Here is a 56,173-nt window from a genome sequence, read left to right as displayed (position 1 = left end):
GTAGTGACTGGGCCATGATAGCGCCCCCTCTCTATTGGAGTGATGCCCCCGAAACGAGGCGGGCATGTGACGCGAGCACCAAAGGCTTGCTCGCGACATCGGATATATACAGGAACAAAACCAGAAAAGACAGGCATTTGTTCAACACGAAACAGTGTGTCACGCTGAAGTGAACAACGCCAGTCAGGTTTTTTGACGGTTGATTTGAAGCTTGCCAGTGGCGGATCACAGATTGCGCAAGCCGCCGACGACTTCCTCCATGTCCCTCGGTATCGGTGCCTCGAACCTCATGGATAGATGGGTAGTCGGATGGCGAAATTCAAGGAGCCAGGCGTGCAAAGCTTGCCGGGAAAATGCCTTGACCTGGCTTCTCAGCGGTTCGGGCAACCGGTTCGCCTTGGTGCGAAAGGCCTGGCCGTAATCGGGATCACCGAGTACCGGATGACCGATATGGGCCATGTGGACGCGGATCTGATGGGTGCGGCCGGTCTCTAGCCGGCATTCGACCAGACTTGCGGTTGCGAATTCCTTTTGGTTTTCGCCGAAGCGCTCCTGCACCGCAAAATGGGTGACGGCGTGGCGGGCATCGTCGCGTCCTTCGGGTACCACGGCGCGCCGTACACGGTCGGCGGCGCGGCCGAGCGGGGCATCCACCGTTCCGGCCGGCCGCTGCGGTATGCCCCAGACCAGCGCCAGGTAGGCGCGCTCGAGATCGCCTGTCAGGCCGTGATCGGCAAAGGCCTCCGAAAGCGCCTTGTGGGCGCGGTCGGTCTTGGCCACGACCATGACGCCGCTGGTTTGCTTGTCGAGGCGATGGACGATGCCCGGCCGGCGCACGCCGCCGATGCCGGACAGGCTGTCGCCGCAATGATGGATCAGCGCATTGACCAGCGTGCCGGTCCAATTGCCGGCGCCGGGATGGACGACAAGCCCGGCGGGTTTGTTGATGACGATCAGTTCGTCATCTTCGTAGAGGATATCGAGGGCGATGTTTTCCCCCTGTGGCTCCGCCGGTTCCGGCTCCGGCATGGCGACCGAGACAGTTTCGCCCGGCGACATCTTGCGCTTGGTCTCGACAACGGCCTTGCCGTCGACCAAGACCGCGCCCTGCCTGATCAGCATCTGCACGCGACTGCGCGACATGTCCGGGCCGAGCCTGCCTGCCAGCCACTGATCGAGGCGCTGGCCGGCATCGTCGGCTCCGGCCACGAGCACGGTCGGTTCTGCCTGCATGAATTGGTCCTCTATCAATCCGGGGGCCTCTTCGTTATGAGCGCTCATCGAGAATCGTTCCGGAATGTTTGCCATGGCCCGCCCCGCCGCCGACGAAGACGCCGTTGTTGAAGGCGGGGAAAAGCCGCTCAACCCCGAGATCGAAAAGGTGCGCGGCAGGCTCATCCGCTTCATGGCCATCAATCTCGGCCTGCTGTTGCTGGCCCTTATGGTGGTGATCGCGGCGATTGTCTACAAATCCCGCAAGGCAGCGCCGGTGAGCCCGCCGCTGGCCGGCGACATCCAGGTGCCCGCCGGCGAGCCGCTCAGCGGAGACATCGTGCTGCCGGTCGGCGCCAGGGTGGTCAGCCAGTCGCTGTCCGGCAATCGCGTCTCGATCGACGCCGAACTCGTTGATGGCAGCCGCACGATCTTCGTCTACGATATGGGCGAGCGGCGCATAATCGGCCGCTTTGCAATCCGCAACAAATGAAGCCCGGCGACAATGCAGCAAACAAGTTTGCCGCAGAAATGACCGGCTTTGCCGAAAACCGTCATATCGCCACCGTCGCGCTGGTCGTCGACAGCTATGACGAGGCGATCGACTGGTATGTCGGGCGGATGGGCTTTGTGCTCCTGGAGAATGTGGACCTTGGCGGCGGCAAGCGCTGGGTGACGGTGGCGCCGGCCAGCGGGCGCGGCGCGCGGCTGCTTCTGGCCGAGGCCTCCGACGAGGCACAAAGAAAGAGCATCGGCAACCAGACCGGCGGGCGGGTTTTTCTCTTCCTCGAAACCGACGACTTCGCCCGCGATCATGCGGCGATGGTGGCGAAGGGCGTCGAATTTCGCGAGCCACCGCGCTTGGAGCCCTACGGCACGGTGGCGGTTTTCGCCGATCTCCACGGCAATCTATGGGACCTGATCGAGCCCAAACGCTAGCACCGGCCGGCTTTTTCTTGATCCCGGGAAAGCCGGCGGAACCCCAGTTGCTTTTTCTCCGCCGCCAGCCTATATCGCCGGTTCTTGAACGCGCCCATCGTCTAGCGGTCAGGACACCGCCCTCTCACGGCGGGAACAGGGGTTCGATTCCCCTTGGGCGTACCAAGAAAAACGGCTTAGCCGTTGATCCCCAGCATCGAACAATATTCAGCCGCCCCCGCTCGAGCGCTCCGTCAGATACAGTGCATGGAACGCTGGCTGGAGCCGGGTTCGGAGCTATGGCGTGGAGGCGGGCGTCGGTTAAGGTTTCGTTTACCTATAACCTGTCTACTGGAGACAATTCACCCGCGACCACGGATGTACTGGCGCTGCGGTGAAAACAAAGGTCGGCTCACGCCGGCCTTTTGTTTTTTGGCCGGCCGTTGCGGTAAGGCCGCCTCCAATGCTTTCGGCAATACCTTCGTCAAAGCATATTGTCCTTGCCATTTCAGGCCCTACCATCAATCCTGCCGTGCGCACGTGGGCGGCTGGAGAGGGTCGAAGGTCGAGGAATTGCAATGAAAAGAACCGCTGGAATGCTCCTGATTGCCGGCGCGGTGGTGATGGGCGCCACATCCCCGTCGGCTGCCGCTCAGCTCAACACGATGGACGAAGTCGGCACGGCGATCCAGGCATGCTGGACGCCGCCAGCGGATGCTGGAAATTCCATCGTCACGCTGAGCTTCAGCTTCAAGCGCGACGGCACGCTGCTTGGTCCGCCACGGCCGACCGCCGCCAAGGTGGCCGGCGACGACAAGGCGCGAAAGTCGTTTATCGACGCCGCAACGGCCGCGGTGAAGAATTGCACGCCGCTCAGCCTTTCGCCGCAACTCGCGCAAGGGATTGCCGGCAACGTGTTCACCTTGCAATTCGTCTCTCCCAAGGTCGGCGAATAGCTGTTTTCCGCAACTCTCCGCGCAGGGCGCGCCGCGGCTTATGTGTTGCGCCGTTCGGCATTCGGCGGATCGCCGATCCCGCTTCCATTTTTTACGCAATTCCTGAGGGAAAACATCTGCCGGCGTCAGTGAGCCGCTCAGGTAGCTACTACCAAACCATCTCGCCCGGCACCGCCCTCATCGGTCAGTGGCTGGTACGCCGCGCCTCGGCGTGCCGCGCCAGGTCGGGTGTCTCGAAGACGTAGTCGTTCCAGGCCGATTCCGGGATTTGCCCGGCCAGATAGCATTCCAGCAGCAGGTTTTGCTCGGCGCTCAGGGGCCTCGGATCAAGTCCCAGGGAATGAAAAAGATTTCTTGTCAGTTCCGATACCGTGACCTGGATCGACATCTGCGTTCTCCTTCGCGCTTCAACGCGAAAGGCCGGGCAAAGGTTTCAGGGCCGGATGCCGATAACGCCGGAGTGATCCGGCAGGCCTGCCAGCCATCGGTCCGGCTGCATTGTTTTGCAGTTCGTCTCAATCTTGAAATAAAAATGCAATATTGAATTCACAGAGGTTCTTCTATTAAACTAGAGACAAGTCTCTCAATGCATGGAGGCTAGAAAGATTAGATAAAACTCATTTAGTGAAAGCTTACCGAAGTCGAAAGAGTTGTCATTCCAGGTTCTCAGCAACAAGGGCCGCGTCCTTCCGATGATCCGTTTCTGGTCCCCCATGATGATCGCGTTCGTCACCCTGACCGTGCTCGCGCTCGGCATGTCCAGTTCTTATGCCGACAGTTGCAGTGCAATAAGAAATCAGTTGTCTTCGGCCGGCCGTGGCGGCGGCACGAGCCCCGAGCTTGCCCAGTTGCACCGCCAGCTTGCCGCCATCCAAGGCATCGAGAGGCAGCGCAAGTGTACGGCGAAAAATTCCCTCGGTGGTTTCTTCAACGCATGCGCCGATCTTGCCAGGAACAGGAGCGAGGTGCAGCGCCGGATCGCGGCGGCCTCCAATTCAGGCCGGGACATGTCGGGGCTGCGGGCGCGTTTTGTCGCGCTTGGCTGCGCGCCAGCGGCAAAGCGCGCGGCGGCGAAGACCCAATCGGTGTCTGTGACGGCGCCAGCGGCGAGGGCAACGGGCGCCGGCAACGCTATGCTGTTCTGTGTGCGCCTTTCGGATGGATATTTCTTCCCAGCACCCAAGTCGCAGTTCGCCGGCAGCGACGATGTGAAGGATATGGCCGATCAATGCCGCTACATCTGCGACGAGCCGGGGGTCGACCTCTATACGCTCAGCGACGTCAGCCTCGAAACCGAAAAGATGGTCGCTCTCGACACGCGCAAGCCCTACACCGATCTGCCGACCGCATTCCGCTACCGCGACGACGTCAATTTCAAGGCATGTGACCTAAAACGCTACTACAGCAGGGTCGCCGAATTGAGGGCCAGAACGGTGACGCCCACAAACATGACCAATGCCATCATCCCCTTGCCGTCGGCCAAGCCGGATCTCGGCAGCGTCGCGGCAATTCCCGCGGCGGACGCCGAAGCCTCCGGGGCGGCCCAGCATCAGTCGGTAGAGGCCGGCAAGCGGCCGGTGAGAATAGTTGGCCCGGCCTTCTTCCCAGCCGAATGATCATCCGCTCCGGGCGTAGGCGCGGTTTCCCAGCCAATGTCAATTTTGGGTGGCATCCATCAGTCGCAGACCATGCGAACCCTCTTTCCGGGTTCGCTGACATTCCTGCATGCCAGCGGCTTTTCCTCATCGGAGGACGGCGGAGGTGGCCTCGAAACTCTTGAAAGATGACGTCTCGGTGCGGCGCGCGGCGCGGTCCTGCGCTCGGAAAACCGGGCTGGCGGTTGTGGCGGCGCCGGAAAAGCGTCGTTTTCCATTCCGGACGGCCCGTATTCCACATTGGGCGGCGGCCGGTCCCAGAAACGCCGGGCATCGAGCGGGCGCGGAATGACGACCGTGCCGTCATAGCTGCGCGAACAGCCACTGCCGAAAAGCAGCGCCGCGCTCAGCAAGCAAGGCACAATCCGTCCAAACATCAGCAACACCCCTGTTCGGGTTTATAGCGCGGCTTCGATCCAGCCGACAACCGGGCGCAATGGCGCAGGCCAGGGCCGGCCCGGTGCGCAACGGCTCGTTAAGGTTAGCGGATCGTTAATGCTTCTCGGGCACATTCCGCCGACGAACCGCGGAGGGAGGGTTCGGCCTTGGATTCGGGGTGGGGACGGCATGGCTGAAGCGAACGAGACAGCCGGCGTGCGCGGCGAGCGCGGGTCGGGCGAAATGGCGGTGAACGACGCGGCCTCGTTCGCCGAGGGCATGGACTTGGCTATGCTACGCCAGCTGGTTGAGACGGGCTCGGACTGGATCTGGGAGACCGATGCCGAGCTGCGCTTTTCCTGGCTCTCGCACAACTACCAGACGGTCACGGGCATCGACCCGGCCAACGTGCTCGGCCGTTTCCGTTTCGATTTTCTGAAGCAGGTCCTGAACGGCAACCGCAGCGCGGCAATGCATCTGGAGGATCTGCAGGCGCATCGGCCGTTCCGTGACTTCGTCTACGAACTGAAGGGAGGTCGCGCCGATTGCCGCTGGGTGCTGACCTCAGGCTTTCCACGCTTCGACGACGAGGGGAAATTTGCGGGCTATCGCGGCATTGGACGCAATGTCACGGGATTGGCCGCCGCCTTCGAAGAGCTGGAACAGAAGCAGCAAGGAGAGGCGTCTTCGGGAGGCCTTGCCGATCTTCGCACGATGGTCGATTCGATGCCGATCGGCATCATGGTCCTCGACGCCGACCTGCGCGCCGAAGTGATCAACCGGGCCTTCTATGATTTGTGGAAAATCGATCCCCAGCGCGCCGGGATCGGCTCGGGCTTCCGCGAGTTGATGGAGGCCAGCCGCGCCGTCGATTCCTACGGTGCCGACGACGTTGCCTGGCAGCGCCATACCGCCGAGCGCGAGGCCGAGATCAGGGCCGGCGTCGCCGGCTCCAGACAATTGCCGCACAATGACGGGCGCACCCTGGTCGCATCGCTGGCCCCGCTGGCCGGCGGCAAGCGGCTCATCTCCTATGTCGATGTCACCGACATGAAGGATCGCGAAGCCGAACTGGCCGAAGCGCTGGAAAAGGCGCGACTGGCGGAAGCGGTGATCAACGGCGTCAAGGATCCGATCTTCGTCAAGGACGACGATCTGCGCTTCGTCTTCGTCAACGAAGCGTTCGCGGGCCTGTTCGGCCAGACGCCGCAAACCATGCTTGGCAAGCCCGGCGGCAATTTTCTCGCACCGGCCGAGGTCGCGCTGTTCGAGGAAAGCGAGCGCGCGGTGCTGGCGACCGGGCGCCCTTACGAGGTGGAAGAAAGCTTCGAAGTCGACGGCGTCAACTGCTCGCGCGTCGTCAGGAAGAACCGCGTTAGAATGGCAAGCGGCCGCAGCTACGTGGCCGGCTTCCTCTTCGACGTCTCGGACATGAAGGGTCGTGAGACCGAGGCGCAGGACGCCCGCAAACACCTGGCCAGCGTGCTGGAATCGCTGCCGGCCGCCGTGATCATCTACGACCGCGACGACAATTTCGTTTTCGCCAACCGCAAGATGCAGGACACGCTGCCGGCGTTGAAGCCGGCATGGCAGCCCGGCCGCACCTTTCGCGACGCGCTATCGCTCGGTCATTCGGCCGGCTATTTCCGCTCGAGCGGCGATCCGCGGGTCGATGCGCTCTATGATGGCGATCTCGATCCCTGGCTGGACAGCATCCTCGCCCGCTACCGCCTGCCATACTCATCCTTCGAACGTCTCAATCCCGACGGCCGCTGGTATCAGGTCTACGACATGCGCACCGATGACGGCACGTTCATCGGCGTGCGTGTCGACATCTCCGAGATCAAGAGCCGCGAAAAGGCGCTGCACGATTCGATGCGGCAGATCGACCTGTTCCGGCACGTGCTGGACGAACTGCCCGTGGCCGCCTTCATCAAGGCGCAGGACCTCAGCATCGAGTTCGTCAACAAGGCCTGGTGCGCGATCACCGGGCTCGCCAAGGAAGACGTCATCGGCCGCACCGATCGGCAGCTGTTCGGCGACGGGGACGGAGAGAGCTACAGCCTGGACGACACCGAGGTCGCCCTCACCGGCAGCGTCAGGGAGGTCGAGGAGCCCGTCACCCATCGCGACGGCACGGTGCGGCAGTTGATGACGCGCAAGAGCCGGCTGGTGGCGCTGGACGGATCGGTGCATCTGGTCGGCTCCAGCACCGACATCACCGAGGTCAAGGCGCGCGAGCGGGCGCTGGAAGAAAGCATGCGCGAGAACGAGGTGTTCCGCAGCCTGATCGACAACGTGCCGGTGTCGATCTACGCCAAGCGCTCCGATCTCAGGCAATTCTACGTCAACAAGGGCTGGTGCGATCTCACCGGCTTCAGCAAGCAGGACGCGATCGGCAAGACCGACATCGAAATTTTCGGGCCGGACGGCGAAGCCTTCGTCGATGGCGACCTCGCGGTGCTGCGCAGCGGCGAAACCCAGGAGGTCGAGGAGACGGTGACACTCCCGGACGGCAGCGTGCGCCACCAGTTCGCCCGCAAGGGCGCGATGATCGCGTCCGACGGGTCGCTCTACCTGATCGGGTCGACCACCGACATCACCGAATTGAAGCTGCGCGAGGCGGAACTGCGCGAGGCGCGCCAGCGCGCCATACTTGCCGACCGCGCCAAGTCGGAATTCCTCGCCAATATGAGCCATGAGATCCGCACCCCGATGAACGGCGTGCTGGGCATGGCCGAACTCCTGGCCAAATCCGATCTCGATCCGAAGCAGAAGACCTTCACCGACATCATCGTCAAATCGGGCAATGCGCTGCTCACCATCATCAACGATATCCTGGATTTCTCCAAGATCGATGCCGGCCAGTTGGTGCTCGATCCCGCCCCTTTCAATCTCGCCGAGGCGATCGAGGACGTGGCGACGCTGGTATCGACGCGCGCCAAGGAAAAGGACCTCGAGCTCATCGTGCGCATTGAGCCTGGGCTCGAAAACCTGTTCATCGGCGATGTCGGCCGCATCCGGCAGATCGTCACCAACCTGCTCGGCAATGCGGTGAAGTTCACCGACGAAGGACACGTGCTCGTCGACGTCACCGGCGAAAGTGTGCCGGACGGAACCAGGCTGACGATCTCGGTCACCGACACCGGGATCGGCATCCCCGAGGAAAAGCTGAAACAGGTGTTCGAGAAATTCAGCCAGGTCGACACCTCCTCGACGAGGCGGCATGAGGGCACCGGGCTCGGGCTCGCGATCACCTCGCGGCTGGTCGAATTGATGGGCGGCGACATCGGCGTGGAAAGCGCCGAAGGCAAGGGGTCGACCTTCTGGTTCGCGGTCACGCTGCCCAGGGCCGGACAACAGAACGCGCAGCGCATCATGCCGGTGGATGTGACCGGCGCGCGGGTGCTGATCGTCGACGACAATGCCGTCAACCGCGCCATCCTGACCGAGCAGATGACGTCATGGACCTTCGATTCCTGCGCGGCCGAGAGCGGCGCCGAGGGACTGAAAGTACTGATCGCTGCCGCCGCCTACGGCGTGCCGGTCGATTGCGTCGTGCTCGACTATCAGATGCCCGAGATGAGCGGCGCCGAGATGGCAGGTGTCGTGCGCAACACCGCCGGGCTTGCCGACACGCCGATCATCATGCTGACCTCCGTCGACCAGTCGCTGGCCAACACCAGTTACCGCGATCTCGGCATTGATGCCCAACTGATCAAGCCCGCACGCTCCTCGGTGCTCCTGGAAACGCTGGTCGCCACCATCCAGCGGCATCGCCACGCTACCGATGTCGCCCAGCCGCTTGCTGTCGAGGGAGGCGGGGGGAACGGTCCGCAACCATCGCCAGTGGCGGCGTCGGGCCAACGCGCGTTGCTGCAGCCGCCGCCGGTCAGGCCTCGGCTTGCCGCGACCGGCGGCGAGCAGCGGCTGGACATCCTCGTGGCCGAGGACAATGAGGTCAACCAGATGGTCTTCACCCAGATCCTCGGCGAGACCGGCTACGGTTTCGAGATCGTCGGCAATGGCCGCAAGGCGCTGGACGCCTTCGGCAGGCTCAATCCGTCCATGATCCTGATGGACGTCTCGATGCCGGAGATGAACGGGCTCGAGGCGACCGCCGCCATTCGCCGGCTGGAGGAGGAAACCGGCACGCATGTGCCGATCGTCGGGGTCACCGCGCATGCGCTCAAGGGCGATCGCGAACGCTGCCTTGACGCCGGCATGGATGATTATCTGCCCAAGCCGATCAGCCCCAGGGCCCTGCTCGAAAAGGTCGAGCGCTGGGTCGGCGCCGGTCGCCAGGCCCGGCGCAACGCGGGATAGGCTTCGCGCCTTCCACGGGATTGCGGCGAGAATCAGTCGGGGTCGGCCGCTGCCCTTCGAGCAAGACTATGGTGCGATCGCACCATATCAAAGCCGGCGTCCAGCCGGGACAATGACGGCATCGAATTTCCGCTCTCTTCTAGTTACGGGCGGGAGCAGCGACCGCCAGTATGAAGCAGCGTCAATCTACCCCAACGGACCTGTTTTTGGCGATGGCCCGGCCAAGACATCCTCTGGCCTCGAGCAACGCGCTCCCGTCCGGCTTTTCTTCGATCAGCGCTCCATGCCGAATCCGAGGGCTGTTTGGGTGGCCAGATAGCGCAAGTCCCTGATTCCCGAAGGCAAACCGGCGCCATGCCGCAGCCGCCGATCGCCATCGCCTTTCCAAGCGCCGGCGACGCGTTACCGGGCTGACACGAAACTGTCATGCGACTGTTATAATCGAACGCTATTGGCCTCAGCGGGCGCTGGCAAGGAATGGCGCCGAGAGACCATCTTCCGAACAGGAGCAGGCCACATGAGACATTTCATCCGCTCGGCGGCCGTTGCGATCGCAATGGCTGCGGCGTCCACCCTCACCCTTTCAGCGGCAATGGCAGCTGACATTTCCGGCGCCGGCGCCACCTTCCCTTACCCGATCTATGCGAAGTGGGCCGATGCCTACAAGAAGGAGACCGGCATCGGTCTCAACTACCAGTCGATCGGCTCGGGCGGCGGCATCAAGCAGATCAAGGCCAAGACCGTCACCTTCGGCGCTTCCGATGCGCCGCTGAAGGGCGAGGATCTCGAATCCACCGGACTTGCACAGTTCCCGATGGTGATGGGCGGTATCGTTCCGGTCGTCAATCTCGAAGGCATCAAGCCGGGCGAACTGGTGCTCGACGGCCCGACGCTGGCCGATATCTTCGCCGGCAAGATTACCAACTGGAACGACGCGGCGATCGCCAAGCTCAATCCCGACGTCAAGCTTCCCGACCAGGCGATTGCGGTCGTGCATCGCTCCGATGGTTCGGGCACCACGTTCAACTTCAGCTACTATCTGGCCGACGTCAGCGCCGACTGGAAGTCGAAGGTCGGCGTCAACACCGCGCTCGAATGGCCGGTCGGTATCGGCGCCAAGGGCAATGAAGGCGTCGCCAACAACGTCTCGCAGACCGGCGGCTCGATCGGCTATGTCGAATACGCCTACGCCAAGCAGAACAAGCTGACCTATGCCGACATGATCAACAAGGACGGCAAGAAGGTCGAGCCGACGGCGGCGGCGTTCTCGGCGGCGGCGGCCAATGCCGATTGGAGCTCGCAGCCGGGTTACGGCGTCATCCTGGCCAACCAACCGGGCGCCGAATCCTGGCCGATGACGTCGGCCACCTGGATTCTGGTCTACAAGAAGCCCGGCGACGTGGCGGCGACCGGTGAAGCGCTCAAGTTCTTCGCCTGGTCCTACGCGAAGGGTGACGACATGGCCGGGGCGCTGGACTACGTTCCGATCCCCGACGCGGTCGTCAAGAGCGTCGAGGACATGTGGACCAAGGACATCGTCGGCGAAGACGGCAAGCCGCTCTATTCCGCCATGTAATCCCTGCTGAATGAGGAGGGCGCTTCACGGCGCCCTCCCTGTCTTCCTTGAAACGCGAGGGCCAGATGACCGCCGTCTCCGAAGCCATGCCATCGTCGGCCGCCATGCGGGCCAGGGAAGCGACGGTCCGGCGCTTCGCGCTCACCGATACGATTTTCCGGGCGGCGACACGCTTTTCCGCCATCCTCGTCCTGCTCATCCTCGGCGGCGTGGCGATTTCGCTGGTTGCCGGCTCGTGGGAAGCGCTGTCGAAATTCGGGTTCTCCTTCCTGACGACCGAATCGTGGAACCCGGTTACCGAGAATTTCGGGGCGCTGGCCCCGATCTACGGAACCATCGTCACCGCCGCCATCGCTATCCTGATCGCCGTTCCCATCGGCATCGGCATCGCCATCTTCCTTACCGAACTCTGCCCGCGGCCACTCCGGCGCCCTATCGGCATCGCCGTCGAGCTGCTTGCCGGCATACCCTCCATCATCTACGGCATCTGGGGCCTGTTCGTGTTCGCGCCGTTCCTGCAGACGACGGTGCAGCCCTTCATCATCAAGCTTTTCCACGACGTGCCGGGGCTCTCCAGCCTGTTTGCCGGTCCGCCCTACGGCATCGGCCTTTTGACCTCGGCGCTGATCCTTGCCATCATGGTCCTGCCCTTCATCACCTCGATCACCAAGGATGTCTTCGACACGGTGCCGTCGGTGCTGAAGGAATCGGCCTACGGCATCGGCTGCACGACCTGGGAGGTCACCCGCCGCGTCGTCATCCCCTATACCCGCGTCGGCATCATGGGCGGCGTCATGCTCGGTCTCGGCCGCGCGCTCGGCGAGACCATGGCGGTAACCTTCGTCATCGGCAACGCCCACCGCATCAGCGCCTCGCTGTTCGCGCCCGGCACGACGATCTCGGCAACCATCGCCAACGAGTTCACCGAAGCCGACGGCGATCTCTATACGTCTTCGCTGGTGGCGCTCGGCCTGATCCTGTTCGTCATCACTTTCCTGATCCTTGCCCTTGCGCGCTACATGCTGCTGCGCATGGACAGCCGCACGGGAGCCTGACCGATGTCGACGGCCACATCGCTTCACAATCGACGCAAGCGCAGGAATGCCGTGATGATGACGCTATGCGTCACGGCGGCGGGCATCGGCCTGGCCTGGCTGGCGCTGATCCTCGGCGCACTGCTCTATAAGGGCCTGTCGGGTGTTTCGCTCTCGGTGTTCACCGAAATGACGCCACCGCCAGGCGATGGCGGCGGCCTGCTCAACGCCATCTACGGCAGTATCATGATGACCGTCATCGCCGTCATCGTCGGCACGCCGATCGGTGTCCTCGCTGGGACCTACATGGCCGAATATGGCCGCTTCTCGCGCCTCACCACCATCGTGCGCTTTATCAACGACATCCTGCTGTCGGCACCCTCGATCATCGTCGGCCTGTTCGTCTACGAACTCCTGGTGCGGCCGATGGGGCATTTCTCGGCGATCGCCGGCGCCGTCGCGCTGGCCATCCTGGTCATCCCGGTCGTCGTGCGCACCACCGAGGACATGCTCAACCTCGTGCCGAACGCCCTGCGCGAGGCCGGCGCCGCGATCGGCGCGCCGCGCTGGGTGGTCATCCGCTCGGTCGCCTACCGTGCGGCGCTGTCGGGCATCGTCACCGGCATATTGCTGGCCATCGCCCGCATTTCCGGCGAGACGGCGCCGCTGCTCTTCACCGCGCTCAACAATCAGTTCTGGTCGAGCAATCTCAACGCGCCGATGGCCAGCCTGCCCGTCACCATCTTCCAGTTCGCTCTCAGCCCCTATGAGGAATGGCAGCAGCTGGCGTGGACCGGCGCACTCATAATCACCCTTACGGTTCTCGGGCTGAGCATCTTCGCCCGCAGCCTTACCGGACGCAGAGAGGACAGATGAAACCGATGTTGTCCACCGAGTTGAACACGCCCGAAGTCGCGGTCGAGAAAGCCAAGATCGAGGTCAAGAACCTCAATTTCTACTACGGCCAGTCGAAGGCGCTGAAGGATATCAGCCTGTCGCTGCCTGAGCGCAGCGTCACCGCCTTCATCGGGCCTTCGGGCTGCGGGAAGTCGACGCTGCTGCGCGTCTTCAACCGCATCTACGAGCTCTACCCGAAGCAGAGCGCCGAGGGCCAGGTGCTGCTCGACGGCCAGAACATCCTCGACCGGTCGCAGGACCTCAACCTGCTCAGGACCAAGATCGGCATGGTGTTCCAGAAGCCGACGCCGTTCCCGATGTCGATTTACGAGAACATCGCGTTCGGCGTCAGGCTCTATGAGAAGCTCAGCAAGGCCGAGATGGACGGCCGTGTCGAGCAGGCGCTGAAGCGCGCGGCACTGTGGAGCGAGGTCAAGGACAAGCTCAACGCCAGTGGCCTCAGCCTTTCGGGCGGCCAGCAGCAGCGCCTCTGCATCGCCCGCACGGTGGCCGTGAAGCCAGAGGTCATCCTGCTCGACGAGCCTGCCTCGGCACTCGATCCGCTGTCGACCGCCAAGATCGAGGAACTGATCGACGAGCTGCAGGCCGATTATACGATCGTAATCGTCACCCATAACATGCAGCAGGCGGCGCGCGTATCGAAGCAGACCGCCTTCATGTATCTGGGCGAGCTGGTCGAGTTCGACCGCACGGAGAAGATCTTCACGTCGCCCCGCGAGAAGCGCACGCAGGACTATATCACCGGCCGCTTCGGCTGATCCCACGCACACGAGGACCAAGATCATGGCCGAACATACAGTCGCAGCCTTTGACGAAGATCTCGGACAGATCAGCAGGCTGATCCGCGACATGGGCGATCTCGCCTCATCGATGGTCGGCGGCGCCACCAAGGCGCTCCTGAATTCCGACAACGCGCTCGCCCAGCGCGTCGTCTCCGACGACGCGATCATGGATGCGCGCCAGCGCGAACTCGACGACCGCGCCATCACCCTGATCGCCAAGCGGCAGCCCATGGCGGACGATCTGCGCCATGTCGTCGGCTCGATCCGCATGGCGGGCGATCTCGAACGCATCGGCGATCTCGCCAAGAACATCGCCAAGCGCGTCGGCACCGTCGGCCTGGCCGCCACGCCGCGCGACCTGTCGCACTCCATCGATGTCATGGCGCAGCTGGTGCTGATCCAGGTGCAAGGGGTGATCGAGGAGTATGCGGCGCGCGATTCCGCGGCACTTGCCAAGCTGCGCGCCGACGATGAACGCATCGACGTCAAATACACATCGGTGTTTCGCGAGCTGCTGACCTACATGATGGAGGATCCGCGCAACATCACCGCCTGCACGCATCTTTTGTTCTGCGCCAAGAATCTCGAGCGCATCGGTGATCACGTGACCAACATTGCCGAAAATGCCTATTATGTGCTGACCGGCACGCAATTGCCCGCCAATCGCCCGAAGCAGGACGAGACGGCGATGTCGGCGCCAGCGGCGTGACGGCAGGGGTGACCAGTCGATGATCGCGCCACGCATCATGGTGGTGGAGGACGAGGAGCCGCTGGGTGTGCTGCTCCGCTACAATCTGGAATCGGAGGGTTATCAGGTCGAGGTGGTGACGCGCGGCGACGAAGCCGAGATCCGCTTGCAGGAGAATGTCCCTGACCTTCTTGTGCTCGACTGGATGGTGCCGGCGGTTTCCGGCATCGAACTCTGCCGCCGTCTCCGGATGCGGCCCGAGACCGAGCGGCTGCCGATCATCATGCTGACGGCGCGCGGCGAGGAAAGCGACCGGGTGCGCGGTCTCTCCACCGGCGCCGACGACTATCTAGTCAAGCCGTTCTCAACCCCGGAATTCATGGCACGCGTCAAGGCGCTGCTGCGCCGCGCCAAGCCCGAAGTTCTGTCCAGCGTGCTCAAGGTCGGCGACATCGTGCTCGACCGTGAATCGCACCGGGTCTACCGCAAGAAGAGCGAGATCCGGCTCGGGCCGACCGAGTTCCGCCTGCTCGAATTCATGATGCGCCACCCGGGCCGCGTGTTCTCGCGCAGTCAGCTGCTCGACAATGTCTGGGGCGAAACGATCTATATCGACGAGCGCACGGTGGACGTGCATGTCGGCCGGCTGCGCAAGGCGGTCAACAATGGCCGCATGCCTGACGTGATCCGCACCATTCGGGGCGCGGGGTATGCGATCCGCGAAGACTAGGGATATGTCACGCAACGTTCTCGCCTATGCCTGATTTCGCTTGTGCCCCCGGCGCGAAAATTTCCTGGTCGACGAAGGTCAGCGCGCGCATGGCGCAACCCTCGCGGATCAGCGGCAGTTCGTTCGGCTCGGTGTCGAAGGAAATCGATTTCGAGTGCTGGCCGCCGGCGGTCTGGGCGATCGCCTCGCGCAATGCCGGCTCGATCAGGTCGAAGGCGGCCGCGCTGACGCCGACCATGGCGACCGGCGCCGGATCGATCAGGGCGAACAGGCTGCCAAGGCCATAGCCCAGCGCCTCGCCGGCCTTGCGGTAGGCTTCGCGCTCCGGCCCGTCCTTTTCGCGCGCCGAGGCCGCCAGGGTGCGCATGTCGGCGTCGCTGACGTCGACGGGCTCGGTGTCCTCGCCAAGCTGCCTAGCGTTGCGCCAGATGGCATAGTTCCCGGCATAGGCCTCGACACAGCCGCGCCGCCCGCAGCGGCAGAGCGCCCCGCCGGGGCGATGGATCATGTGGCCGAACTCGCCTCCGGATGAATGGGTGCCGGTGAACAGTTCACCCTTCAACACCAGGCCCATGCCGATGCCGTGCGACAAAAGGATGGCGATGAAGTCGTCGCGGTAGCGCTGGGGATCGCGCCAGCGCAGCGCCACCGCCATCATGTTGCAATCGTTCTCCATGGTGGCGGGAATGCCGAACTCGGTCTCCAGTATGTCGGCGAAGGCGATGTCGGTCTGCGGCGTGATCGGCGACCACAGCATGGTGCGCGCATCCGTGTCGGTGATGCCCTGGATCGCCAGCGCGATACGGGCGATGCTGCCGACGTCGAGGTCGGGATCTTCGAACCGCCGCCTGACGATGGCCACGCATTCATCGATCAGCGCCTCGCGCGACAGGGTCAGCGTGTCCAGCCGGCGCTGCTCTTCAGATATCACCTGCCCGGCATAGTCGATGACTGCGACGGAGAGGAAATTCAGCGACAGCACCACGGTCATCACCGCCGCGGCTTCAGGGTTGAGGCTGAGGCCGACCTGCGGCCGGCCGCGTTTCAGCGCACCGGCCTCGCTCGGCTTGCTCTGCGCCAGGATGCCTTCGCCAATCAGGTCGGAGGAGATCGCCGATATGGTGGAATGGCTGAGCCCGGTGGTCGCGGCAATCTCGGTGCGCGATGGCTGCCCGGCACGGCGCACGGCCGCGATCACCATCGCCCGGTTGCGTCGGCGCAGATCGTCGTGGCGGATTCCGACCGACATGTTCCTCGCATCCTCCCGGTCGCCGCGTTCTCTCCCCAGGCCCCGACGACCGTCAGATACTGGCAGAACCGGCCTTGGCTGTCATTATTTATTCCGGAGCTCGAAAAAAATTCCCGAGGGCATCAAAATACATCAGAATCGGCGTTGACAGCGTTCCGACGATGGATCAGTGTTTTTTCGAGGCTCGAAAAAATAGAGCCTTTGTGCCGGCCTAAGGGCCTGTTTGGTCGCGCCATACGCGGCGCAGGGAGGATTAAGATGAAGAGATTCACAGCCGCCATCCTGGCGGGTGTCGCCATGTCGCTGACGCTCGCGTCGGTCGCGCAGGCGAAGGACAAGGTCATCGGCGTTTCCTGGTCGAACTTCCAGGAAGAGCGCTGGAAGACCGACGAGGCCGCCATGAAGAAGGCGATCGAAGCCGCCGGCGACAAGTATATTTCCGCCGACGCCCAGTCCAATCCCGGCAAGCAGCTCACCGACGTCGAGAGCCTGATCTCGCAGGGCGCCAATTCGCTGATCATCCTGGCGCAGGACGCCTCCGCCATCGGCCCCGCGGTGCAGAAAGCGCTCGACGAAGGCATTCCGGTCGTTGGCTATGACCGCCTAATCGAGAATAAGGACGTCTTCTATCTGACCTTCGACAACAAGGAAGTCGGCCGCATGCAGGCCCGCGAAGTGTTCAAGGTGAAGCCGGAAGGCAACTACGTCTTCATTAAGGGCTCGGGTGCCGATCCGAATGCCGATTTCCTGTTCTCCGGCTCGATGGAAGTGCTCAAGGATGCCATCGACAGCGGCAAGATCAAGAATGTCGGCGAAGCCTATACGGATGGCTGGCTGCCGGCCAACGCGCAGAAGAACATGGAACAGTTCCTGACCGCCAACGACAACAAGGTCGACGCGGTGGTCGCGGCCAATGACGGCACTGCCGGCGGGGTCGTCGCGGCGTTGACGGCTCAAGGCCTGGCCGGCACCGTTCCGGTGTCGGGCCAGGACGGCGACCACGCGGCGCTGAACCGCATCGCCCTCGGCACGCAGACCGTGTCGGTTTGGAAGGACGCGCGTGAACTCGGCAAGAATGCCGCCGAGATCGCCTCGCAGCTGGCCGACGGCAAGAAGATGACCGATATCGCCGGCGTCAAGGACTTCACCACGCCTGGCGGGAACACCGTCAAATCGCTGTTCCTGACCCCGGTTGCGATCACCAAGGACAATCTCAACGTCGTCATCGACGCCGGCTGGATCAAGAAAGACGAGGTCTGTGCTGGCGTCGCGGCGGGCAGCGTCGCGGCCTGCAACTGATCTTCCATTTCAAGCGATGAACGCCGCGGCTACCAGGCCGCGGCGTTTTTTCAAGAAGATTTGTTTTTCCGCCCCGGGCGGGTAACTTCTAGGCTGGCTTCCGGCATCCGCGTCAGACGGGCAGGCCGGTGGGAGAAAATCATGACCGACACGACGTCCAACCCGCAGGCCGACACCGCGCGTGCGTCGGAACTCGGCGCCGTCGCCCGGTTCCTGAAGGCGACCGAGATCGACACGCGCATGCTCGGCATGATCGGCGCGCTGCTGCTGATCTGGATCGGGTTGCATGTCCTGTCCAGCCTGCGTCTCGGCGTCAATCCGCTCGATTTCGACAGCCGTACCTTCCTCACGCCGCGCAATCTGTGGAACCTGTCGGTGCAGACCTCGGCCGTCGCCATCATGGCCTCAGGCATGGTGCTGGTCATCGTCATGCGCAATATCGACCTGTCCGTCGGTTCCGCCGAAGGGTTGATCGGCATGGTCATGGGCTTCGCCCAGGTGCACTTCCTGGTGCGGATGGTCGGACTCGAGCTCGGCAACCCTTGGATCTGGGTCCTGGCGCTGGTCATCGGCCTGGTGCTCGGCCTGTTGATCGGCGCATTCCAGGGCTTCGTCATCGCCTATCTCGAAGTGCCGGCCTTCATCGTCACGCTGGGCGGACTTCTGGTCTGGCGCGGTGCGGCATGGTGGGTCACCAGCGGCCAGACGGTGGCGCCGCTCAACACGACGTTCCAGCTGATGGGCGGCGGCCCGGCCGGATCGATCGGCGCGACCTGGAGCTGGGTGGTCGGTATCGCCGCCTGCCTTGCGGTGGTGCTTGCGCTGTTCAACGGGCGGGTGCAGCGCAAGCGCTTCCGTTTCCCGCTGCGTCCGATCTGGGCCGAGACGCTGATCGGCGTGGTGACCTGCGCCGTCATCATGGGCGCGGTTTGGCTGGCCAATTCCTATCCGTGGCCAGTCGGCATCGTGAACAGATATGCAGCCGCCAACAACATCACCGTGCCCGAGGGCGGTCTGTTCATCGCCCACGGCATCGCCATACCGGTGCTGATGGCCATCGCCGTCGGGCTGGTCATGACCTTCATCACCAAACGCACCCGTTTCGGCCGCTATGTCTTTGCCATCGGCGGCAATCCGGAAGCAGCCAACCTCGCCGGCATCAATACGCGCTGGATCACGATGAAAGTGTTCATGATCATGGGGGTGCTGGCCACGATCGCCGCCGCGATCTCGTCAGCCCGGCAGAACTCGGCCACCAACGTGCTCGGAACGCTCGATGAATTGCTGGTGATCGCAGCGGCTGTCATCGGCGGCACGTCGCTCGCCGGCGGTTCGGGAACCATCATCGGCGCCATGCTGGGCGCGCTTTTGATGCAGTCGCTGCAATCCGGCATGGTGCTGCTCGGCGTCGACTCGCCGCTGCAGAGCATTGTCGTCGGCGCCGTGCTGGTGATCGCGGTGTGGCTCGACACCGTCTATCGCAAACGCGTTTGAGGGAGGAGGACAATCATGGCTGACAGGATCGCTCCCGCCGGCAACCCGCTGGTCGACATGCGCAACATCTCAATCGCGTTCGGCGGCATTCGCGCCGTCGACGATGCCTCGATCGATCTTTTCCCCGGCGAGGTCGTGGCCCTGCTCGGCCACAACGGCGCCGGCAAATCGACGCTGATCAAGATTCTGTCGGGCGCCTACAAGCGCGACGCGGGCCAAATCTTCGTCAACGGCGAAGAGGCCTCCATCTCCAATCCGCGCGATGCCAAGAAATACGGCATCGAGACGATCTACCAGACCCTGGCGCTCGCCGACAATGTCGACGCCGCCGCCAACCTGTTCCTCGGCCGCGAGCTGAGAACCGCCTGGGGCACGCTCGACGACGTCGCCATGGAGGCCGAGGCGCGCAAGGTAATGGGCAGGCTCAATCCCCGCTTCCAGCGCTTCAAGGAGCCGGTGATCAAGCTGTCGGGCGGGCAGCGCCAGTCGGTGGCGATCGCACGCGCGATCCTGTTCAATGCCCGCATCCTGATCATGGACGAGCCGACGGCAGCACTTGGACCGCAGGAAACGGCCCAGGTCGGGGAACTGGTCAGGCAGCTCAAATCCGACGGCATCGGCATCTTCCTGATCAGCCATGACATCCACGACGTGTTCGAACTGGCCGACCGGGTGTGCGTCATGAAAAACGGCCAGGTCGTCGGCACTGCCCGCACCAGCGATGTGACCCAGGACGAGGTACTGGGCATGATCATCCTGGGCAAATGTCCGCCCGGCGCCATTCCCGGACCAGGCGCGCTGAAGATCGCTGCCTGAAGCCTGCCCGGTTACCGCCTGGTCGCAAGGTCCCGATCTGCCGGTCATGTGATATGCCAGCCGGCGGGATGGCTTGGCCTTGCCATTGTATTGGCAAAGCGACTTGCCCATAAAGGGCGCACATGCTGATGGGCCGCATCATCCGTTGAAGAAGCTTTTTCCAATCGTCGCTTTCGTTGCCGTTGCGCTGATCAGCATGACGATGGCGGGGTTCGCCTATTTCGCGACGCAGGAGGCGGCTCGCATCAAGTTTGACGCGACCGCGGACGATGCGCTCAATCGAATCGAGAGCCGGATCGACCTGCAGCTGTCGCTGCTGCGCTCGTCGCAAGCCTTGTTCGACGCCCGCAATGGCGACATCTCGCAGAGCGAGTTCAAAGCGTTCTTCGATGCTCTCAATGTCGATACCAATTTCGCCGGCCTGCGCGGCATCGGCTTTCTCCGGCTGGTGAAAGCAGGCGACGAGGCAGCGGTCGAACGCGACATGCTGCATGACCAGGGCGTCAGGCGTGCGATCTATCCGGATACGACGCAGCCATGGCGTACGCCCATTGTGCTGTTCGAGCCGCTCGACCCGTCCAACAAGGCCAGCATCGGTTATGACATGTTCACCGAGCCGGTGCGGCGCGCGGCAATCGAGAAGGCAATGGCCGATGACCAGCAGCACGCGAGCGGGCTGGTGCAACTCGGCCAGGAGACGGGTGCAGCACAGACCTTCACCGGCTTTCTCGTGTTCGTGCGGCTCAACGTCGAGACCGCACCTGATGCCATAAACGCATCGCGATCCTCGACGGTAGGCTTTCTCTACGCGGCCTTCCGGGCCAGGGAGCTGTTCCAGATCGCGCTCAGCCGCGCGCCGCTGCTGCCGGTCAACACCGAAATCTACGATGGCGCGGTCGATCCGGATCATCTGCTGTTCCGGTCGGAGACGCCGCCCGTCTCGGCCTTCGGCGACAGGCTGCTGGTTACTCGCAAGATCAGCGTGGCGGGCCGGCCGTGGACCGTGCAGTTCAGGCCGACAAGCGCCTTCTCGCAGCCATCGTCGCGGGCCATCCCGGTCATGCTCGGCCTGTTCGGGCTGCTGCTGGCCGGCGCCATCGCGCTCGTCGCGCGCTATCAGGAGCGAGCCTACGAGGCAGCGTCGCTGCTGCACGAGACGACGGAAAAGAGCCTGCTCGAAAAGGATTTGATGCTGCAGGAGATGAAGCATCGCATCAAGAATTCGATCACGCGAGTGCTGGCGATCGCGCGCCAGACCGCGTCACGTGCCAGCGACGTCAATGAGTTCTCGGCATCGTTCTCGGCCCGGCTGCAGGCAATGGCCGCGTCCCAGGACATGCTGACGCGCTCGCGCTGGCAGAAGGCGGATCTCGGTGACCTCCTGCGCATCGAGCTTGGCCAGGTGTTCGGAAAGGAGCTGCCGGAAGAGCTTTTGTCCGGGCCGGAGGTGCTGCTTGACGAAACCACGACGCAGGCACTGGGCCTCACCTTCCATGAACTGGCAACGAATGCGCTGAAATATGGCGAGGCCGGCAATACGGTCGGCGCCCTCAGGATCGAATGGACGGTCGAAGGGCGCGGGCGTGACCGGGTCTTGGCTTTGAGCTGGCAGGAAACCGGGCAGAAGAAGGTCGACGCGCCGGCCACGACCGGCTTCGGCACCAAATTGATCGACCTCAATGTCACGCGTGAACTGCGTGGCACGATCCATCGCGATTATCGCGATGACGGATTGAATGTGGAAATCAGGATTCCGCTGCCGGCGTGAATGCCGTCGGGCCGCTCCAGGCCTCACGCGACCGACAATTTTCGCACCGCTGCCGGGTTCGCGAACGAGCCTGACAGCGGTGGGATTTAATTTGCTCGGAGCGGTTCGGCGTCTGATAGGTCGCCGATCCGCTCCTTGCTCGCAATTCCGGCGGGAAAACCGCTCCGCGCTTTTCCCGGAATTGCCTTAGTTGCAGCGCGCCGTGTAGATGCGACCCCGATGATCGCGATACTGGCAGTACCCATTGCGCAGGTTGCGGACCAGCAGGCCCGAACCGGCACCGACGGCCGCGCCGATCAGCGCGCCCTTGCCGCCGCCGACCAAGCCGCCCACGCCGGCGCCGATCAAGCCGCCGCCGACGACATCCTGCTCGGTCGAGGTGCAGCCGCTGACGGCGACCACGGCAGCCAGGGCGATAAGAATTTTCCGCATAGGGTCACTCCTCACTTCGTGTCCTCACTTTAATAAGCTCCAGCCGTCACTTAGCATGAAAAAACGGCCTTTGCTGCTCCAATTTATTGTTGGTGAAGAGAGTCTTTTTCTGGGCGCGGCTTCCCATGCCTCGGCCACCGAAAATCCCCAGCGATGTGCGCGCCAACGCTGGAGCGGGAATCACGCTAACTGGGACAGGGCGATTAGGACAATTGCCGCGGCCAGCGCCGGAGCGATGATGGGCAGGATGCCGTGGGAAACCGGCGACGCCTTGGATGTCTCGGGATCCTGGAATTCGCCCATCGAAATGCGAGCGGCCTGCTCCAGTCTGTTCATGTCGGCGACCGTCAAGGCGCTCCTCCCCACTGTGCTGCGGCAAAGCCCTCGAAAGCATGCTCGTCGGCTCGGCAGTTCCATGGTATCTTGCAAAACAGCATCTGCTTCTATGGTGAACAGCCGGTTAAAAAATGGCGGTCACCTACTCCGTCTCGAAATTGCCGTTCGGAACAACGAGATGGTATTCGAGGCGACCATCCGCGATATCGAGGCGCGCCGTTCCGTTCAGGGAAGAGGGCACCACCCGTTCCAGTGCGACGCTGCCGAAGCGCTTTTTGCCCTCTTGGTTGCTGTCGGTCCCTATGGTTTCTGCCCAGGTCAGCGACAGGGCAACGCCGCCATCGGCGGCGGTGTCGAGGACGGCGGTCACTTCGACGAAGCCCTCCGGCCGCGCCAGGGCGCCATAGCTGACCGAGTTGACGGCAAGTTCATGCATCGCAAGGCCGATGTGCAGCGCGGCGTTGGGGTTGAGGTAAGGATTTGCGCCGCGGAAGCGAAGGCTGTGCGACGCGTCCGTCCCGTAGCGGCCAACCTGACCGGCGACGAGTTCGCGAAGGGCAGCACCGCGCCAGTTGGAGGAGGTTACCAGATCCTGGGAGGAGGCCAGCGACTGGAGCCGGCCGCGAAAGCGGGTCAGGAAATCGCCGATGCTATCGGAATAGCGCCCCGTCTGGGTGGCGATGCTCTGGATGATCGCCAGCAAATTCTTCGAGCGGTGCGTGACTTCGCGCAACAGCGTCGTCAGCGTCTGTTCGCGGCGTCGCTGCTCGGTCGTCTCGACCATGGTGGTGACGACACCTTGCACGTCGCCGGCCTCGCCATGGTCGGCGTCGATCCAGACCTGAAACCAGCGCATGCCGTCCTCCATCGGGACGCCGATCTCAAGGCGCTGCGGATCGCCGCTTGCGACGACGTTGCGCTTGGCAGCGCCAATGCGGTCGGCCTGTGCCGGCGGCAGGATGCCGTCGCCCTCGCTGCTGTCGGCCCAGGGTGCGCGCATGTTGCGCGCCCAGACGGTTTTCATGTCTCGGTCCTGGTAGAGGACGGAAATGCCGGCATTGTGCAGTGCGTGGAGAAGCGCCCGGCCAAGTTGCATCCCGCTTTCGGCGGGATGCAGGGCGATGACCTCGTCGCCCCGCTCGTTCTTCTTGGTATCTCGAGCCCTGGAACGCATCCGACCTGTCCACCCAACTCAGGCTGAACGGCTCACTGTCCAATGGGTTCCAAGGCAGGTTTTACGGGAACCGGACGCCTAAAAGCGGTCCGCCGGGCGGCGTCCTTGAGGGACACTGCCCGGCGGTGGCTGGAAACCGTTTGAGGGGTGCGGCTTCCAGTGTTCGGCTGGTATCGCTCACGCCCGCCTGAAAAGGCCGGCGAGAAGCGAAATGATGAGGAAAGCGAGAAAGATGAAGAACAAAATCTGCGCTATCCCGGCAGATGTGCCGGCAATGCCGCCGAAACCAAGCGCGCCGGCGATGATTGCCACGACGAGAAATACGAGCGCCCAGTAAAGCATGGTTCCATCTCCTTCCAACTATGCGAGAAAAACGTGGGTGGATGCGGTTTGTTCCACTTTTTGCCGAAAAAGACGATCCCCCGCGCACCATCGTGGCGCGAAAAAGCAAGGCACGGCCAGCGGAACCGTCGGCTGGCCGTGCCTTGCTTTTTCGCGCTCTTGCGGCGGCTTCAGATGCGCACGGCTATGCGGCTGCTTTCGCCTGCCGGTCGAAGAACAGAGCCTGGCTGATCAGCGCCTTGACCATGTCCGGGTTGAACGGCTTCGTCACCAGGAAGGCCGGTTCGGGGCGCTCGCCGGTCAGGAGCCGCTCGGGAAAGGCGGTGATGAAGATCACTGGCACCGAAGTCGACGACAGGATCTCGTTCACTGCCTCGATGCCCGAGCTGCCGTCGGCGAGTTGGATGTCCGCCAGCACCATCTTCGGCCGCGTCTTGCCGAACATCGTCACCGCTTCGGCATGGGTGCGGGCCGTGCCGACGACGCGATGACCCAGGCTCTCGACCATCTCCTCTATATCCATGGCGATCAGCGGTTCGTCCTCGATGATCAGCACGTCGGTCGCCACCTGGCGGGAAATCTCGTTGCTCGCCTGGGCAAGCAGTTCTGAGAATTCCTGTTCGCCGACGCCAAGGATTTCGGCCGCCTCATCCTCGCTGAAACCCTCGACGGCCACCAGAAGGAAGGCCTGACGGGGGAGCGGCGCGATGGCATTGAGATTGGCCGCGGCGCGCTGTTCCCATGCCGATTGCGCCTGCTCCTGTGGAACGCGGATGGCGACGGATGTGAACAGTTTGGCGAAGACCTTGTACAGCGCGATGCGGTCGCTGGATGCCTCGGGAAAAATGTCGACATCGGCGATGATGGCCTCGAGCATCGCGGCAACCAGCGCGTCGCCGCTCTCCTGCGATCCCGATACGGCACGCGAGAAGCGGCGCAGGAACGGCAGATGCGGAGCGATGGTGGCGGATAAACTCATGACGGACGTCTCCCTCAGATGACGTGATTGACTAAAAATGCAGGTCAAGCCCCATTGCAAGCCCCAACGGCACAAACGCGGGCTTTCGCAAAAAGTTCCGGGCCCGGGAACTAATACGCCTGAACGGCGTTTGAATTGGGGATGGGCAACCAGACGAGGATGCCGCTTGCGTTGTGTTGAGTTATGTTGAGCGGCTATGGGGCTGGATTAAAGGGCGAAATGAAGGAAATGACGAAAGATGTCTCGACTGGCGCCGCAAGCAGGCGCCGGAACGGCGTGGGCGACCCGCTCGGGCCGAATTCCGAAATCGGACGCAAACTCAAGCAGTATTATGACGAGCTGGTCTCCGACGATGTGCCGGATCGCTTCGCGCAGTTGCTCAGCCAACTGGAGCGGGCCGAGCCCGCACAGAAAAAGGACTGAGGCATGGCAACGGTCTCACAAGGCTTCAAGACCGATCTGCTTGGGGCAATACCGAGCTTGCGTGCCTTCGCAGTGTCACTGACGCAGAATGCCGACAAGGCCGACGACCTCGTTCAGGAAACGCTGGTCAAGGCCTGGGACAAGCATGAGAGCTTTCAGCCCGGTACCAACCTGAAGGCATGGCTCTTCACCATCCTGCGCAACGAGTTCTATTCGCAGATGCGCAAACGCGGCCGCGAGGTGCAGGACAGCGACGGCATTATGACAGCCAGGCTTGCGGTGCATCCCGCCCAGCACGGCCAGCTCGACCTCAAGGATTTCCGCGGTGCACTCGAGCAGTTGCCCGAAGACCAGCGCGAGGCCATCATCCTCATCGGCGCCTCGGGCTTCTCCTATGAGGAAGCGGCCGAGATTTGCGGTTGTGCGGTCGGGACGATCAAGAGCCGCGTCAGCCGAGCCCGCACGCGCCTGCAGGAGATACTGAAAATCTCCGGCGAAGACGAGTACGGTCCCGATGCAATCTCAGCACAGGTCACGGGCACGGCGGCGCACTGAAACGCGTCGCATCGAAACGGCTGACAGGATCGCCATCGCGGCCGCTCCGGCTCTTACGCAATGCGACGCCGTCAGGCGGGCGGGACTCGTCCGCAGGCCAGGGCCACCGCTTCGACAAGATCTTCGCCCGAATAAGGTTTGCTGACCAGCCTTATCCCTGGAAAGGCAGCCTTGATCTCTTCCGCATCCGAATAACCGGAGGCAAAGACGAAGGGCACACCCGTTTCGCGCAGGCGCGATGCAAAGTCGAAGGTCGGAGTGCCGCCCAGCATGAGGTCGACGATCGCCGCATCGAATTGGGTGGCAACCTGTCGGCCATCGATCTCGGCCAGGTCGCGGACAAGCACCACGTCGCCGGCGCCGTGATCACGGCAAAGCTGCTCGACATCCATGGCGATGAGAAATTCATCTTCCAGGACAAGAATGCGCAATCCGTCAAGCAAAGGCGACACAGGCAATGGCTCCTTGAAACGCAGCGAGTCATGATCGCTATTTGATGCGCTGTCATTTAAAAAAGACATGCCACCGCAGCGGCTGAGCCCGCGGTTCTCGAGGAGCGGTCGAAATGTCAATCCAGAACGGCCTTGCTTCCTCCAGCCGCCGGTATGATTGCGAGAATTGCCCACTGCGGCCGCTGCCGGGTTTCCGTAAATTCGAGAGATCGGAACTGGTCTTCATCGATAAATTGAAGAAAGGCGAGCTCGCGGTCGACAAGGGCGCAACGGTGCTGGTGGAAGGACGCCGCAGCACCCATCTCTACACGGTGCTGTCGTGCTGGGCTTTCCGCTACAAGCTGTTGTCGGATGGCCGCCGTCAATCCTCAACTACGCCATCCCTGGAGATCTCATCGGGCTGCAAGGCAGCGTGATGGGCGAAATGCAGCATTCCGTCGAAGCCTTGTCGCCGATGCTGCTTTGCATGTTCGAGCGGGAGTCCCTGCATGAGCTTGTCCGCAACCATCCGGGCCTGGCCTATGACATCACCTGGATCGCGTCGCGCGAGGAGCGGATGCTGGATGGGAACCTGCTCAGCGTCGGCCGCCGCAGCGCGATCGAGCGCACCGCCTATCTCATCGCCTTCATCGGCAGCCGCAGCACATCGCCGATACGCTCGGCCTGTCGTCGGTCCATACCAACAAGACGATTCGCAAGCTGATGGATCGCAAGCTGATCGCGTGGCGCGATGGCGGCTGCGAGATCATCGATCATGAAGGGTTGAAGCAGCTTGCCGGCTGGGAGGGGCTGGGCGAGGAACGGCGGCCACTGATCTGACCGGATGCAGGAGGAATCGTTTTGAGATAGAGTTCATCCCGATGGAACCGGGATGGCCTCTATCTATTAGGTTGAGCGTGATCTTTTCCGAAACCCGGTACCCACTTTCCGGATCATGCCCCGGTCTATCCGAGAGCTCGGAACCTTGAGACATGCAGCGCGTTGAAACCAAAGCAATCACAAGGAGTTAAGTAATGGCAGCTGCCGCAGGAAAAACCGCAAGCGAAGCGCGGGCGAACTCGGACCTCGAAGCCGATATCAGGCAGTTGAAGGCCGATATCGACAAGCTCACGAAGCAGTTGGCCAAGACAGGCGAGCATGGATACGGCACCGCGCGGCGTGCCGCCGCCGAAGGTGTCGAGCATCTGCGCGCCCAAGGCGAGGCAGCCTTTGACAGCCTGCGCAGCAACACCAGGGATATAGAGGCGCAGATAGCGGCAAGCGTGCGCGAGAAGCCGGTGACTTCATTGGCGATCGCCGCCGGCGTCGGCTTCCTGTTCGCGCTCCTGGCGCGCCGCTAGTCTCGCCCAAATGGGATTGCTGGCTTCCCTTGTGTCGGGCCTGGCTTCGGGCGAAACCGTTGCAGCCATGCGCCGCGTGCGCACGGCTGCAATCGTCTATGCGCTTGCCGCCCTCGCGGCGCTGTGCGGTCTCGGCTTCCTGATCGGGGCCGGCTATATCTGGGCTGCGGACCGCTATGGTCCGCTCGCGGCGGCGTTGGGATTCGGCCTTGGCTTTCTGATCGTCGCGGGCCTGATCCTGCTGATCTATCGCTTCTCGGCCGGCTCGCGCGCACGGCGCCGGGCAGAACGGCGCAAGGCCGACATGACGGCAATCGGCGTCACCGCCGCACTGGCCGCACTGCCGGCGCTGCTCAAGGGAAAGGGCGGCCTCGGAGCCATTCTCGGTCCCGCCGTGGCGTTGGCGGCCTATGCCATTTACCGCGAGAACGTGAAGCCAGGTCCCGGCGGGCCGGCTGGCGGCGATCCTGATTGAAGGCTGAGCCGGATTAAGGCTGACCCGGATTTGGCTGGGCCGGTCACTTCGGTCACTTGGAGAGATCCTCCAGCGGCATGGATATTTCGGCAAAGACGCCTTCCGGCCGGAACTCGTGCGCCACTTCGCTGGAGATGACCTTGGCCAGGCTGCGGCGGATCAGGATCGAGCCGAAACCATGCCGCTCGGGCGGGGCAACCGCAGGACCGCCGCTTTCGCGCCAGGTCAGGACAAGGCGCCGGTCGCTTTTTCTGCCTTGCATCTTCCAGTTCAGATCGACCTTGCCGGACGTCGCCGACAGCGATCCATATTGCAGGGCGTTGCTGGCCAGTTCGTGCAGGATCAGGCCCAGCCCCACCGCCTGGTCGGGCGACAGCAACAGATCGGGACCTGTGATCGTCATGCGCAGCTGCTCGGCAGTGTCGAAGGGCCTCACCTCGATCTGGACGAGTTCACGGATGCCGATGCCGCGCCATTCCCGGTCGGACAGGAGATTATGGGCGATGCCGAGTGCCTGGAGCCGGGCGCCGAAGGCCTCCAGGAACGCGCTCGGCTGGCGGGCGTGGCGCACGGTCTGCGTCGCCAGCGCCTGAACGGTCGCCAGCGTGTTCTTGACGCGGTGATTGAGTTCGCGCAGCAGCAGCCGCTGCCGTTCCTCGCCAAGCCTGCGCTCCGAGATGTCGTAGTTGACCCCGAAGATGAGCGTCGGCTTGCCATCGCCGTCGCGCTCGATGACACGGCTGCGTGTCGCCAGCCAGCGCGGCGGATGGAGGCCTTTCACGCGGTACTCGCCGAAATAGTCGTCGCCGCCGGCCAAGGCGTCACGGAAGCCGGTTTCGGTCTGATAGACGTCGCGTGGATCTATTGCCATCAGGATGTCGCGCGCCCGCAACCGGTTCGATCGCGGCAGATTGAACAATTCCGGCAGCAGAACGTCGCAATCGATCATGTCGGTGCGGATGTCCCAGGCCCAACTGGCAAGCGATGCCGCGTCGAGCGCTATGGCGCGCCGTTTTTCTTCGCGCGCCAGCGCCGCCTCGGCGATGGCGCCGCTGCGCGTCGCGTCCTTCAGCGTGAACAGGCTGGCGGCGAGCCCTGCCAGCGCCTTCAACTGGTCGAGCCTGACGCGCGATGGATGGGGACGGGGTTTGCGGTCGAAAACGCACAGCGTTCCGATCCTGGCGCCGGCGACGGTCACCGGCGCGCCCGCAAAGAAGCGGATGTGATGCTTGCCCGTGACCAGTGAGTTGGCTTTGAAACGCGGATCCAAGGTCGCGTCGGGTACCACCATCAGTTCGCCGCCCGCGGCAATCGCATGGGCGGAGAAGGAGATGTCGGTTGCGGTCTCAATCTCGTCCAGGCCGACACGCGACTTGAACCATTGCCGCTCGACGTCGACGAGCGTAACCAGCGCGATTGGTGCGCGCATGGCGGCCGCGGCAAGGCGGCTGACGCTGTCGAAGTCGGCGTCAGCCATCGTATTCAGCGCCTGCAAGCCGTGCAGCACGGCCAGCCGGCCGGCGTCATTGACGACGTGCAATACTTCGGCCGGCAGGCTCGACGCCGTTTTCGCCGTCTTGTTCACCAGCGTCCCCAACGCTTCCTCGCGAGCCCTCCGACTTCGCCTTGCCGACTTGCCGGCGAAGGGCTTGGCCAAACGCGGAACCTTCGTAGCAAGGAACCGTTACCCGAAGATGTTTTGCCAGAGACGCTCAACGCGTCCACATCGCATCGAGGACGGCTATGCCCAAGACCATTCCTGAAAACAAAGCGCGTCAGGGACACTGGGGCTGGCACGGCTTGCGGATCCTGATTGCGGGACTTCTCCTGGCCTTTGTCGTCTGGGGCATAGTCGAGATTTACGGCGAGTACACGAAATCGCCGACCACCGAACAAGGCAGCGCTCCGAGCGGCTAGTCGTCTGTTTCTCGTTGGCTGCCCCTGCATCAGGCCGCCTTTGCCCGCACGGCGTGTCGCGGCACCAGCACGTTCAAGGCGCCCGGATGGATTTCGATGGTGATTTCGTCCTCGAGCTTGATAAGTTCACCGTCAAGGACGGCGCGGTATTTCCTGGCCGCCGACCGGATCTTCAGCACAGCCCGCTCCGTCTGATGGATCTCAACATGTTCATTGTCACGCCATTTGCCACGCGCGACGTTGAAGAAGAACTTGATCAGTTCGGCGCGCTGCCGGGCGACCGTGACATAAATGCCGAGCACGCCGCCCGCCGGGTTGTCGGCAAAGGGCAGGTGACCCTCGCCAAACAGGTTGTTGGTGACGCCGACGCCGGTGGTTCGGGCCGTGATCTCGGCCTCGCCAATGGTCAGGATGACCGTCATCGCCGGCGGATTCTTGATCGTCTGCCAAGCCGCCTTCGCGGATGCCCGCATCTTGCCCAGTCGGGAGCCGAACTCCATGTTCTGGCGTAGCTGCACCATCTTGGCGTGCATGCCGATCGAGAACTGATGCACGAAAGGCCGGCCATTGGCGGTGGCAATGTCCACCGCCATCACCTCGCCATCGGCGAAGGATCGCAAGGCTGCATCGAGCGTCTGCGGGATGCCGAGCCCGCGCGCGAAGAGGTTCATGGTGCCTGCGGGCAATATGGCCAGCGCCTTTTTCTTGCCCATCAGCCGCGCCGCCGCGGCCGATATCGTGCCATCGCCGCCGCCGGCGAGCACCACGTCGATGCCGCGACGCGAAGCCGCGTTTTCCAATGCCGGCACGATGTCCTTACCGGCGACCACGTCGATATCGATGGAGTGGCCTGCCGCCTCCAACAGGTCGCGCATGCGATCGCGAAAGGCATTCAGGTCGGTGGTGCGCAAGGTGCCACCGTCCCGGTTCAGCACCGCCGCAAACCGCATGCCCCCTCCATGTTCTCAAAAAAGCTCCAAGCCGGAGAAGCTCCAGCCGTCGGCTGAACGGCGCAAGCGGCAAAAAGGTTCCGGATGATGCGGGGAATTTCCCTTTGCAGCACGCAAGTTGCGAGCCACGTGTGCGGAGAATATGCGTCCTGGCTTTTGTCGGAACAATGGGCGCAGTCACGACGTTGTGATCACGCGAATGCCGCGTTCGCCCGTCGCCGATGACGGCGGAGGCCGGTGCGGCATGCATGAAAATCAGGCACGAGGAGAAACCATCATGATCCGCAATCTTTTAGCCACGACTGCTCTTGCCATGCTCGTGGCGACGGGCGTGCATGCGCAGACAACACCGACACCGGCTGCGCCTGGCGCGGAGCAACCCGCCGCTCCTGTGGTGCACGCCGAGGGCAGCATCGCCACCAACATCGTCGGTGAATCGGTTTATAACGGCACCGGCGACAATGCCGAGAATATCGGCAAAGTAACCGACATCGTCTTCGACAAGGACGGTCAGGCCAAATCCGTAATCATCGGCGTCGGCGGCTTTCTGGGCGTCGGGACGAAGAATGTCGCCTTCGATTATGACAAGCTGCAGTGGGCCGAGAAAAACGGCGACCGGTGGCTGGTCGCCCAGACGACCAAAGACCAGTTGACGGCGCAGCCGGAGTTCGACACCAAGCCCTATGCTCCGGCACCGGCCGCATCGACAACCGCACAGGCGCCGTCCACATCCGCGCCGAGCGATACCGCCCAGGCGCCAGCCGACATGAACGCGGCTCCCGCGGAACCGGTGAAGCGCGCCGACGGCAATCTCGCCACCAACATCATCGGTGAGAGCGTCTATAACGGGACCGGCGACGATGCGCAGAACATCGGCAACGTCAACGACATCGTCCTGACCAAGGAAGGCAAGGCGCAATCACTGGTCATCGGCGTCGGCGGCTTCCTCGGCATCGGCGAGAAGAATGTCACCTATGATTTCGGCAAGGCCCAGTGGGCCGAGAAAAACGGCGACCGCTGGCTGGTGGCCCAAACCACCAAGGAAGAGCTGCAGGCATTGCCGGACTTCAACCGCAAGGCCTACGATCCGGCTCCGGTCACGACCGCTTCTAATGCGCCGGCGGCAACCGCGCCGGCTGCTACCACGGCTCCTGCCGCCGCTCCGGCTGACAAGACAGCCGAAGCTCCGGCAGCCACGACTCCCGACCAGACGCAGACGGCCGCCATCGACAAGTCGACGCTGACCGCTATGCCGGTTGGCGAAATCAGGGCCGACGATCTGAAGGGCACCACCGTTTACGGCGCCAACGACGCCAGGGTCGGCGAGATCGGCGATGTCGTGCTGACGCCCGACAACAAGCCCGACGCGGTCATCGTCGATGTCGGCGGTTTCCTCGGTATCGGCGAAAAGGAAGTCGCCGTCGGCATGGACAACCTGAAATTCATGACCGACAAGGACGGCAACAAATATCTCTACACGACCTTCACCAAGGAGCAGCTCGAGGCCCAGGCCGCCTATGACAAGGGCAGCTATGCGCAGAACCGCGAGCAGCAGCGGATGATCGTGAGATAGCTAGGGCAGTAGGGCAGTAGGGCAGTAGGGCAGTAGGGCAGTAGGGCAGTAGGAATTCCCTATTCCCCTACTGCCCTACTTACATAGCCCACAACGCCATCCCTGGTCAGCTCCGCCAGCGCCAGTGACTGGTCGAGATGTTCGGCCCGCCAGGCAAGCAGCCGTTCGGCGAATTCGAGCCTGATCGGGAGATAGGCGGGATCGGCGGCGAGATTGGCGAGCTCGGCGGGGTCCTTCTCCAGATCGAACAGCAATGGTGGCAGGCCGCCGCCGAAATGCACATATTTGAATTTTTCCGTGCGGATCACGGCGAGGTTGCACTGGCGCGCGGCAAGGCCGAAATGCCGTTCGGCATCGCCTTCCGCGATCGAGCGGAAATCGAATTCCCAATGCGCGGCATCGCGCCAGTCCGACGGCTCCTTGCCGGCGATGAACGGCTGCAGCGAGCGTCCGTCGAGGTGCGGCGCCGGTTCGCCCCCCAGCAGGTCGAGCAAGGTCGGCAATATGTCCACCGCCTCGGTAAAGCGGTCGACGGCCACGCCCGCGGTGCGGCCGTGACGCGGGTCGCGGATGATCAGGGGGATATGATAGCTGGCGTCGAAGAAGCCGCCTTTGCCCAGCATGAAATGGTCGCCCATCATCTCGGCATGGTCGGAGGTAAGCACAATGACCGTGTCGTCCCAGGCGCCCGCCGCCTTGACCGCCTGCCAGATTCGGCCGAGCTGCGCATCGACTTCCGAGATCATGCCGTAATAGATCGCGCGGATGCGGCGGAAATCATCCTCGCTCCAGTCATGTACGCTGCCTGCGGCGCCAGGTCGAAACTTGTGCTTTTCCTGCCTGCCGAAGTCATAAGCGAGATAGGGATGGCTGTCCGCCTCGTCGCGCCAGCCCGCCGCACGGCGAAAGCCGGGGCCGTCGGCGGGGTCGTACATAGTTTCGTATGGTGCAGGCGCGATGAAAGGCGGATGCGGGCTGATGAAGGACAGATGCGCGAACCAGGGCGCGGCATGCTCCTGTTCGCCCAGCCATCGGATGAACTCGCCGGCGAGAAAAGCCGTCGGCGTCTGCTCCTTCGAATAGACGGGCGGCGCAGTCGTCACCGAGCCGGCATCGCCTGCCCCGTTCGCCGGCCGATGGATCGCGGGAGAGCCCGCGCCGGTGTCGATGCCCTGCATTCCCAGCCATGACAGCCACTGCTTCTGATGCTCGGGCAGCAATTGGCGCACCGTGAAGCCAGGCAGCACGCCTTCATAGCTTCGCAGCCGCGGATCAGCCGGAGCGAGCCGGCGCGGATCCAGCGACACGTCGGTGTAGCCAAACAATGTCGGGTCATAGCCCAGCGCGCGCGCCGAAAGCGCTAAATTGCCGTGACGGGCATCGAGCGGCGTGCCGTTGCGGCAAACCCGGTTGTTCATCTGGTAGAGGCCGGTATAGAGGCAGGCGCGGGCCGGCGAGCACGGTGCGGCGCCGCCATAGTGCCGTTTGAAAAGCACGCCCTCGGCGGCCAGCGCGTCGGCGTTCGGCGTCTTCACCAGGGGATGGCCGGCCGCCGAAAGGCAGTCACCGCGCCATTGATCGCAGGTGATCAGGAGAACGTTCGGACGCGTGCCTTTTGCGGTCACTGGCGATATCCTTGCCTTTATGTTCGAGCGCCGCTCATGGAACCGAAATTCAGCCGCGGCGCAAGCCCGGCCCGCTGGTGATTGGTGAACAAACTGCCTTCGATTGTTCACTTCCAGAGTACAGTCCATCTCGCCTTTGCCGCCTTTGACGGGGACAGGCCGATGCTCATATTGACGGGGACAGCGGCAGGGGCCGCAACAGAACAAGGGAGCAGCACTCATGCTCAACCAGATCAAGGGATTGCATCACGTCACCTCGATGGCCAGCGATGCCCGCCAGAACAATGAGTTCTTCACCGGGAAGCTCGGCCTGCGCCGGGTCAAGAAAACGGTCAATTTCGACGCACCCGACGTCTACCACCTCTACTATGCCGACGAGCTCGGCACGCCTGGTTCGGTGATGACCTATTTTCCGTTTCCCAACATCGGCAAGGGCCGTCACGGCGTCGGCGAAGTCGGCACCACCGCCTATTCGGTGCCGGAAGGCACGCTCGCCTATTGGGAAAGGCGCTTCGCCGAGGAAGGCATCACCGGCCTGTCGCGCGAAGAGACCTTTGGCGAGAAGCGTCTGGCCTTCGCCGGACCGGACGGCGACGGTTTCGCGCTTGTCGAGGACAAGGCCGACACCCGCGCGCCATGGACAAAGGGCGGCATTCCCGCCGACGAGGCGATCCGTGGTTTTCACTCCGTGTCGCTGCGTCTGAAGGATGGTGGCGCCACCGAGGAACTCCTGAAGTTCATGGGCTATGAGGAAGTCGACAAGTCCGGCAATGTCAGGCGGCTGGCGATCAGGAACGGCAATGGCGCCGATGTCGTCGACATCGAATCGCTGCCCGGTGCGGCCTTTGCCGATCTCGGCGCGGGCTCGGTCCATCACGTCGCTTTCGCCGTCGAGGATCGCGCCAGGCAGCTCGAAGTGCGCAAGGCGCTGATGGATACCGGCTACCAGGTGACGCCGGTGATCGACCGCGATTACTTTTGGGCGATCTATTTCCGCACGCCGGGCGGCGTTCTGTTCGAAGTCGCCACCAACGAGCCGGGCTTCGACCGCGACGAGGACACCGCCCATCTCGGTGAAGCCTTGAAGCTGCCGGCGCAGCATCAGCACCTGCGGCCCTATCTCGAAAAGCATCTGCAGAAGCTGGAAGACTGAGGGGCGGGGTCATGAGCACAGACAGCTACATCCACAAGGTGCTGCCCGGTTCGCCGGGCGGTCCGCTGCTCTTCGTCTTCCATGGCACCGGGGGCGACGAGGGCCAGCTCGTCTCGCTGGGGCGCGATCTCGCGCCACAGGCAACCATCATCTCGCCACGCGGCGATGTGTCTGAACAAGGCGCCGCGCGTTTCTTTCGTCGCACCGGCGAGGGCGTCTATGACATGCAGGACCTGGCGCGTGCGACGCGGAAGATGGACGGCTTCGTCAAGGCGCAGATAGCAGCGGCGAAGCCGTCGGCGATATACGCTCTCGGCTACTCCAATGGCGCCAACATCCTGGCATCGCTGCTGTTCGAAGCTCCTGACCTGTTCGACGCGGCGGTGCTGATGCACCCGCTGATCCCGTTCGAACCGGAGGTGAACGGCAGTCTTTCCGGGCGCCGCATTCTGGTGACCGCCGGCACGCGGGATCCGATCTGTCCGCCGAACCTGACTTCGCGGCTCGAAGCTTATTTGCGCGCCGATGGCGCCGATGTCACAGTGGAGTGGCATGAAGGCGGCCACGAAGTGCGGCCGAACGAAATCGAGGCGGCGCGGCGGCTCTTTGCCGGCGTGGCCCAAGGAGTAAGTGATGCCTGACCAACTGCCGGAGATCGAACTCGAAGATCGTGGTTCCAAGGGCCGCTACGTGCTGCGCGGTCCGGGCGGCGCCGAGGCGGAGATGACCTTCACCAGGATCGGCGAGCACCAGATCATCATCGACCACACCGAAGTGCCCGACGCGTTTCGCGGCCAGGGTGCCGGGCTTCGGCTCGTCACCCGCGCCGTCGAGGACGCGCGCGCGGCGGGCAAGAAGATCATCCCTCTCTGTCCCTTCGCCAACGCCCAGTTCCGCCGCCATCCGGAGTGGGCCGACGTGCTGAAGGGTTAGGATCAGCCGGCGCTTTACCATTCGGGACCCGCGGGAGTAAAACAGTGTGATAGGCCAGCACGGCTTTGGCATTTGCACGCTCGGCCCATCTTGCCTAAGTAGATATGGTATATCGCGGGCGGCGTGCGACACATCGAACCGAATGATCCCTTCATGACCGAAACCGATCTCGTTCCCGTCTTCGATGGCCATAACGACACGCTGCTCAGGCTCTATCAGTCGAAAGACCCGGACGTCGAAAAGCTGTTCATGGAAGGGAAAGCGGGCGGCCATATCGACCTGCCGCGCGCACGGGCCGGCGGGTTCGCCGGCGGCATGTTCGCGATCTTCCCGCCGCCTGTCGAGAAAGGTCGGCGCGGCGCTGTCCCGTCGACGCCCAGCGATACCGAGCCTTTGCCGCCCGAACTCCCGCACAGCGATGCGCTGGCCTCGACGATCGCGATGGCCTCGATCCTGTTCAGGCTGGAACGGGCCGGAGCGCTGAGCGTCTGCCGCAATGCCGCAGATGTGCGCGGCGCCATGGCGCGCGACTCGATCGCGGCGGTATTCCATATCGAAGGGGTCGAGGCGATCGATCCCGAACTCACCATGCTCGACGTGCTGCATGCCGCCGGCTTGCGCTCGCTCGGCATCGTCTGGAGCCGCCCGAACGCTTTCGGCCATGGCGTGCCGTTCCGCTTTCCGTCCTCGCCCGATACCGGGCCCGGCTTGACCGATGCCGGCAAGGCGCTGGTCAAGGCCTGCAACCAACTCAGGATCATGATCGACCTGTCGCATCTCAACGAGAAGGGGTTTCGCGATGTCGCCGCGCTCAGCGATGCGCCGCTGGTCGCGACCCATTCCAACGTGCATGCGATCTGCGGCCACTCACGCAATCTCACCGACTGGCAGCTCGGCGCGATCCGCGAAACCGGCGGCATGGTCGGGCTGAACTTCGCCACCGGCTTCCTGCGCGAGGACGGAAAGATGAATGCCGATACCGGCCTCGACATCATGGTGCGCCACATCGAGTCCCTGCTGCAGGCGCTGGGTGAGGATGGGGTTGGCCTCGGCTCCGATTTCGACGGAGCCATGATCCCGGCGGTCATTGGCGACGCCGCCGGCCTGCCGAAGCTCATCGATGCGCTCGCCGCACGCGGCTTCGGCCGCGCGCTGATCGAAAAGATCGCCTACCGAAACTGGCTGGCCATGCTGGAGAAGACCATAGGATAGGAAGTTCAGCCGAATCCCATGCGCTTCAGCCAGTCCTTGCCGACGCCGCGGTCGCGGATGATCGGCAGCGGGTTTTCCGAATCGAGCCGCGCGCAGATGCGGTAGACCTCAAGCGTCTCGGCGCTCATCTCGCCGCGCTTGTAGAAGAACATGGCGGCGGCATAGCGTGTGCGGCCCGACCATTTTTCGCCGAGTGGCGTGTTGACCAGTTCCCACTGTTCGGCCGCCTCTTCTTGCTGCTTGTCGGCTTCCTCGCCCATGGTCAGAAATCCGCCGGCGGATTGGCGGTGCGGCGGTCGAGCTTGATGAATGGCCGCGGCACCACTTTGGCCCGTTTCATCAGCTTTTGGTATTGCAGCTCGCGCATGGCGTAGATCTCGACCCAGAGGTCGTCGACAACAGTATCACCATATGGTCGCGCCAGCGAAGCGATGGCGATGTTGCGCTTGGCCATCGGCGACCACATGGCGGCACTGACCAGCCCGACCTCCTGGCTCTTTCCGTGATACACGATGGCGTGTTCGGCCGGGATGTTGCCTTCGATCTCCAGCCCGACCAGCACATGCCGCAGCTTGCGCTTGGCGCGCGCCTCGAAGATGGCGCGACGGCCATTGAAATGGGCCTTTTCCAGATCGATCATGAAGCCGAGCCCGATCTCGTCGGGCATGCGCAAGCGGTCGGCGCGGATGGCGTGTTCGGCTGTCGTGAAGTCGGCATTGGCGACGATCAGCCCGGCCTCGATCCGGGCGCGGTTGAGCGCGGTATAGCCGATGGCGCGGATGCCGCGCAGTTCGCCGGCCGCCATCAGCCGGTCCCACAGGCTCAGCGCCTTGTCGGCCGGCACGAACAATTCATAGCCGAGGTCGCCGGTGAAGCCGGTGCGCGAGATGGTGACGGTTTCGCCATCATGCGGGAATTCGGCGACGTCGAATGTCTTCAGCTTCTCGACTCCGGCAAAACCAGCATCACGCAGCACGGCGAAAGAGGTCGGACCCTGCAATGCCAGGCCCGCGACGGCCTCGGTTTCTTCCTCCACAGTCACATCGAACCCAATGGCGCTGTCGAGCAGCCAAGGCAAATGCCGCTCCTGCGAACACAGCCGGAACCGTGTCGGCGACAGGCGGAACAGCGTGCCATCATCGAGGACAAAGCCCTGGTCGTCGCACCATGCAGTATAGTGGACGCGGCCTGGCCTGAGCCTGGTCACGTCACGCAAGGTGACACGATCGAGGAAGGCTTCGGCGTCCGCGCCCTCGATACGGTATTTGGTCATAGGGGAGATGTCGAAGAGTGCGGCCTGGCTGCGAATGGCGAAATATTCCAGCTCCTCGTCCCACAGCGAATGGGGGGCGCGGTAGCCCACCCAGTTGTACCAATCCTGGGTCCTGGCCAGAGCATCGATGCGCGGCTGGAACGGCGTGCCGAGACGCAACGTGCGGAAGTGGGATTGGGCGGCGATGCGGGCGGATGATGGTTGCTGATTCATGCTGGCGATCCTTCGCCGTAGAACGCGACTGCGGCCAACTGAAACATCACCTTACCCCTTCATCGCAATGATGCGTCGAGCGGCGTTCAATCCAGGCGCGCCGGAGACGCCGCCGCCGGGATGTGAACCGGCACCGGCGAGAAACAGCCCGTCGAGCGGCGTGTCGTAGCCGGACCAGCCTGAGACCGGGCGCGAGATCAGCATCTGGTCGGCCTGCAATTCGCCGTGGTGCCAGTGGCCGCCCGGCATGCGGTAGCGCGTTTCGATGTCGGCGGGCGTCAAGAGCTCGGTGTGGCGCACGGCCTTGCCGATGCCTGGCGCGTAGGTTTCGAGCTGAGCCATGATCGCCTCCAAGAATTTCGCCTTGCCGGCGTCCCATCCCTCTTTCAGCGCATAGGGCGCATATTGCACCACCGCCGACAGCACGCAGGCGCCGTCGGGCGCGAGCGATGGATCGGCGAGGCTGGGCAGCATGATCTCCATCACCGGTTCGGGCGAGAACGCGCCGTATTTGGATGGATTGAAGGCGCGCTCGACGTGGTCGGGCGAGGGGGCGACAACCAGCCGCCCCCTGTGGCCGGCGGCATCGACATTTGTGAATTGCGGCGGCCTGTCGAGCGCCAGGTGAAGCTTGGCGACATCACCCTTCATGCGGATGTTGTTCACCTTGCGCACGAAGCCGGTGTCGAGTTCGCGTGGACCGACAAGGTCGAGCAAAGTCGTCGCCGGATTTGTCGCCGAGACGATCGTCCTGGCGCGCAGCACCTCGCCATCGTCCAATGCGATACCGACGGCACGGCCTTTCTCGACAATGATCCTTGCGACAGGCGCCGATGTGCGGACGTTCACGCCGGCCTTTTCGGCAGAGGCGCGGATGGCGGCGATCACCGCGCCCATGCCGCCCTTCGGCACTATCTGCGCGCCGGCCGCACCGCCGGCCTCGCCGGCCAGCCGGTAGTAGAGGCCGAACAGCGAGGTGGGCGAGCGCGGGCCGAGATGGCTGCCGAGCGTCGCGTCGAAGGCAAGCAGCCCTTTCAGCCTGATGTCTGCAAGCTGCTCGTCGAGCAGGTCGGCGACGTTCATCAAGAGCACGCGCAGGAAATCGCGCATGTCTTCCTTGCCGAGCCTTTTCAGCGCCAGAGCGGTCTGGCCGAGCGCCGCCGTCTCCAGCAGCGACATGCCGGCCAGATCGGGCGGACGACGCGAGAGGAAGGGTTCCAGGATGCCGGCGTAGCGCAGCAACTGCGCGCGCAACTGCTTCCACGCGGATTGCTCGGACGAACTTGCGCCGGTGAGCATTTCGCCATAGGCGCCGTGCAGGATGAGCGAGGGGCCGTCCATCGACAGCGCAACCGACGGCACGAAGTCATCTGGGGTGATCCGCAGGCCATGCTTCTCCAGCTCCAGCGTCTTCACCACGTCGGGATGCAGGCGGTTCAGCAGATGGGCGATCGACGAGACACGGAACCCCGGCGCGAATTCCTCGGTGCACGCGGCACCGCCGAGATCGTTCCCGGCTTCCAGCAGCAGCACCTTGCGCCCTGCCTTGGCCAGCGTGGCAGCAGTGACGAGGCCATTATGGCCGCCGCCAATGACGATAGCATCATATGACGTCATGGGCCGGGCTCATATGTGAGGTCGATCTTGCGAGATCGCGCAGGATCTCGGCGGCTGCATTGCGGCCGGGCGCGCCCATGACGCCGCCGCCGGGATGGGTCGAGGAGCCGCACATGTAAAGCCCGCCGACCGGCGAGCGGTATTGCGCGTAGCCCGGCACCGGACGATTGAACAGGAGCTGGTCGAAGGTGAGTTCGCCCTGGAAGATGTTGCCTTCAGTAAGCCCGACCTCGGCCTCGATCTCGCGCGGCGTGCGCACCTCCATATGGGCGATGCGGTCGCGAAAGCCGGGCGAGTAGCCGGCAATCTGCGCAACCACGCTTTCGGCGAAGCCGTCGCGATCGGCGTCGGACCATTCATGGCCGTCTACCTTGGGCGGCGCGTATTGCACGAAGCAGCTCATGAAATGCTTGCCGGGCGGCGCCATGGTCGGGTCGAGCGTTGTCGGGATGACCATGTCGAGGAAGGGATCGGCCGACCAGCGCCCGGCCTTCCAGTCGTCATAGGCGCGCTCCATGCGCTCCATCGAATCGGTGAAATGCATGTCGCCGCGATAGACCGGCGAATCCTTCGGCAGAGCCGGGAATTCGGGCATCGAGTCCAGCGCGATGTTGACCTTGCCGGACGAGCCTCGGATCTTGAAGTTCCTGACCCGGCGCAGGAAAATCTCTGGCAGTTCTTTTTCCTCGACCAGTTTCAGGAAGGTTCGCTTCACGTCGGCGTTGGAGACGACGAGCTTGCCACGGATCTCCTCACCGCCGGCCAGCACCACACCCTTGGCCTTGCCGCGGCTCACCAGAACATGGTCGACCTCGGCGCCGGTGCGAATGGTTCCACCCGACGCCTTGAAGGATGCCGCCAGCGCCTTGGTCACCGCGCCCATGCCGCCGCGCGCATAGCCCCAGGCGCCGACCGAGCCGTCGACCTCGCCCATATAGTGGTGCAGCAGAACATAAGCCGTGCCGGGCGACATCGGCCCGAGCGCCGTGCCGATGATGCCGGACAAAGCGAAATTTGCCTTGATGACATCGGTCTCGAAATATTCATCGAGGAAATCCGAGATCGACATGGTCCAGAAGCGCAGTGTCAGCGCCATTTCCTCCGCCGACAGGCCCGCGAATTTCTTGCCCAGATAGAGGAGCTCGCCCAAGTCCCGCGGTCGCAGACTGGTCGGGTCGGGCGCGGTGCGCATCAACAGCGGCTGGATGAAACGGCACTGGCGCGTCACGTCGCGCGCATAACGGTCGTAGGCTTCGGCATCGCGTTTCGAGAAGCGCGCAAATTCGCGCCGGTGTGCATCATGGTCCCGGTAATTGGCGAGATAATCGCCATCCCTGGTGAACACCGCGCCGCCCTCATAGGAGATAACCTGCAGGCCGAAGCGCGGCAGTTCGAGGTCGCGCATGATTTCGGGGCGAAACAGTGAACAGACATAGGAACAGTTGGAATAGAGGAAGCCCGACGTCAATTCCCGGCTGGTGGCGGCGCCGCCGACCCATGGATTCTTCTCCACCACCAGCACGTCGAGCCCGGCGCGCTGGAGATAGCAGGCGTTGACCAGGCCGTTGTGTCCGCCGCCGATGACGATCGCATCCCAAGCTTTCATTTTGGCCCAGTCTTTCGATGCGATCCGCTGTTCATTTTGGCGTGATCCGTCCCCTCAATGCGCGAAATTTGCCATGGCGGGCGTCGTTTTGTCCAGCTATATTGAATGAATGTTCAACAAATGATGTTGCGTTTTCCCAGACATGGGCTAGGCTTTGCAGGCGTTCGAGACGGATATTCATCGATTGGGGATCGAGGTTGATGATCGAAACGGCCGAGGCCGAGCCGGAGTATGACGATGCCGCCATCCGCTTCCTCGAGGCGCTCTGGGGCGACGGGTACCTGTCGCCGGGTGGGCCCGACGAAGTCGACCGCGTGCTCGAGGGACTTTCGCTCGCAGGCAAGACCATCCTCGACATCGGCTGCGGGTCCGGAGGCATCACGCTGCATCTGATCGAACGGCATGGCGCTGCGCACGTCACCGGCTTCGATGTCGAGCGGCCGGTGATCGACCTGGGAGGCCATGCAGAAGGTGCTTGACAGTGGCGAGCACCGTCCCACTCATCTTCGCGGGCAAAAACCGAAGATGGTCGGCTAGCCGGCGATGTGGAGCATGACCGCACCCATGAAAATTGCAGCACGCCAAGAGCAGTCCGCCGAGGCATCGAGCGAACCCGAGAAACGCGGGCGCAAGGCCTCCAAGGAGGTCAGGCAGCTTCAGCTGATCGAGGCGACGATCGATTCGCTGGCCAAGCGCGGCTATTCGGAGACGACAATGGCCGACGTCGCCGATGGCGCGGGCCTCTCGCGCGGCATCGTCAATTTCCATTTCGAGAGCAAGGAAAAACTGCTGATCGCGACCTTGCGACATATGTATGACGAGTACTCGGCGCATTGGCGCAATGCCTTGGAGAAAGCGGGGAACGACCCCGCCGACCAGTTGCGGACCCTGGTCGCGGCCGATTTCGACCGTTCGATCTGCAACAAGCGCAAGCTGGCGGCCTGGTGCGCCTTCTGGGGCGAGGCCAAGTCGCGGCCGACCTACCAGGCGCTGAGCAGCGCCCGCGATGCCGTCTACCAAAACATCTTCATCGAGCTTTGCGCGACGCTCAAGCAAAGCGGCGGCTATGCCTATGAGCCGCAGGTCATGGCGCTGGCGCTCAGCGCGATGCTGGAGGGACTGTGGCTGCGTTTGATGATGGGCACCGAAGACACCACCCGCGAGAGCGCCTTGCAGGCAGCCAATGAATTCCTGTCGGCCGCATTCCCCAAACATTACCAGGGAGCAGCCGCCACGCGTCGCAAGGCATGAAGCAATCGATAAAATAAAAGAGGATGGAACAGCAATGAAGATATCAATCCAGCGACTGACATTGGCCCGACGCCTGACATTGACCCTGGCATTGACTGGCGTGCTGGCGGCCTCGGCCGCAGCCCTGGCGGTTGCCGCCGACAAGGACCTGGTCGTGTTCGACTGGTCCGGCTATGAGGATCCGAGCTTCCATCCGAAATATGTCGAGAAGAACGGCGATTCGCCGACCTTCGCCTTCTTTGGCGACGAGGACGAGGCGTTCGAAAAGGTGCGCTCGGGTTTCAAGGCCGATCTCGGCCATCCCTGCTCGCAGAGCGTGGTGAAATGGCGCGAGGCCGGCCTGCTGCAGCCGCTCGACACATCGAAGATCACAGGCTGGAAAGATCTCAATCCCGGAATCATGGCGATGAAGGATCTCGCCACGACCGCCGACGGCAAGGCCTGGTTCATGCCCTGGGACTGGGGCAATACGCAGCTCACCTACAATTCCGAGAAGGTCGACGCCAAGGACGTGCAGTCGCTGAAGGCTTTCGCCGACCCGAAGTTCAAGGGGCGGGTTTCGATCGGCGACAATGTCGACGACGCCTATGCGCTGGCAAGCCTCGCCATCGGCGTCAAGGACTGGACCAAGATGACCGACGACCAGTTCAAACAGGCGTCGGATTTCCTGCGCCAGGTGCATAAGAACGTGCGCTCCTACTGGACCGACACAACCGATGTGGTGCAGCTTTTGAGCGGTGGCGAGGTCGATCTTGCCTGGGCGTGGAACGACGCCACCGTGCAGTCGGTCGCCGCCGGCGTGCCTATCGAGGCCAAGAAAGACACTGACGAAGGCATTTCGACCTGGGTCTGCGGCTATGTGCTGTTCAAGGACGCGCCCGGCAATATCGACAAGGCGTATGATTATCTGAACGCCGTCAACGATCCCGAAACCGCCAAGGTGCTGGTCAAGGACTGGGGCTATGGCCAAGCCAATGCCAAGGGCATGGCCGGCGTCGATCAGGCCGTGCTGAAGGAAAAAGGCTATGACGATGTGCAGAAATTCGTCGACAAGACGCTGTTCCAGTCGCCGGTGCCGTCGCAGCTCAAGCTCAAGATGATCGCCGAGTTCGAGAAGATCAAGGCCGGCTATTGAACAGCGAATCCGCAAGAGCTGATGTCGTCATCATCGGCGCCGGCTTCACCGGGCTGTCGGCCGCGCTCGAGCTGAAAAAGGCCGGCGTCGATTTCGTGCTGCTCGAGGCGCGCGACCGTGTCGGCGGGCGCGTCGAATCGGTGGAGATCGGCTCCGGCGAGCGCATCGACAGTGGCGGCCAGTTTCTGTGCGAGGACATGCCGGAGCTGATGACGCTTGTCGAAGCGCGCGGCAAGACGCTGGTCGAAACCTACGTCGAGGGCGCGGTTATCGCCCAGCCGCCAATCTCCGCCGCCGAGGCGAAGCGAATCTATTCTGGCTCGATGGCGATCCGCGAGCGGATGAACGCGATTGCACCGGGCGATCCCTCGATTGCCGGGCTGACCGTTGCCGCCTGGCTCGACCGGCAGGACGATGCCGATGCCGCCAAGGCAGCCTTCCGCTCGATGATCGAAGGCCTGTGGTGCCTGGCGCTGGAGAAACTGCCACTTTGGCACCTGATCGACAATGATCGGCGCATCACCAATGAGGTGCCGGAGCTGCAGTATTTCCTGCGCGAGACGATGCAATCGGTGGCCGAGGACCTGGCCAGCGATCTCGGCGACCGGCTGCGGCTCAACGCAGCCGTTTCATGCATTGAGCATGGACCGCAAGGCGTTCGCATCGTCTCGGCGGCGGGTGGCATTGAAGCGCGGGCGGCACTTGTCGCGGTGCCCCCGGTCATGGCGGCGAAACTGGACTTCACGCCCGCTCTGCCCGAATCCCTGGCGAAGGCGCTCGGCATCTGGGAAAGCGGCGCCGTGATCAAGGTGCTGGTGCGCTACCCCGCTGCCTTCTGGCGCCGCCGCGGCTTGAGCGGCATGGTGATGTGGCGCGACCCGCCGGGGCTGTTCGCTTGCGATGCCAGTCCGGATGAAGGCCACGCGGCGCTGGTCGTCTTCGTCGGCGGCCCGCTCGCCTTGCGCTGGGGTGAGCTTGGCGAGGCGGCACTGCGCGCCGAAGTGACCGGGAAACTGGTGAAAGCCCTCGGCCCCGACGCGGCCGAAATCGCGGAGTTCACCCAGCGCGACTGGACGCATGACCGCTGGAGCGGCGGCGGCTACAGCGACATCATCGTCGACGTCGCGGCGACCGATGCCGAGCCTATGCTCCTGGCCGGCGCGCCGCCTGTTCATTTCGCATCGTCGGAGCTGTCGCCGTCATTCCCCGGCTATGTCGAAGGAGCGATCATTGCCGGTCGCATAGCGGCGCGAAAGATCATCGCAGACCGTCAATCCGCCATCGCCACCAGGGCTTCTGGATCGTAGGCAAGGCGGATCGAAGTGCCGACCGGAATATCGTCGGCGCCGAAATCGTTGGTCTCGGTTACCGACAGCGGCTTTTCCAGGCCGGGGATCTCGACGATCAAATGGGTGATCTCGCCAAAATAGTGGCGTTCGACCACCTTTCCGGCAACCTCGAACTTGGCCGTCGCGTTGTCCCACAGGACGCGCAGGCGCTCCGGGCGGATGCCGAGCGTGGCGCCGCCGCCATTGCGCACGAAGGCCTTCGGCTTGTCGGTCTTCACACGGCCGAAGCCCAGCGTGTCGACGACCAGCGAGCCGCCGTTCTCCTCGACGATCTCGGCCTTGACGAAGTTCATGCCGCCGAGGAAGTCGGCGACCTGGCGGTTGACCGGTCGCTGGTAGATCTCCTTGGGCGAGGCGACCTGCGCGATCCTGCCGCCGAACATCACGGCGATGCGGTCGGACATGGCCAGCGCCTCATACTGGTCGTGGGTGACCAGCACGAAGGTGATGCCGACGGCCTGCTGCAGGCGGCGCAGCTCGACCTGCATCTGCTCGCGCAGCTTCTTGTCGAGCGCCGACAGCGGCTCGTCGAGCAGCAGCACCTTCGGGCGCATCACCAGCGCGCGGGCAAGCGCGACGCGTTGCCGCTGGCCGCCGGACAGCTCGGTGGCGAGACGCTTGCCGAGCCCGGTCAGCGAGACCTGCGCCAAGGCCTCCTCGACGCGGCGCTTCTCCTCGCCGGCCTGCAATTTCAGCCGCTTCAGGCCATAGGCGACGTTCTGCTCGACATTGAGATGCGGGAAGATCGCATAGCTCTGGAACACCATGTTGGTCGGCCGGCGATTGGGGGCAATGCCTTCCATCGGCTGGCCGCCGACCGAAATCGAACCGCTGGTCGGGTTGTCGAAGCCGGCGATCATGCGCAACAGCGTGGTCTTGCCGCAGCCGGACGGGCCGAGCAGCGAGAAGAATTCGCCCTCGCGAATGGTCAAGGAGGCATCGTCGAGCGCCTTGAAGGCGCCGTAGCTGCGGGTGACGCCGTTGATCTCGATCATCGTCCGTTCGGACAGGGCTCCTCCGGATGAAACCTGCTCAGGCATAAAGCCCTCCCTCGTTCTGGGTGCGTCTGGCGGCGCGGCGGCGCAGGATTTCGGCGACGGTCATCAGCAGGAAGGAGGCGACCAGCAGCAGCGTTCCGAGCGCGAGCACGCCCGGCAGTTTGGCCGCGAAGCGCAACTGGCCCCAGATATAGATCGGCAGCGTCGCCTCGGTACCGGTCAGAAAGAAGGCGATGATGAACTCGTCCAGCGAAATGGTGAAGCAGACCAGCAGGCTGGAGATGATCGCCGGCGCCACCATCGGCAGCGTCACCCGCCGGAAGGTGCCGAAGGCGCTCTCGCCGAGGTCGGCCGAGGCCTCCTCGAGGCTGCGATCGAAGCCCTCGAAGCCGGAGGTCAGCACCGTCATCGAATAGGGGATGCAGACCAGGACATGGCCGAGCACGACGGTGAACAGGGAGAGGCTCAAGCCGAGCTGCAGCATCACCAGCAGCATCGAGATGGCGACGATGACTTCCGGCAGCACGAGCGGCGCCATGATCAGACCGTTGATGGCTCGCCAGCCGGGATAGCGGTAGCGGGTGATCGAGCGGGCGGCGAGGATGCCGAGGACCGTCGAAAGGACAGACGCCGAGACGCCAACGATCAGGCTGTTCCAGGTGGCGTCGAGCAGCGCCGGCGTGTTGGGCAGGTCCTCGTACCATTTGAGGGTGTAGCCGGTGAGCGGGAATTTCGGTGTGGCCGCCGTGTTGATCGAAAAGATCGGCAGGAAGATCACGGGCAGATAAAGGAAGCCGACATAGAGGAAGGCGTAGGCCGACAGCCAGCCGCCCGGCAGCAGACGTCGCGCCGTGCTCATCGCGCAAGCCTCTGGGCGGCACGGATGACCAGCACCGTGGCGCCGGCCATCAATGTCACGACCAGCATCGTGGTGACGGAAAGGGCGGCGCCCAGCGGCCAGTTCGAGGCCTTGCCGAACTGCGCCTGGATGGCGTTGGCGATCATGACGCCGTCCTTGCCGCCGACGAGCTTGGGGGTGACGTAGTCGCCGACCGTTGGGATCATGACGATCAGCGCCGCCGAGATGATGCCTGGTGCCGACAGCGGCAAAGTCACGCGCAGGAACGAACGAAAGGGACCGTCGCCGAGATCCGTAGCCGCCTCCACCAGGGTCCGGTCGATCTTCTCCAGCGAGACGAAGATCGGCAGGATGGCGAAGGCCGCCCAGGCGTGGGTCAGCGTGATGATGACGGCGCTCGAATTGTAGAGCAGCGCCGTCGACGGCTCGTCGATGATGCCGAGGCCGATCAGCCCGGAGTTCAAGACGCCATTATAGCCGAGGATGACCTTCCACGACATCACGCGCAGCAGGTAGCTGGTCCAGAACGGGATGGTGATGAGGAACAGCCACAGGCTCTTGTGGCGGCCGCCATGGAAGGAAATGAAATAGGCGATCGGATAAGCCAGGGCGACGGTGAAGAAGCTGACCGTCAGCGAGATATACAGCGAGCGCCACAACAGATCGCGATAGATCGGCTCGGTCAGGGCGATGCGGTAGTTTTCCAGCGTGAAGGTGCGGTCGATGGTCAGATAGTTCTGTGTCCAGAAGGAGTGGGCGATAACCACCAGGATCGGCAGGACCAGGAGGATGAGCGCGTAGAGAAAGGTCGGGCTGATCAGGGCAAAGCCCTGCACGGGTTCGGATTGCAGAAGGGCATTTCGTCTGGCCCGCGTCATGCGCAACGGGGGCGACCCTTCCGCCGCCGCCGTCATTGCCAGACTCCGGGGGGCAGGGCTCCGGCTGTGATCTCGGTTGCTGGCCTGGAGCGTCCCGCCATGCGGTATCCCATTGGACTGGCGCCGGCGGTTTGTTCCCAATTTTGTTTTGGAGCGCGATCGAACGCAAACCGGTGACCAGTTTTTTGCTGATCGCGCTCCGAGCTTGCCGGCTTTCTTTCATCATGCCCGCATCCGCGGATTGAAATCAAGCGCTATTTCTGAGATATTGATTGAACGGACATTCAAAACGGTGCGGATTATACCGGAAATTCCCGGCACTGCCGGCCAAATTTCGAAATCCTGAATTCGACGAATGATGTGGAGATGACGATGGCGGCTGCGAGGGACCTGAAGGCGAGCGAAATGGCCGGAGCTGGAGCCGCCGATGCCGTCGAGTTGGCCAGGCGCCATCTCGTCCAGCCCTGGCCGTATGCCGGTTCGGTCGGCGCGGAAGCGCGCGCGTTGATCGGCGAAGGCGACGGCATCTACATCACCGACGGCACGGGCAAGCGGTTGATCGACGGGCCAGCCGGCATGTGGTGCGTCAATGTCGGTCATCGGCGCGAGGAACTCGCCAGGGTGATGTACGACCAGGCGATGGCGCTGTCCTACAACACGCCGTGGTACACGATGAACGCGCCTTCGGCGGAACTTGCCGCTCGCATAGCCGGTCACGCGCCCGGCGATCTCAGCCACGTCTTCTACACCACGGGCGGCTCCTCGGCGGTGGAGACGGCGCTGCGCTTCATGCAGTTCTACAACAATGTGCGGGGCCGGCCGGAGAAGAAGCTAATCCTGTCGCGCGGCGGCGCCTATCACGGCTCGACCTATCTGTCGGCCTCGCTCAATGGCCGCCCCCGCGACCGCGACTGGATGGACGGTGCCGACGATCTGGTGATCAAGCTGTCCTCGCCCGATCCGTTCCGTCGTCCGCAGGGCATGAGCATAGCTGATTTCACCGACTTCCTCGTCGGCCAGTTCCGCGACACCGTTGCGCGTGTCGGCGCCGACAAGATCGGCGCTTTCGTCGGCGAGCCGGTGCAGGCCTCCGGCGGCGTCATCGTGCCGCCGGACGGCTACCTCAAGCGCATTCGCGAGATCTGCCGCGACAACGACATCCTCTATGTCTCCGACGAGGTGGTGACGGGCTTTGGACGGCTGGGCCATGTCTTTGCCTCCGGCGATGTGTTCGGCATCGATCCCGACATGATCACCTTCGCCAAGGGCGTGACGTCAGGCTATTTCCCGCTCGGCGGCGTCATCATATCGGAACGGCTGCTGGAGGAACTGCGCCGGTCGAACCATCCCGACGCGATGTTCGGCCATGGCCTGACCTACACCTCCCATCCGGTCGGCTGCGCGGTGGCGCTCAGGAATCTCGACCTTCTGGAACAGGGCATACTCGCCCGCACGCAAGCGGTCGCGCCCTACTTCCAGGCGCAGCTGAAGACGCTGGAAGAATTGCCGCTGGTCGGCGAGGTGCGCGGCCTGGGATTGATGGGCTGCGTCGAATGCGTCGCCGACCGCGAAAGCAAGGATCCGCTGCAGCTCGACAAGAATGTCGGCAAACGCATCGACGCGCATTGCCACGAGCTCGGGCTGCTGGTGCGGCCGCTGATCAACATGTGCGTGATGTCGCCGCCGCTGGTCATCACGCGCGAGCAGATCGACGATATGGTCGGCATTTTGCGCGAGGGCATTTCGCGCACGATGGATGATTTGAGGAAAGAAGGCGTGTGGCGGGGGTGATTAACCGATTTCCCCCACGAGGGGGAGATTAGCAGCTCCAGCGCCCGCTTACCCACGCGACCGCAGCGCGTCGTTCAAGTTCCACATGTCCTTCTCCTCCGGCGCCGTTTCGAGCCCAAGCACGGGGATCTGCCTGCGCAGATGGTCGTGGTGGGTGCGCACTCCGTATTCGAGGTCTGAGAGGTAAAAGCCCTCGAAGGCTTCCGACAGCATGGATTCGTTCGACCACACCGAAAGCTGGACATCCTCCGACATGGTGTCGCGGTCGATGCGGAAGGAGAGATAGCGGGCCGCAGCCTGCTCGCGGCTTTCGTCGCGATAGCGGTAAATGGCGCCGCGCAGCAGGGTCTCACCCGTCGACAGCGGGAACTCCTGATAGAACTGCACCGATTCCGGCATCACCGACAGGACGGCATTGGGGAAGATGCCATAGTAGACCCAGGCCTTCTTCAGATAGTCCGGCAGATGCGCCGGCTCCGGCGCGATCTTGACGTAGTTCCTGACGCTCCAGCGACGGCCGGCATGCGGGTTGTAGCTGGCGAAGGAGCGCGACACGCCGTTGACGAAGGGTTCGTCGAAATAGGTCGCGCCATAGAGGTCCTGCAGGGCCGGGTGCGCCATGGCGACGTGATAGCCCTCATTGTCGACGTCGCGCACCGACTTCCAGTTGACCGGAGTTTTCTGGGTCCAGATGCCCCAGGAGGGCACCATGTCGGCGGCCTTGTAGTGTGAGAATTCGGGCTCGATCGGCTTCATCAGCTCGGCGACGGACGGCTGCGGGCCGCCAGCGCGGAAGCGGATGAAGATGAAGCCCATCCAGACCTCCAGATCGAGCGGCATCAGGCCGAACTCGGTCTTGTCGAGATCGGGAAAGGAACGCGGGCGGGCAGCGCCGCGCAACGTGCCGTCGAGATTGTAGACCCAGCCGTGGAACGGGCACACAAGCGCGTTCTTGCAGTTGCCCTGGCTGTCGGCGACGACACGGCTGCCGCGATGGCGGCACATATTGTTGAAACCGCGCACGACGCCGTCCTTGCCGCGCACGATCAGGGCGCGTTCGCCGACGACGTCCATGGCCAGGTAGTCGCCTGCGTTAGGGATGTCGCTGACATGTCCGGCGATCTGCCAATGGTTGCGGAAAACGTGCTCCTTCTCGAGTTCGAGGAGGGCATCGGAATGGTAGCTCCAGCCAGGCAGTCCCCGCCGGTCCCAATCGTTGGGAATGGCCACGTCACGGAGATGCGGGTTCATAAAACGTCTCTTTTTTATTGAATATCCGTTCAATATAATCATATTTTTCATTGAAATGCAATGGCTTGTGGAAACAAGCATATTTTCGAAAGAAAATTGGCGCGCCGATTTCAATCCAATCCGATGTGACGGCTCGCCCCGAAAACCCCGGAGAATCCGGGCGTTAGCCCGGGTTTCAAGCTTGGTTCCGGCGTGTTTTCGAAGCAAATCCTGCCAGGGCGGAAGCCGAGGCAAAAGGCGTCGCCGCGCGTCTTGCCCGCTTGCCGATCCGCCGAGCCGAGATCGGCAAGCGGGCGCGTGATGGTCAGTTGGCGGGATCTGGCCGCGGGTGCCGTTTCAAAGCGGTTACAATGTCAGATTCACGCCAGCTTTCCGCTGATACAGAGTGCGACTAAGTTCGTTTTATCAAAAAAAGAAAGTCAACGAAGGGGATGATGATGCATGCGAAAGTTCAGATTGCCAGCAACGACCGCCGGTCCCAGGCTCCAGAGCGCGTTAGCCGCCGCCCGAAGCTGGCGTTGCGCCAGCGCGCCAGCGAACACCCCATGGCGATGTTCATGGCGCTGGCTGCTTGCGCCTTCGCCGGCATGGCGTTCGCGCCGACGGTCGGCCCGGCCCTTGCTTCGCTCAATCCACCGGCCAACGTCGTCGGCGGCGCAATGACCACCGCCAGAACCGCACGCCTGCCGATGCCGATGATCGACTTTGCCTGCAAGGGTCAGGCTTGGGGCGCCGAGAGCGTCGATTGCCTGCGGGCCATAGCCGAGCAGTCCGGAGCCAAAGCCCGTGCGGTCCGGATGATCGCCAATGCCGCGCCGCTGACCAATACGCCGAATATTTTCTGAGTTCGACTGAAACACGGTTCCGAAGCGGCGCCGCTTTGGAACGTGCCGCGGCGCTCCCCCGAGCGCGTCCAGCGCTCCCTTCGGCTCCCGCCGCTTTGTCGGTCGGGGGTCTTTTTTAATACCGGTTGGCGCGGCCTATCCCTTCAAAGCCGCCTGTTCGGCAATGGCGGAAAGCACGCTGCGCACGTCCAGCGTGCTGAACGGCTTCTCCAAAATCTGCGGACGCTGCAAGGGCGGCAACGCCTCGATTTCGGCCTTGGCGCCGATCAGGTCGCCAGTGACCAGCACAAAACGCCGCGCCAGTTCCGGTCTTTCGGTAAGCAACTCTCGATAGATGGTTATGCCGCTTGTTCCAGGCATGCGCAGGTCCGAAAAGACGATGTCGGGCGGCATGTGGCCAGCCAATATGGTTGTGGCCGTGTCCCAGACGAGCGCGATCCGTGACTTGATACCCATTAGTTCGAGTATGTCGGAGAGCGAACCGGCGACGTCGGGCTCATCATCGATGATCAAGGCGTGGCGCAGCCCGCTCGATCGCGGCTGGCTCTGGCCGGCAATGGCGATACCGGCTGCAATGGCCGGCAGCTGGACGACGAAACGGGCGCCATTCGGCAGCACTTCCTCGAACCAGACATTGCCATTGTGCCGCTCGATAATCGATTTCGAGATGGACAGGCCGATGCCGGTGCCGACGCCGACCGGTTTGGTGGTGAAATAAGATTCGAAGATGCGGGACCGGATCGTTTCCGGCACGCCAGGCCCATTGTCCTCGACCGAGAAACCGGGATCGCCACGCTCGCTGCGGAAGGTCCGCACCTTGATCAGCCGGTCGCCGCCTACACCGGCCAGCGCATGCTGGCTGTTGATGAGGAAATTGGCCGCCACCTGGGTGACGTGATCGGCGTCGGCCATGGCCAGCAACGGGCCAGGCGCGAAATCGGTATCGATGATGATGCCGCTCGAGCGCGCGCCGTAGGCGGTCACCTCGAGCGCCGCGCGGATCACCTGGTTGAGGTCCGTCTCGGCCCGCTCCGTGGGATGCAGCCGGACCATCGACAGGAAGCTCTTGACGATACGGCCGCAGCGCTCGGCGGCGGCGCGCACTTTCTCGGCGCGAACCTTGGTCTGCGGATCGGAGGCGAATTCGTGCAGCAATGTCGACTGCGCGACAACCACGGCCAGCGGGTTGTTGAGCTCATGCGAGACGCCTGCAAGCAGCGAACCCATTGCCGCCATCTTCTCGTTCTGGTGCAGCTTCTCGCGCTGCCGGTTGATCTCCTCCTCGGCGCGCAGCTTGTCGCGCAGGTCGCGGATGGAGCCGAAGATCAGGCGGCGGTCGGCGACCCGCATCTCGGTCGCCGTCAGTTCGATAGGAAAAATCTCGCCGGCGGCGTTCTGGGTCACCGTCTCGAGCCGCTGTCCGACCATCGGCGCGCCGCGCCCGGACATATACTCGGCTCCCGAAGCATAGCCCTTGCGGTAGTAGATCGGCACGATTGTATCGAGCAGGTCCTTGCCGAGGATGTCGCTGCGCAGGAAGCCGAACATCTTCTCGGCGGCCGGATTGAATTCGACGATCGAGCCGGTCTCGTCGATGACGATGATGGCATCGAGCGAGGCCTGCAGCATGGTGCGGCGGATGACCTCGCTGGCGTGGGCGTCGGAGGGCGAGCGCTCGATGGCATCGCCGATGGCCAGCGCGATGATGTGCAGCGTCGCCTCTTCCTCGTCGGTCCATTCGCGCTCCTCGACGCAATCATTGACCGCCAGCGTCCCCCAGAGATGGCCGTGCGCGAAAACGGACACGGACAGGAACGATTTGATGCTCTGTTTTTCGAAATCGGCTCTCAGGAAGCCTTCGAGATCGCGCGTATGGCCGGCGAAAATCTTGCCCTGCCGTTCATCCTCCTGCAGGCGTTCCAGCAACGGGTCGGCGTTGATGATCGACTGCACGATCACCGTCGGCGAAGCCAGCTCGCCACCGAACACCGGATCGATCCAGTAGGCGGCGACGGATTGGGCAAATCCCTGGCCGGGCAGTTCGCGCAGGCGGAACAGGATGCCGCGCTGGCAATCCATGGCGCGGCACAGCGTTTCCAGTATGGCGTCCATCTCGCGCTGCCAGTCGCCGGCCTCGCGCAGCCGGCGGACCACACGCACTGCCGCCATCGCCGCGCCTTGCCGGCCGTCTTGCATGTCCGTGCCTGCTGCTTCAGCGGTCATTTTCAGCCATTGTTGCGGTGCCAAGCGGATTCCATGCGCCGCGCTTCAATCCTTATTTTTATGCCTTGTCCCAAACCGAGAGCGTTTTTGGACGGCAGGCATTGCGTCGAATCCGTCCACAGACCAGCACGGGCGAAGGAGGAATCTCCCGCGCCCGCTCAGTTGCCGTCGCCGGCCGGCAGCGAGAAGATATAGCCTTCGCCGCGCACCGTGCGCAGGAATTTCGGGTTGGCCGGGTCCGCCTCGATCTTCTTCCTCAGGCGCATGATGCGGATGTCGACGGCGCGCGAGGATTCGGGATCCTCGGTGAAGCCGATCGCCTCCGAGATCGCGGCGCGCGTCAAAAGCCGGTTGGCGCGGGTGAGGAAAATCTCCAGCACGTCGAATTCGCTTTTGGCCATGTCGATCACCGCACCGTTGGCGCCGGTGACCAGCCTGCCGTCGAGATCGGCCAGGAACGGTCCGAAGGCGACGGAGCGGCGCCCCGTCCCGGCTTTCCTGTCCTGCGGTTCCGTTGGCTGCGGGACGCGGCGCAGCACGCTGCGGACTCTCGCCAGCACCTCGCGCAACTCGTATGGCTTGACGATGTAGTCGTCGGCACCGAGTTCCAGCCCGACGATGCGGTCGAGCGCGGTGCCGGCGGCGGTGGCGTAGATGATGCCGATCGGTAGTCTCGAGCGCAACCAGCGGCCGAGTGATAGACCATCCTCACCCGGCATGGCGATGTCGAGGATGGCGAGATGGAACGACTGCGTTTCGACCAGGCTGCGCGCGGCGGCCGCGGTTTCGGCGGTGGCCACGTCATAGCCGGCGGCGCCGAGATATTCGGCAACCGCCTCTCTCAGATCGGGCTCATCCTCGACAATGACAATTCTCGCCCGCACGATGCGCTCGCTCCCACTTTCGGTGGAAAGTAGATTGGGTATAAACATGATGTCCAGCACTCATATCGGGTTGCCAGGAAACGGTTGGAAAACATGGCCGCACGCGCCGTCATCGGGCTTATCTGCGTCGCCGACGTGGTGGCGACCGAACTCGCCGATCATCTCGATCGCCGGGGCCACGACGTGCGTCAGGCGCGCCAGCCCTGGGAGGCGGAATCGATGCTGGCCGGAAAGGACGTCGACGTCGTCGTCGTCGGTGACAGCCTCAGCCAGGCGGAGGGGCGTGATCTGCTCAGGCGTTATGGCAACCAAGGCGGGGGTGGCGAGGGC

The 56,173-nt window shown here is 63.3% G+C and carries 54 protein-coding genes, 1 tRNA gene and 2 pseudogenes (1 of these 57 cut by a window edge); 34 read left to right on the top strand and 23 right to left on the bottom strand.

What is annotated here, in order from left to right; genetic code table 11:
• Both rpoH and LB533_RS00280 read right to left on the bottom strand, forming a co-directional pair.
• Nucleotides 1-16, bottom strand: the 5' end (the start) of a protein-coding gene (rpoH, locus tag LB533_RS00285; protein ID WP_027023478.1) for an RNA polymerase sigma factor RpoH. It extends 896 nt beyond the left edge of the window; 16 of the gene's 912 nt are visible here — the first part of the coding sequence; it begins with the start codon at nt 14-16; its stop codon lies beyond the left edge, outside the window.
• Between the two features lie 209 nt (nt 17-225).
• Nucleotides 226-1,281, bottom strand: coding sequence for an RluA family pseudouridine synthase (locus LB533_RS00280; protein WP_140643619.1), 1,056 nt, complete (start codon nt 1,279-1,281; stop codon nt 226-228).
• Between the two features lie 25 nt (nt 1,282-1,306).
• On the opposite strand from LB533_RS00280, the gene LB533_RS00275 reads away from it, so the two are divergent.
• From LB533_RS00275 to LB533_RS00260, 4 genes are all read left to right on the top strand, one after another.
• Nucleotides 1,307-1,705, top strand: coding sequence for a fimbrial protein (locus LB533_RS00275; protein WP_140500558.1), 399 nt, complete (start codon nt 1,307-1,309; stop codon nt 1,703-1,705).
• A 38-nt stretch (nt 1,706-1,743) separates the two neighbouring features.
• The gene (locus LB533_RS00270; protein ID WP_140554190.1) at nt 1,744-2,151 is read left to right on the top strand and encodes a VOC family protein; all 408 of its coding nucleotides are present in this window, start codon (nt 1,744-1,746) and stop codon (nt 2,149-2,151) included.
• Between the two features lie 90 nt (nt 2,152-2,241).
• Nucleotides 2,242-2,316, top strand: a tRNA-Glu gene (locus LB533_RS00265).
• Nucleotides 2,317-2,708: 392 nt separating this feature from the next.
• A complete protein-coding gene (locus LB533_RS00260; protein ID WP_140643617.1) occupies nt 2,709-3,086 on the top strand; it encodes a hypothetical protein in 378 nt (125 codons plus the stop codon).
• 184 nt (nt 3,087-3,270) lie between these two features.
• Here the strand turns inward: LB533_RS00260 and LB533_RS00255 are convergent, their stop codons facing one another.
• Complete coding sequence (locus tag LB533_RS00255) at nt 3,271-3,474, bottom strand: hypothetical protein (protein ID WP_140500562.1); 204 nt, start codon at nt 3,472-3,474, stop codon at nt 3,271-3,273.
• Nucleotides 3,475-3,736: 262 nt separating this feature from the next.
• Between LB533_RS00255 and LB533_RS00250 the strand changes: the two genes are divergently transcribed.
• The 8 genes from LB533_RS00250 (at nt 3,737) to phoB (ending at nt 15,173) form a co-directional block, all read left to right on the top strand.
• Nucleotides 3,737-4,702: a DUF2865 domain-containing protein gene (locus LB533_RS00250; protein ID WP_224556294.1), complete on the top strand. Its 966-nt coding sequence runs from the start codon at nt 3,737-3,739 to the stop codon at nt 4,700-4,702.
• Nucleotides 4,703-5,308: 606 nt separating this feature from the next.
• Nucleotides 5,309-9,445 carry a PAS domain-containing protein gene (locus tag LB533_RS00245; RefSeq protein ID WP_224676415.1) on the top strand — a complete coding sequence of 1,379 codons (4,137 nt, stop codon included), beginning with the start codon at nt 5,309-5,311 and terminating at the stop codon, nt 9,443-9,445.
• A 517-nt stretch (nt 9,446-9,962) separates the two neighbouring features.
• Nucleotides 9,963-11,021: a phosphate ABC transporter substrate-binding protein PstS gene (gene pstS, locus LB533_RS00240; protein ID WP_140643612.1), complete on the top strand. Its 1,059-nt coding sequence runs from the start codon at nt 9,963-9,965 to the stop codon at nt 11,019-11,021.
• A 65-nt stretch (nt 11,022-11,086) separates the two neighbouring features.
• On the top strand, nt 11,087-12,076 hold the full coding sequence (gene pstC / locus LB533_RS00235) for a phosphate ABC transporter permease subunit PstC (RefSeq protein ID WP_140643611.1): 990 nt from the start codon (nt 11,087-11,089) through the stop codon (nt 12,074-12,076).
• A gap of 3 nt (nt 12,077-12,079) precedes the next feature.
• Entirely contained in the window at nt 12,080-12,931 is an 852-nt protein-coding gene (pstA, locus tag LB533_RS00230; protein ID WP_224676414.1) for a phosphate ABC transporter permease PstA, read from the top strand.
• Nucleotides 12,928-13,731 (top strand): phosphate ABC transporter ATP-binding protein PstB, encoded by an 804-nt coding sequence (gene pstB / locus LB533_RS00225; protein ID WP_140554179.1) that lies wholly within the window; start codon nt 12,928-12,930, stop codon nt 13,729-13,731. Before pstA ends, pstB begins: the two co-directional genes overlap by 4 nt.
• A gap of 25 nt (nt 13,732-13,756) precedes the next feature.
• Complete coding sequence (phoU, locus tag LB533_RS00220; RefSeq protein WP_140643607.1) at nt 13,757-14,464, top strand: phosphate signaling complex protein PhoU; 708 nt, start codon at nt 13,757-13,759, stop codon at nt 14,462-14,464.
• Nucleotides 14,465-14,483: 19 nt separating this feature from the next.
• A complete protein-coding gene (phoB, locus tag LB533_RS00215; protein WP_010911896.1) occupies nt 14,484-15,173 on the top strand; it encodes a phosphate regulon transcriptional regulator PhoB in 690 nt (229 codons plus the stop codon).
• Between the two features lie 7 nt (nt 15,174-15,180).
• Here phoB and LB533_RS00210 read toward each other — a convergent pair whose 3' ends face one another.
• A complete protein-coding gene (locus LB533_RS00210) occupies nt 15,181-16,422 on the bottom strand; it encodes an ROK family protein (RefSeq protein ID WP_224676413.1) in 1,242 nt (413 codons plus the stop codon).
• 258 nt (nt 16,423-16,680) lie between these two features.
• On the opposite strand from LB533_RS00210, the gene xylF reads away from it, so the two are divergent.
• From xylF to LB533_RS00190, 4 genes are all read left to right on the top strand, one after another.
• On the top strand, nt 16,681-17,721 hold the full coding sequence (gene xylF / locus LB533_RS00205) for a D-xylose ABC transporter substrate-binding protein (protein WP_140500579.1): 1,041 nt from the start codon (nt 16,681-16,683) through the stop codon (nt 17,719-17,721).
• 141 nt (nt 17,722-17,862) lie between these two features.
• Nucleotides 17,863-19,215, top strand: a complete 1,353-nt coding sequence (locus LB533_RS00200) for a sugar ABC transporter permease (protein WP_140643604.1) — start codon at nt 17,863-17,865, stop codon at nt 19,213-19,215.
• Nucleotides 19,216-19,230: 15 nt separating this feature from the next.
• On the top strand, nt 19,231-20,031 hold the full coding sequence (locus LB533_RS00195; RefSeq protein WP_140554172.1) for an ATP-binding cassette domain-containing protein: 801 nt from the start codon (nt 19,231-19,233) through the stop codon (nt 20,029-20,031).
• A 145-nt stretch (nt 20,032-20,176) separates the two neighbouring features.
• A complete protein-coding gene (locus LB533_RS00190) occupies nt 20,177-21,799 on the top strand; it encodes a CHASE domain-containing protein (RefSeq protein ID WP_224676412.1) in 1,623 nt (540 codons plus the stop codon).
• Nucleotides 21,800-21,985: 186 nt separating this feature from the next.
• On the opposite strand, the gene LB533_RS00185 is transcribed toward LB533_RS00190, so the two are convergent.
• The 5 genes from LB533_RS00185 to LB533_RS00165 all read right to left on the bottom strand — a co-directional run bounded on the left by LB533_RS00185 (nt 21,986) and on the right by LB533_RS00165 (nt 25,062).
• A complete protein-coding gene (locus LB533_RS00185; protein ID WP_224676411.1) occupies nt 21,986-22,231 on the bottom strand; it encodes a YMGG-like glycine zipper-containing protein in 246 nt (81 codons plus the stop codon).
• Between the two features lie 180 nt (nt 22,232-22,411).
• Complete coding sequence (locus LB533_RS00180; RefSeq protein WP_224676410.1) at nt 22,412-22,582, bottom strand: hypothetical protein; 171 nt, start codon at nt 22,580-22,582, stop codon at nt 22,412-22,414.
• Nucleotides 22,583-22,709: 127 nt separating this feature from the next.
• Nucleotides 22,710-23,741 carry a sensor histidine kinase gene (locus tag LB533_RS00175; protein ID WP_224676409.1) on the bottom strand — a complete coding sequence of 344 codons (1,032 nt, stop codon included), beginning with the start codon at nt 23,739-23,741 and terminating at the stop codon, nt 22,710-22,712.
• A gap of 177 nt (nt 23,742-23,918) precedes the next feature.
• Complete coding sequence (locus LB533_RS00170; RefSeq protein ID WP_006203859.1) at nt 23,919-24,083, bottom strand: DUF1328 domain-containing protein; 165 nt, start codon at nt 24,081-24,083, stop codon at nt 23,919-23,921.
• Between the two features lie 184 nt (nt 24,084-24,267).
• Nucleotides 24,268-25,062, bottom strand: a complete 795-nt coding sequence (locus tag LB533_RS00165; protein WP_140500589.1) for a response regulator — start codon at nt 25,060-25,062, stop codon at nt 24,268-24,270.
• A gap of 219 nt (nt 25,063-25,281) precedes the next feature.
• Between LB533_RS00165 and LB533_RS00160 the strand changes: the two genes are divergently transcribed.
• Both LB533_RS00160 and LB533_RS00155 read left to right on the top strand, forming a co-directional pair.
• The gene (locus LB533_RS00160; RefSeq protein WP_140643594.1) at nt 25,282-25,485 is read left to right on the top strand and encodes a NepR family anti-sigma factor; all 204 of its coding nucleotides are present in this window, start codon (nt 25,282-25,284) and stop codon (nt 25,483-25,485) included.
• Between the two features lie 3 nt (nt 25,486-25,488).
• The gene (locus tag LB533_RS00155; protein WP_140500591.1) at nt 25,489-26,040 is read left to right on the top strand and encodes an RNA polymerase sigma factor; all 552 of its coding nucleotides are present in this window, start codon (nt 25,489-25,491) and stop codon (nt 26,038-26,040) included.
• A 71-nt stretch (nt 26,041-26,111) separates the two neighbouring features.
• On the opposite strand, the gene LB533_RS00150 is transcribed toward LB533_RS00155, so the two are convergent.
• Nucleotides 26,112-26,492, bottom strand: a complete 381-nt coding sequence (locus LB533_RS00150) for a response regulator (RefSeq protein WP_224676408.1) — start codon at nt 26,490-26,492, stop codon at nt 26,112-26,114.
• A 113-nt stretch (nt 26,493-26,605) separates the two neighbouring features.
• On the opposite strand from LB533_RS00150, the pseudogene LB533_RS00145 reads away from it, so the two are divergent.
• From LB533_RS00145 to LB533_RS00135, 3 genes and pseudogenes are all read left to right on the top strand, one after another.
• Nucleotides 26,606-27,311 (top strand): annotated as a pseudogene (locus LB533_RS00145) (Crp/Fnr family transcriptional regulator).
• Nucleotides 27,312-27,505: 194 nt separating this feature from the next.
• Complete coding sequence (locus LB533_RS00140) at nt 27,506-27,832, top strand: YqjD family protein (protein ID WP_224676407.1); 327 nt, start codon at nt 27,506-27,508, stop codon at nt 27,830-27,832.
• A gap of 10 nt (nt 27,833-27,842) precedes the next feature.
• A complete protein-coding gene (locus LB533_RS00135; protein WP_224676406.1) occupies nt 27,843-28,307 on the top strand; it encodes a hypothetical protein in 465 nt (154 codons plus the stop codon).
• Between the two features lie 52 nt (nt 28,308-28,359).
• Here the strand turns inward: LB533_RS00135 and LB533_RS00130 are convergent, their stop codons facing one another.
• Nucleotides 28,360-29,892 carry a sensor histidine kinase gene (locus LB533_RS00130; protein WP_224676405.1) on the bottom strand — a complete coding sequence of 511 codons (1,533 nt, stop codon included), beginning with the start codon at nt 29,890-29,892 and terminating at the stop codon, nt 28,360-28,362.
• Nucleotides 29,893-30,050: 158 nt separating this feature from the next.
• Here LB533_RS00130 and LB533_RS00125 point away from each other — a divergent pair, with 158 nt between their 5' ends.
• Nucleotides 30,051-30,224 (top strand): hypothetical protein, encoded by a 174-nt coding sequence (locus tag LB533_RS00125; RefSeq protein ID WP_181165417.1) that lies wholly within the window; start codon nt 30,051-30,053, stop codon nt 30,222-30,224.
• Between the two features lie 29 nt (nt 30,225-30,253).
• Here LB533_RS00125 and LB533_RS00120 read toward each other — a convergent pair whose 3' ends face one another.
• Nucleotides 30,254-31,174, bottom strand: coding sequence for a diacylglycerol/lipid kinase family protein (locus LB533_RS00120; RefSeq protein ID WP_224676404.1), 921 nt, complete (start codon nt 31,172-31,174; stop codon nt 30,254-30,256).
• 277 nt (nt 31,175-31,451) lie between these two features.
• Between LB533_RS00120 and LB533_RS00115 the strand changes: the two genes are divergently transcribed.
• On the top strand, nt 31,452-32,747 hold the full coding sequence (locus LB533_RS00115) for a PRC-barrel domain-containing protein (protein WP_140643589.1): 1,296 nt from the start codon (nt 31,452-31,454) through the stop codon (nt 32,745-32,747).
• A 59-nt stretch (nt 32,748-32,806) separates the two neighbouring features.
• Here the strand turns inward: LB533_RS00115 and LB533_RS00110 are convergent, their stop codons facing one another.
• The gene (locus LB533_RS00110; RefSeq protein ID WP_224676403.1) at nt 32,807-34,372 is read right to left on the bottom strand and encodes an alkaline phosphatase family protein; all 1,566 of its coding nucleotides are present in this window, start codon (nt 34,370-34,372) and stop codon (nt 32,807-32,809) included.
• Between the two features lie 220 nt (nt 34,373-34,592).
• Between LB533_RS00110 and LB533_RS00105 the strand changes: the two genes are divergently transcribed.
• The 4 genes from LB533_RS00105 to LB533_RS00090 all read left to right on the top strand — a co-directional run bounded on the left by LB533_RS00105 (nt 34,593) and on the right by LB533_RS00090 (nt 37,670).
• On the top strand, nt 34,593-35,525 hold the full coding sequence (locus tag LB533_RS00105; RefSeq protein ID WP_224676402.1) for a VOC family protein: 933 nt from the start codon (nt 34,593-34,595) through the stop codon (nt 35,523-35,525).
• 11 nt (nt 35,526-35,536) lie between these two features.
• On the top strand, nt 35,537-36,166 hold the full coding sequence (locus tag LB533_RS00100) for an alpha/beta hydrolase (protein WP_224676401.1): 630 nt from the start codon (nt 35,537-35,539) through the stop codon (nt 36,164-36,166).
• A complete protein-coding gene (locus LB533_RS00095; RefSeq protein ID WP_140500600.1) occupies nt 36,159-36,458 on the top strand; it encodes a GNAT family N-acetyltransferase in 300 nt (99 codons plus the stop codon). Before LB533_RS00100 ends, LB533_RS00095 begins: the two co-directional genes overlap by 8 nt.
• A gap of 153 nt (nt 36,459-36,611) precedes the next feature.
• A complete protein-coding gene (locus LB533_RS00090; protein WP_224676400.1) occupies nt 36,612-37,670 on the top strand; it encodes a dipeptidase in 1,059 nt (352 codons plus the stop codon).
• 5 nt (nt 37,671-37,675) lie between these two features.
• Here the strand turns inward: LB533_RS00090 and LB533_RS00085 are convergent, their stop codons facing one another.
• Genes LB533_RS00085 through LB533_RS00070 form a run of 4 tightly spaced genes read right to left on the bottom strand, consistent with a single transcriptional unit; the run spans nt 37,676 to nt 42,379 of the window.
• Nucleotides 37,676-37,930 carry a hypothetical protein gene (locus LB533_RS00085; protein ID WP_140517897.1) on the bottom strand — a complete coding sequence of 85 codons (255 nt, stop codon included), beginning with the start codon at nt 37,928-37,930 and terminating at the stop codon, nt 37,676-37,678.
• Nucleotides 37,931-37,932: 2 nt separating this feature from the next.
• On the bottom strand, nt 37,933-39,156 hold the full coding sequence (locus LB533_RS00080; RefSeq protein ID WP_224676399.1) for an aminomethyltransferase family protein: 1,224 nt from the start codon (nt 39,154-39,156) through the stop codon (nt 37,933-37,935).
• 51 nt (nt 39,157-39,207) lie between these two features.
• Nucleotides 39,208-40,773: a phytoene desaturase family protein gene (locus LB533_RS00075; RefSeq protein WP_224676398.1), complete on the bottom strand. Its 1,566-nt coding sequence runs from the start codon at nt 40,771-40,773 to the stop codon at nt 39,208-39,210.
• Nucleotides 40,760-42,379 (bottom strand): phytoene desaturase family protein, encoded by a 1,620-nt coding sequence (locus LB533_RS00070; protein WP_224676397.1) that lies wholly within the window; start codon nt 42,377-42,379, stop codon nt 40,760-40,762. Before LB533_RS00070 ends, LB533_RS00075 begins: the two co-directional genes overlap by 14 nt.
• A 200-nt stretch (nt 42,380-42,579) precedes the next feature.
• Between LB533_RS00070 and LB533_RS00065 the strand changes: the two genes are divergently transcribed.
• From LB533_RS00065 to LB533_RS00050, 4 genes are all read left to right on the top strand, one after another.
• A complete protein-coding gene (locus tag LB533_RS00065) occupies nt 42,580-42,858 on the top strand; it encodes a methyltransferase domain-containing protein (protein ID WP_224556289.1) in 279 nt (92 codons plus the stop codon).
• 85 nt (nt 42,859-42,943) lie between these two features.
• Nucleotides 42,944-43,630, top strand: a complete 687-nt coding sequence (gene betI / locus LB533_RS00060) for a transcriptional regulator BetI (protein ID WP_224556287.1) — start codon at nt 42,944-42,946, stop codon at nt 43,628-43,630.
• 34 nt (nt 43,631-43,664) lie between these two features.
• A complete protein-coding gene (locus LB533_RS00055) occupies nt 43,665-44,765 on the top strand; it encodes an ABC transporter substrate-binding protein (protein ID WP_140643575.1) in 1,101 nt (366 codons plus the stop codon).
• Entirely contained in the window at nt 44,762-46,072 is a 1,311-nt protein-coding gene (locus tag LB533_RS00050; RefSeq protein WP_140643573.1) for a flavin monoamine oxidase family protein, read from the top strand. The genes LB533_RS00055 and LB533_RS00050 overlap by 4 nt, the downstream gene beginning before the upstream one ends.
• Here LB533_RS00050 and LB533_RS00045 read toward each other — a convergent pair.
• Genes LB533_RS00045 through LB533_RS00035 form a run of 3 tightly spaced genes read right to left on the bottom strand, consistent with a single transcriptional unit; the run spans nt 46,036 to nt 48,885 of the window.
• Nucleotides 46,036-47,109, bottom strand: coding sequence for an ABC transporter ATP-binding protein (locus tag LB533_RS00045; protein ID WP_140643635.1), 1,074 nt, complete (start codon nt 47,107-47,109; stop codon nt 46,036-46,038). The genes LB533_RS00050 and LB533_RS00045 overlap by 37 nt on opposite strands.
• A 37-nt stretch (nt 47,110-47,146) precedes the next feature.
• Complete coding sequence (locus tag LB533_RS00040) at nt 47,147-47,971, bottom strand: ABC transporter permease (RefSeq protein ID WP_140643572.1); 825 nt, start codon at nt 47,969-47,971, stop codon at nt 47,147-47,149.
• Complete coding sequence (locus LB533_RS00035; protein WP_224676396.1) at nt 47,968-48,885, bottom strand: ABC transporter permease; 918 nt, start codon at nt 48,883-48,885, stop codon at nt 47,968-47,970. Before LB533_RS00035 ends, LB533_RS00040 begins: the two co-directional genes overlap by 4 nt.
• Nucleotides 48,886-49,221: 336 nt before the next feature.
• On the opposite strand from LB533_RS00035, the gene LB533_RS00030 reads away from it, so the two are divergent.
• On the top strand, nt 49,222-50,640 hold the full coding sequence (locus tag LB533_RS00030; protein ID WP_224676395.1) for an aminotransferase: 1,419 nt from the start codon (nt 49,222-49,224) through the stop codon (nt 50,638-50,640).
• Nucleotides 50,641-50,688: 48 nt separating this feature from the next.
• Here LB533_RS00030 and LB533_RS00025 read toward each other — a convergent pair whose 3' ends face one another.
• Nucleotides 50,689-51,891: an aromatic ring-hydroxylating oxygenase subunit alpha gene (locus LB533_RS00025; protein ID WP_224676394.1), complete on the bottom strand. Its 1,203-nt coding sequence runs from the start codon at nt 51,889-51,891 to the stop codon at nt 50,689-50,691.
• A gap of 437 nt (nt 51,892-52,328) precedes the next feature.
• Here LB533_RS00025 and LB533_RS00020 point away from each other — a divergent pair, with 437 nt between their 5' ends.
• A complete protein-coding gene (locus LB533_RS00020) occupies nt 52,329-52,736 on the top strand; it encodes a hypothetical protein (RefSeq protein WP_224676393.1) in 408 nt (135 codons plus the stop codon).
• Nucleotides 52,737-52,871: 135 nt separating this feature from the next.
• Here the strand turns inward: LB533_RS00020 and LB533_RS00015 are convergent, their stop codons facing one another.
• The gene (locus LB533_RS00015; RefSeq protein WP_181169560.1) at nt 52,872-54,959 is read right to left on the bottom strand and encodes a sensor histidine kinase; all 2,088 of its coding nucleotides are present in this window, start codon (nt 54,957-54,959) and stop codon (nt 52,872-52,874) included.
• Between the two features lie 158 nt (nt 54,960-55,117).
• Nucleotides 55,118-55,891: a response regulator transcription factor gene (locus LB533_RS00010; RefSeq protein ID WP_181169558.1), complete on the bottom strand. Its 774-nt coding sequence runs from the start codon at nt 55,889-55,891 to the stop codon at nt 55,118-55,120.
• Nucleotides 55,892-55,936: 45 nt separating this feature from the next.
• Between LB533_RS00010 and LB533_RS00005 the strand changes: the two are divergent.
• Nucleotides 55,937-56,173, top strand: a pseudogene (locus LB533_RS00005) (DNA-binding response regulator); the annotation flags it as partial.

Source organism: Mesorhizobium sp. BR1-1-13, from assembly GCF_020165515.1.
Lineage (GTDB): Bacteria > Pseudomonadota > Alphaproteobacteria > Rhizobiales > Rhizobiaceae > Mesorhizobium.
This window is presented reverse-complemented; position numbering and strand designations above follow the sequence as displayed.

Excerpts from the sequence above, each read along its gene's own strand:
- LB533_RS00035 (WP_224676396.1), bottom strand. The coding sequence starts at position 48,885 with ATGACGGCGGCGGCGGAAGGGTCGCCCCCGTTGCGCATGACGCGGGCC.
- LB533_RS00105 (WP_224676402.1), top strand. The coding sequence starts at position 34,593 with ATGCTCAACCAGATCAAGGGATTGCATCACGTCACCTCGATGGCCAGC.
- pstC (WP_140643611.1), top strand. The coding sequence starts at position 11,087 with ATGACCGCCGTCTCCGAAGCCATGCCATCGTCGGCCGCCATGCGGGCC.
- LB533_RS00160 (WP_140643594.1), top strand. The coding sequence starts at position 25,282 with ATGAAGGAAATGACGAAAGATGTCTCGACTGGCGCCGCAAGCAGGCGC.
- LB533_RS00165 (WP_140500589.1), bottom strand. The coding sequence starts at position 25,062 with ATGAGTTTATCCGCCACCATCGCTCCGCATCTGCCGTTCCTGCGCCGC.
- LB533_RS00120 (WP_224676404.1), bottom strand. The coding sequence starts at position 31,174 with ATGCGGTTTGCGGCGGTGCTGAACCGGGACGGTGGCACCTTGCGCACC.
- LB533_RS00025 (WP_224676394.1), bottom strand. The coding sequence starts at position 51,891 with ATGAACCCGCATCTCCGTGACGTGGCCATTCCCAACGATTGGGACCGG.
- LB533_RS00115 (WP_140643589.1), top strand. The coding sequence starts at position 31,452 with ATGATCCGCAATCTTTTAGCCACGACTGCTCTTGCCATGCTCGTGGCG.
- LB533_RS00100 (WP_224676401.1), top strand. The coding sequence starts at position 35,537 with ATGAGCACAGACAGCTACATCCACAAGGTGCTGCCCGGTTCGCCGGGC.
- LB533_RS00030 (WP_224676395.1), top strand. The coding sequence starts at position 49,222 with ATGGCGGCTGCGAGGGACCTGAAGGCGAGCGAAATGGCCGGAGCTGGA.
- LB533_RS00155 (WP_140500591.1), top strand. The coding sequence starts at position 25,489 with ATGGCAACGGTCTCACAAGGCTTCAAGACCGATCTGCTTGGGGCAATA.
- LB533_RS00080 (WP_224676399.1), bottom strand. The coding sequence starts at position 39,156 with ATGAATCAGCAACCATCATCCGCCCGCATCGCCGCCCAATCCCACTTC.
- pstA (WP_224676414.1), top strand. The coding sequence starts at position 12,080 with ATGTCGACGGCCACATCGCTTCACAATCGACGCAAGCGCAGGAATGCC.
- LB533_RS00095 (WP_140500600.1), top strand. The coding sequence starts at position 36,159 with ATGCCTGACCAACTGCCGGAGATCGAACTCGAAGATCGTGGTTCCAAG.
- phoU (WP_140643607.1), top strand. The coding sequence starts at position 13,757 with ATGGCCGAACATACAGTCGCAGCCTTTGACGAAGATCTCGGACAGATC.
- LB533_RS00075 (WP_224676398.1), bottom strand. The coding sequence starts at position 40,773 with ATGACGTCATATGATGCTATCGTCATTGGCGGCGGCCATAATGGCCTC.
- pstS (WP_140643612.1), top strand. The coding sequence starts at position 9,963 with ATGAGACATTTCATCCGCTCGGCGGCCGTTGCGATCGCAATGGCTGCG.
- xylF (WP_140500579.1), top strand. The coding sequence starts at position 16,681 with ATGAAGAGATTCACAGCCGCCATCCTGGCGGGTGTCGCCATGTCGCTG.
- LB533_RS00255 (WP_140500562.1), bottom strand. The coding sequence starts at position 3,474 with ATGTCGATCCAGGTCACGGTATCGGAACTGACAAGAAATCTTTTTCAT.
- LB533_RS00065 (WP_224556289.1), top strand. The coding sequence starts at position 42,580 with ATGATCGAAACGGCCGAGGCCGAGCCGGAGTATGACGATGCCGCCATC.
- LB533_RS00125 (WP_181165417.1), top strand. The coding sequence starts at position 30,051 with ATGCCCAAGACCATTCCTGAAAACAAAGCGCGTCAGGGACACTGGGGC.
- LB533_RS00260 (WP_140643617.1), top strand. The coding sequence starts at position 2,709 with ATGAAAAGAACCGCTGGAATGCTCCTGATTGCCGGCGCGGTGGTGATG.
- LB533_RS00170 (WP_006203859.1), bottom strand. The coding sequence starts at position 24,083 with ATGCTTTACTGGGCGCTCGTATTTCTCGTCGTGGCAATCATCGCCGGC.
- betI (WP_224556287.1), top strand. The coding sequence starts at position 42,944 with ATGAAAATTGCAGCACGCCAAGAGCAGTCCGCCGAGGCATCGAGCGAA.
- LB533_RS00280 (WP_140643619.1), bottom strand. The coding sequence starts at position 1,281 with ATGAGCGCTCATAACGAAGAGGCCCCCGGATTGATAGAGGACCAATTC.
- LB533_RS00020 (WP_224676393.1), top strand. The coding sequence starts at position 52,329 with ATGCATGCGAAAGTTCAGATTGCCAGCAACGACCGCCGGTCCCAGGCT.
- LB533_RS00270 (WP_140554190.1), top strand. The coding sequence starts at position 1,744 with ATGACCGGCTTTGCCGAAAACCGTCATATCGCCACCGTCGCGCTGGTC.
- LB533_RS00085 (WP_140517897.1), bottom strand. The coding sequence starts at position 37,930 with ATGGGCGAGGAAGCCGACAAGCAGCAAGAAGAGGCGGCCGAACAGTGG.
- LB533_RS00245 (WP_224676415.1), top strand. The coding sequence starts at position 5,309 with ATGGCTGAAGCGAACGAGACAGCCGGCGTGCGCGGCGAGCGCGGGTCG.
- LB533_RS00010 (WP_181169558.1), bottom strand. The coding sequence starts at position 55,891 with ATGTTTATACCCAATCTACTTTCCACCGAAAGTGGGAGCGAGCGCATC.
- LB533_RS00070 (WP_224676397.1), bottom strand. The coding sequence starts at position 42,379 with ATGAAAGCTTGGGATGCGATCGTCATCGGCGGCGGACACAACGGCCTG.
- LB533_RS00175 (WP_224676409.1), bottom strand. The coding sequence starts at position 23,741 with ATGCGTTCCAGGGCTCGAGATACCAAGAAGAACGAGCGGGGCGACGAG.
- LB533_RS00195 (WP_140554172.1), top strand. The coding sequence starts at position 19,231 with ATGGCTGACAGGATCGCTCCCGCCGGCAACCCGCTGGTCGACATGCGC.
- LB533_RS00045 (WP_140643635.1), bottom strand. The coding sequence starts at position 47,109 with ATGATCGAGATCAACGGCGTCACCCGCAGCTACGGCGCCTTCAAGGCG.
- LB533_RS00275 (WP_140500558.1), top strand. The coding sequence starts at position 1,307 with ATGGCCCGCCCCGCCGCCGACGAAGACGCCGTTGTTGAAGGCGGGGAA.
- LB533_RS00135 (WP_224676406.1), top strand. The coding sequence starts at position 27,843 with ATGGGATTGCTGGCTTCCCTTGTGTCGGGCCTGGCTTCGGGCGAAACC.
- LB533_RS00090 (WP_224676400.1), top strand. The coding sequence starts at position 36,612 with ATGACCGAAACCGATCTCGTTCCCGTCTTCGATGGCCATAACGACACG.
- LB533_RS00015 (WP_181169560.1), bottom strand. The coding sequence starts at position 54,959 with ATGACCGCTGAAGCAGCAGGCACGGACATGCAAGACGGCCGGCAAGGC.
- LB533_RS00140 (WP_224676407.1), top strand. The coding sequence starts at position 27,506 with ATGGCAGCTGCCGCAGGAAAAACCGCAAGCGAAGCGCGGGCGAACTCG.
- LB533_RS00200 (WP_140643604.1), top strand. The coding sequence starts at position 17,863 with ATGACCGACACGACGTCCAACCCGCAGGCCGACACCGCGCGTGCGTCG.
- LB533_RS00210 (WP_224676413.1), bottom strand. The coding sequence starts at position 16,422 with ATGTCGGTCGGAATCCGCCACGACGATCTGCGCCGACGCAACCGGGCG.
- LB533_RS00055 (WP_140643575.1), top strand. The coding sequence starts at position 43,665 with ATGAAGATATCAATCCAGCGACTGACATTGGCCCGACGCCTGACATTG.
- LB533_RS00040 (WP_140643572.1), bottom strand. The coding sequence starts at position 47,971 with ATGAGCACGGCGCGACGTCTGCTGCCGGGCGGCTGGCTGTCGGCCTAC.
- pstB (WP_140554179.1), top strand. The coding sequence starts at position 12,928 with ATGAAACCGATGTTGTCCACCGAGTTGAACACGCCCGAAGTCGCGGTC.
- LB533_RS00185 (WP_224676411.1), bottom strand. The coding sequence starts at position 22,231 with ATGCGGAAAATTCTTATCGCCCTGGCTGCCGTGGTCGCCGTCAGCGGC.
- phoB (WP_010911896.1), top strand. The coding sequence starts at position 14,484 with ATGATCGCGCCACGCATCATGGTGGTGGAGGACGAGGAGCCGCTGGGT.